The 45778-nt window shown below is 71.6% G+C and carries 29 protein-coding genes and 3 pseudogenes; 21 read left to right on the top strand and 11 right to left on the bottom strand.

Annotation, left to right across the window (positions count from 1 at the left end; all coding sequences use genetic code 11):
- On the bottom strand, positions 1–1236 hold a 1236-nt coding region (locus tag AB0M08_RS39960; RefSeq protein WP_364505325.1), incomplete at its 3' end, for a type VII secretion protein EccE.
- 57 nt (positions 1237–1293) lie between these two features.
- On the opposite strand from AB0M08_RS39960, the gene mycP reads away from it, so the two are divergent.
- The 13 genes from mycP to AB0M08_RS39895 all read left to right on the top strand — a co-directional run bounded on the left by mycP (position 1294) and on the right by AB0M08_RS39895 (position 17053).
- Entirely contained in the window at positions 1294–2652 is a 1359-nt protein-coding gene (mycP, locus tag AB0M08_RS39955) for a type VII secretion-associated serine protease mycosin (protein WP_364505323.1), read from the top strand.
- A gap of 66 nt (positions 2653–2718) precedes the next feature.
- Positions 2719–4158, top strand: coding sequence for a type VII secretion protein EccB (gene eccB / locus AB0M08_RS39950; RefSeq protein ID WP_364505321.1), 1440 nt, complete (start codon positions 2719–2721; stop codon positions 4156–4158).
- 92 nt (positions 4159–4250) lie between these two features.
- Positions 4251–4655 (top strand): hypothetical protein, encoded by a 405-nt coding sequence (locus tag AB0M08_RS39945; RefSeq protein WP_364505319.1) that lies wholly within the window; start codon positions 4251–4253, stop codon positions 4653–4655.
- The gene (locus tag AB0M08_RS39940) at positions 4636–5892 is read left to right on the top strand and encodes a hypothetical protein (protein ID WP_364505317.1); all 1257 of its coding nucleotides are present in this window, start codon (positions 4636–4638) and stop codon (positions 5890–5892) included. The genes AB0M08_RS39945 and AB0M08_RS39940 overlap by 20 nt, the downstream gene beginning before the upstream one ends.
- Before the next feature lie 132 nt (positions 5893–6024).
- Positions 6025–7263: a hypothetical protein gene (locus AB0M08_RS39935; RefSeq protein WP_364505315.1), complete on the top strand. Its 1239-nt coding sequence runs from the start codon at positions 6025–6027 to the stop codon at positions 7261–7263.
- A 108-nt stretch (positions 7264–7371) separates the two neighbouring features.
- Complete coding sequence (locus AB0M08_RS39930; RefSeq protein WP_364505314.1) at positions 7372–8874, top strand: O-antigen ligase family protein; 1503 nt, start codon at positions 7372–7374, stop codon at positions 8872–8874.
- Positions 8861–10294 (top strand): lipopolysaccharide biosynthesis protein, encoded by a 1434-nt coding sequence (locus AB0M08_RS39925; protein ID WP_364505312.1) that lies wholly within the window; start codon positions 8861–8863, stop codon positions 10292–10294. Before AB0M08_RS39930 ends, AB0M08_RS39925 begins: the two co-directional genes overlap by 14 nt.
- Positions 10295–11404, top strand: coding sequence for a polysaccharide pyruvyl transferase family protein (locus AB0M08_RS39920; protein ID WP_364505310.1), 1110 nt, complete (start codon positions 10295–10297; stop codon positions 11402–11404). It begins immediately after the preceding gene.
- On the top strand, positions 11404–12543 hold the full coding sequence (locus AB0M08_RS39915; protein WP_364505308.1) for a glycosyltransferase: 1140 nt from the start codon (positions 11404–11406) through the stop codon (positions 12541–12543). Before AB0M08_RS39920 ends, AB0M08_RS39915 begins: the two co-directional genes overlap by 1 nt.
- Positions 12540–13370, top strand: coding sequence for a glycosyltransferase family 2 protein (locus tag AB0M08_RS39910; RefSeq protein ID WP_364505306.1), 831 nt, complete (start codon positions 12540–12542; stop codon positions 13368–13370). The genes AB0M08_RS39915 and AB0M08_RS39910 overlap by 4 nt, the downstream gene beginning before the upstream one ends.
- The gene (locus AB0M08_RS39905; RefSeq protein WP_364505304.1) at positions 13367–14551 is read left to right on the top strand and encodes a glycosyltransferase; all 1185 of its coding nucleotides are present in this window, start codon (positions 13367–13369) and stop codon (positions 14549–14551) included. The genes AB0M08_RS39910 and AB0M08_RS39905 overlap by 4 nt, the downstream gene beginning before the upstream one ends.
- Entirely contained in the window at positions 14541–15809 is a 1269-nt protein-coding gene (locus AB0M08_RS39900) for a DUF1800 domain-containing protein (protein WP_364505302.1), read from the top strand. Before AB0M08_RS39905 ends, AB0M08_RS39900 begins: the two co-directional genes overlap by 11 nt.
- Complete coding sequence (locus tag AB0M08_RS39895; RefSeq protein WP_364505300.1) at positions 15809–17053, top strand: DUF1501 domain-containing protein; 1245 nt, start codon at positions 15809–15811, stop codon at positions 17051–17053. Before AB0M08_RS39900 ends, AB0M08_RS39895 begins: the two co-directional genes overlap by 1 nt.
- A gap of 19 nt (positions 17054–17072) precedes the next feature.
- Here the strand turns inward: AB0M08_RS39895 and AB0M08_RS39890 are convergent, their stop codons facing one another.
- The 6 genes and pseudogenes from AB0M08_RS39890 to AB0M08_RS39865 all read right to left on the bottom strand — a co-directional run bounded on the left by AB0M08_RS39890 (position 17073) and on the right by AB0M08_RS39865 (position 33465).
- Entirely contained in the window at positions 17073–18890 is a 1818-nt protein-coding gene (locus AB0M08_RS39890; RefSeq protein WP_364505298.1) for an exopolysaccharide biosynthesis polyprenyl glycosylphosphotransferase, read from the bottom strand.
- Positions 18891–19029: 139 nt separating this feature from the next.
- Entirely contained in the window at positions 19030–20088 is a 1059-nt protein-coding gene (locus tag AB0M08_RS39885) for an LCP family protein (protein WP_364505296.1), read from the bottom strand.
- Between the two features lie 1032 nt (positions 20089–21120).
- Positions 21121–21537, bottom strand: a pseudogene (locus tag AB0M08_RS39880) (hypothetical protein); the annotation flags it as partial.
- Between the two features lie 343 nt (positions 21538–21880).
- Positions 21881–31468 (bottom strand): annotated as a pseudogene (locus AB0M08_RS39875) (amino acid adenylation domain-containing protein); the annotation flags it as partial.
- 88 nt (positions 31469–31556) lie between these two features.
- Positions 31557–32435 (bottom strand): alpha/beta hydrolase fold domain-containing protein, encoded by an 879-nt coding sequence (locus AB0M08_RS39870; RefSeq protein WP_364505294.1) that lies wholly within the window; start codon positions 32433–32435, stop codon positions 31557–31559.
- A gap of 82 nt (positions 32436–32517) precedes the next feature.
- Positions 32518–33465 carry a helix-turn-helix domain-containing protein gene (locus AB0M08_RS39865; RefSeq protein ID WP_364505292.1) on the bottom strand — a complete coding sequence of 316 codons (948 nt, stop codon included), beginning with the start codon at positions 33463–33465 and terminating at the stop codon, positions 32518–32520.
- Positions 33466–33670: 205 nt separating this feature from the next.
- On the opposite strand from AB0M08_RS39865, the gene AB0M08_RS39860 reads away from it, so the two are divergent.
- The 4 genes and pseudogenes from AB0M08_RS39860 to AB0M08_RS39845 form a co-directional block, all read left to right on the top strand.
- On the top strand, positions 33671–34366 hold the full coding sequence (locus tag AB0M08_RS39860; protein ID WP_364505290.1) for a response regulator transcription factor: 696 nt from the start codon (positions 33671–33673) through the stop codon (positions 34364–34366).
- Between the two features lie 35 nt (positions 34367–34401).
- A complete protein-coding gene (locus AB0M08_RS39855; protein WP_364505288.1) occupies positions 34402–35601 on the top strand; it encodes a HAMP domain-containing sensor histidine kinase in 1200 nt (399 codons plus the stop codon).
- The gene (locus AB0M08_RS39850; protein ID WP_364505327.1) at positions 35552–36697 is read left to right on the top strand and encodes a DUF3500 domain-containing protein; all 1146 of its coding nucleotides are present in this window, start codon (positions 35552–35554) and stop codon (positions 36695–36697) included. The genes AB0M08_RS39855 and AB0M08_RS39850 overlap by 50 nt, the downstream gene beginning before the upstream one ends.
- Positions 36697–37695 (top strand): annotated as a pseudogene (locus tag AB0M08_RS39845) (HupE/UreJ family protein); the annotation flags it as partial. The gene AB0M08_RS39850 and the pseudogene AB0M08_RS39845, both read left to right, overlap by 1 nt.
- A gap of 231 nt (positions 37696–37926) precedes the next feature.
- On the opposite strand, the gene AB0M08_RS39840 reads toward AB0M08_RS39845, so the two are convergent.
- Positions 37927–38358 (bottom strand): DUF2267 domain-containing protein, encoded by a 432-nt coding sequence (locus tag AB0M08_RS39840; protein WP_364505286.1) that lies wholly within the window; start codon positions 38356–38358, stop codon positions 37927–37929.
- Positions 38359–38447: 89 nt separating this feature from the next.
- A complete protein-coding gene (locus AB0M08_RS39835; RefSeq protein ID WP_364505284.1) occupies positions 38448–38642 on the bottom strand; it encodes a hypothetical protein in 195 nt (64 codons plus the stop codon).
- A gap of 24 nt (positions 38643–38666) precedes the next feature.
- Here AB0M08_RS39835 and AB0M08_RS39830 point away from each other — a divergent pair, with 24 nt between their 5' ends.
- The 3 genes from AB0M08_RS39830 to AB0M08_RS39820 all read left to right on the top strand — a co-directional run bounded on the left by AB0M08_RS39830 (position 38667) and on the right by AB0M08_RS39820 (position 41603).
- Positions 38667–38972, top strand: coding sequence for a GlsB/YeaQ/YmgE family stress response membrane protein (locus AB0M08_RS39830; RefSeq protein ID WP_364505282.1), 306 nt, complete (start codon positions 38667–38669; stop codon positions 38970–38972).
- A gap of 159 nt (positions 38973–39131) precedes the next feature.
- On the top strand, positions 39132–40397 hold the full coding sequence (locus AB0M08_RS39825; RefSeq protein WP_364505280.1) for a hypothetical protein: 1266 nt from the start codon (positions 39132–39134) through the stop codon (positions 40395–40397).
- Positions 40398–40496: 99 nt separating this feature from the next.
- Positions 40497–41603: a DUF1996 domain-containing protein gene (locus tag AB0M08_RS39820; protein ID WP_364505279.1), complete on the top strand. Its 1107-nt coding sequence runs from the start codon at positions 40497–40499 to the stop codon at positions 41601–41603.
- A 109-nt stretch (positions 41604–41712) separates the two neighbouring features.
- Here AB0M08_RS39820 and AB0M08_RS39815 read toward each other — a convergent pair whose 3' ends face one another.
- Together AB0M08_RS39815 and AB0M08_RS39810 are read right to left on the bottom strand one after the other, a co-directional pair.
- A complete protein-coding gene (locus AB0M08_RS39815; protein ID WP_364505277.1) occupies positions 41713–43704 on the bottom strand; it encodes a phage holin family protein in 1992 nt (663 codons plus the stop codon).
- 10 nt (positions 43705–43714) lie between these two features.
- Positions 43715–44284, bottom strand: a complete 570-nt coding sequence (locus tag AB0M08_RS39810; protein WP_364505275.1) for a helix-turn-helix transcriptional regulator — start codon at positions 44282–44284, stop codon at positions 43715–43717.
- Positions 44285–44488: 204 nt separating this feature from the next.
- Here AB0M08_RS39810 and AB0M08_RS39805 point away from each other — a divergent pair, with 204 nt between their 5' ends.
- Positions 44489–45253 (top strand): class I SAM-dependent methyltransferase, encoded by a 765-nt coding sequence (locus AB0M08_RS39805; protein WP_364505273.1) that lies wholly within the window; start codon positions 44489–44491, stop codon positions 45251–45253.
- Positions 45254–45778: the final 525 nt, after the last annotated feature.

The raw sequence follows: 45778 nt of genomic DNA, 5'->3' as shown, positions 1-45778 counted from the left end.
GGCCCGGGGCGCGGCGAGCCGGGGTGCCCAGCCGCGCGGCGCGGGTGCGGTGGCCGCCCACGCGTTCGGCATCGGGCCGGCCGGGGTCCAGCCCGTCGGCGCGGTGCCGTAGACGCCGGTGCCGTGGTCGCCGTCGACGCGGACCAGGCGTACGCCGGAGCGCTTGGCGTTCTCCCGCAGGTTGCGCAGGCTGTCCGCGATGAACTGCGGTGTCGAGGAGACCCGGATCAGCACCCGGTACGCCACCTCGTCGGCGCCGTTCGGCGCGACCAGGACCGCCGAGTCGACGGCCACGGCCGGGACCGCGGCGAGGTGCTCCACCAGGTCGGGATCGGGGTCCGACGGCCAGCCGCGGACCGCGAAGACGACGTGGGTCAGGCCACCCGCCGACCACTGCCGCCAGCTCTCGTCCAGCTCGGCCGGCGCCCGGCCGCCGGGCCGGTAGAGCCCACTGGAGACGGTGAGCGCGTGCAGCAGCTCGTTCGCGTCGAGCACGTCGCAGGGCACCTCGGCCCCGTTCAGCATGGTGGTGATCCGGCCCACCGCGGCGGCGAGCGCCCGGTCCACGCCCTCCACCCCGCCGCCCCGGCTCGCGGCGGCGTCGGCCGCGTCCCACGAGCCGAGCCGCATCGCGAGCCAGACCAGGTCGTTCGCGGCCGTCCCGGTCTCCGGTACGGCCGACTGGTGGTGGGTGACGATCTGCAGCGCGGAGACCGTCGGCACCGTCTCGGCGAGCAGCCGGCCGAGCCGGTCCAGCCCGACCGACGGCGGGCGCTCGAAGGTCGGGCCGATCCAGGACATCACGCCCAGCACGGCGAACCAGCCGGTCTGGTCCTGCCCGACGCCGAAGCTCACCCCGCGGTCGGTGGCCGTCCGGATCTGGAGTCCCGGGACGGCGGCGGCCACCGGATCGCCGGTCGCCCGCAGCACGGTCCGCGCCTGGCCGCGACGGTGCCGCAGCCGACGGCGCGCGGCGATCGACTGGTAGAGCCAGCGGCCGCCGGAGGGCACCACGGTGAAGACCAGCAGCAGCACCCCGACCAGGGCGGTGACCAGGATCGCGACGGCGTTGCGGCCGAACGCGGCGGCGGTCGCGGCGACCAGCGCCACCTCGATGGCGATGAGCTGTACGCGGCCGAAACGGCCGGGCACACGGCCGGCGGACCAGACGCCGTCGGGCCGCGAGGCGGACGGGGCTCGCAGAGGTTGACGCGGAAGCGATGTGTCGGGCTGCACGCGGCCAGCGTACGACGCGGTGATGACCGCTCGCTGCCCAGCCGTTACCCTCGGGCCGTGCGGCTCCTGCCATCCATCGCTGTCGTCGGTCTCCTGGCCACGGCGGCCATCGTCATGCCGCAGGCAGCTCCGGCCCTGGCCGCGGACGTCTGCGGGCCGACGATCACCGATGCCCTGCCCGACCAGCCGTGGCCGCTGCGCCGCCTCCGGCCGGACCTGGTCTGGCCGCTCACCCGCGGTGACGGCATCACGGTCGCGGTCATCGACTCGGGTGTCTCGGTGACCCATCCGGCGCTCGACGGCCAGGTGCTCTCCGGCCGGGACCTGATCCAGTCCGGCACCCACGGCTGGTGCGACGAGTCCGGGCACGGCACGATCATCGCGGGCATCATCGCCGGTAAGGAGACCGCGTCCTCCGGCTTCACCGGGATGGCGCCGAACGCCAAGATCCTGCCGATCCGGGTGCTCCGGGACACCAAGAAGTCCTTCGACGAGGACGACCCGAAGCGGATCGCCCAGGCCATCGTGTACGCGGTCGACCAGGGCGTGCAGGTGATCAACCTCTCGGTCGTCACGCCGGACACCCAGGATCTCGAGGACGCGGTCGCCTACGCGCAGGAGAACGACGTGGTGCTGGTCGCGGCGGCCGGCAACGAGGGCAGCACCGACCTGGGCGACCAGCCGGCCTACCCGGCGGCGTACCCGAGCGTGCTCGCGGTGGCCGGGGTGGACGAGAACGGCGACCACGTGGACACCTCCACGTCGGGCGACTACGTCGACGTCGCCGCGCCGGGCAAGGAGATCGCCGGTCCGGCGCCCAACGGCAACGGGTACGGCGAGTTCGAGGAGGGCGGCACCAGCTTCGCCGCGGCGTACGTGTCCGGAGTGGTCGCGCTGGCCCGGTCGTACCGGCAGAACGAGTCGGCGGCCGCCATCATCGAGCGCGTCGAGCGGTCCGCGCAGCACCCGGCGGGCGGCTGGAACACCGACGTCGGGTACGGCGTGGTCGACCCGTACTGGACGCTCACCTCGATCGGCGGCGCCGGTGCCGAGGTGGCCGCCGGTGGTGCGGTGACCGTGCCGGAGCCGGCCGACGACCCGCTGAGCGGTGTCCGTACGGCCGCCCTGTGGATCGCGTTCGGCGGGGTGCTCACCGCGCTGCTGGTGGCGGTCGGCGCCGTGGTGGTCCGCCGGGGCCGCGCGCGGGGCTGGCGCCCGGGTCGCGCCGTGCCGCCGGCGGACACCGAGCCGACCGGGCGGAAGCCCGGGTTCGCGCCGGTGATGGGCCGCAACGTGAGCGTCACCGCGCCGAGCCTGCAGCGTGGCCAGGCGGCACCGCGCGGTGGCGCGCCGACGATCCGGCCCGGCAAGGCGGGCGTCAGCATGCCGAGCGTCGGCGGCCGGCCCCAGCGCTGACCGGCGGCGCTCACCGAAACACCTCTCACACGCTTCTCGAGAAGATCAGAAAACGGGGAAGGCACGATGCGGACCAGGCAAGAAACGGTGCAGGCGTACAAGTTCCTGACGCGGCGCATCGTGTCCGGCCTGCTCTCCGGTGAGCCGGAGACGACCGACCGGCCGATGCGGCGCTTCGGCATGGCGATGGTCGGCAGCGCCATGGTCGCCACCATCGTCTTCGCCGTGGTCGGCGTGATCGGGTTCCTGCGCCCGTCCGGCGGGACGCTGAGCGAGAACGTCATCGCCATCGAGCGGGAGACCGGGGCGCGGTACGTCTACCTCAACGGCACGCTCTACCCGGTGCTCAACTTCACCTCGGCCCGGCTGATCGCGGGTGCCGCCGCCCCGACCGTGCAGACGGTGTCCCGCGAGTCGCTGCGGGACCTGCCGCGCGGCGAGCCGGTCGGCATCCCGGACGCCCCGGACGCGCTGCCGGACGCCGCCGCGCTGGTGGGCCTGCCGTGGAGCACCTGCACCATGCGCCGCTCGACCGGCTCCGCCGCGCTCGTCACCCACCTGCAGCTGGGCGCCGTCCCGGCCGGCGGCACCGACCTGGGCACCCGGGCGCTGCTCGTCTCGGCCGGCACCGGCGACGACGCCACGCTGTTCCTGCTCTGGAACGGCCACCGGCTGAAGATCGCGAACCGGGCCGGCCTGGCCGCGCTCGGGCTCTCCGCGGTGACCCCGATCCCGGTCGGCCTGCCGCTGCTGAACAGCATCACCGTCGGCCCGGACCTGCTGGTACCGACCATCCCGAACATCGGCGACGAGAGCGGCACGGTGGACGGGCGCCCCGGCGTCCTCGGCCAGGTCTACGGGTACGGCAGCCAGTACTTCACCCTGCTGGAGAGCGGGCTCACCCCGATCAGCGAGGTGATGGCACGGCTCATGCAGGCCAACCGCGGCGGTACGGTCGTCACCATCTCGGCCAACGCCGCGGGCAACGCCCAGGCGAACACCTTCGAGCCGGCCGGGTTCCCGCAGACGCTGCCGAAGCTCTACGACTACAGCAGCGAGCCGCCGATGATCTGCGGCACCTACACCGCCGGCGCGTCCGTCACCGAGCCGGTCGCCGGGATCTCGGTCTACGACGCGGTCGACCCGACGATGGCCGCGGCCTCGGCCAACCTGCAGCGGCGCAGCGCGGACGGCGTACGGCTGGCCGACCGGGTCGCGGTGCCCGGCGGGCGGGGCGCGCTGGTCCGGGTGCTGCCGGCGCCGGGCGCGACGACCACGTCGACCACCACGTACCTGATCACCGACCAGGGCATCAAGTACGCACTGCCCACGGAGGACACCGCGACGGTGCAGGCCAACCTGGGTCTGGGCACCGCGACGCCGACGCTGGTGCCGTCGTACCTGCTCGCGCTGATCCCGACCGGCGCGACCCTGGACCCCGACGACGCGAAGCAGTTCGTCACCCCCGCGACGGCCGCCAGCCCGACGCCGAGCGCGGGGACGTAGCCCGAGGGCGTAGGGTTCTAGGTCCTGCCGAAAAGGCAGGTTTACATGGGTCGATTGACTTGCCGGTGTGAAGTACGGTGGCCGAAAGGGTCATGAGTGCGGACGCCGGTGCGAAACGGGGGCAACAGATGGGCGGCGACAACACAGACATCGACCTCTTGTCACTGGAGGACTTCTACCGGACCCTGGATTCCCGGCTCAGTGAGGCGAACGCCGCGGTCAGCTCGCTGACCAACTCGCTGAAGGACCGGTCGCCGGCTCTGGGTTCCTTCCAGGACGCGTCGAAGACCGCCACGCGGTACGACACGCTCTACGACGAACACCTGGACCGCGCCAAACGGCTGGTCAGCGCGCTGACCGCGGCGAAGACCGCGACCTCGACGATCCTGAGCAACTACCGGACGACCGAAGCGCGCAACCATGCCGACGCCAAGGACATCGCCAGTGTCCTGAACAGCGTGGGGACGGAGTTGAACGGTGACGAAGCCGATGCCTGACGAGTACTACCAGCGTTACCGGACGCGGTCTCACGAAGAGCTCTACACCGAGCTGATGGCGGGCAAACCGTCCCAGATCAACGGGATGGTGCCCACCTGGAAGTCGGCCGAGGGCAGTGCCCAGTCGGTCTCCGACTCGCTGACCAAGGACCTCGAGCGGCTGCTGCCCACCTGGAACAGCAGCGCCGGCCGCGAGTTCCAGCGCCGGCTCGGCCTGATCGCGACGTTCGCCGGCAAGCTGGCCGACGAGTTCAACGCGGTGCACACCGGGCTGACCACGATGGCGGCCGCGCTGGAGACCGCCCAGTCGAAGGCCGAGGACCCGCAGAAGACCGACGACCTGGACAAGACGCTCAAGGGCGCCGCCAAGGGTGCCGCGGTCGGCTCGGTCCTCGGTCCGGTCGGCACGGTCGGTGGCGGCGTCATCGGCGGCGTGATGGGCCACGACCAGGACGAGGAGGAGAAGGCGAAGGCGAAGGAGCGCACGGTCGTGCTCGTCGCCGCGCTCGCCGCGGACTACGGGGTCACCGATCACGGCTGGCCCAAGGTCCCGGTGATCGCCGATCCCGATCTGCCCGGTGGCGACACCGGCGGTGCGGTGACGCCGGCCAAGGCCTCGCACGGCTCGGTGACGCACCACGCGCCGAGCACCGGTGTCTCCGACCGGACCACCAAGGACCTGGACCCGGCCGCGAGGGCCGGGCAGACACCGGACGCCTCCGGGATCGGCGACCGGAACACCTCGACGATCGGGCCGGACACCACCACGACCGGTTTCACCACCGATCCGGACGAGTCGACCGGCACCGGTCTGCAGTCCGGTGGTGGCGGCCTCACCGGTGCGGGCGGCTTCGGCAACGGCGGCCTGGGCGGCACGGGTCTCGGCGGCGCGGGCGGCGGATTCGGCGGTACCGGCGCGTTCGGCGCGGGTTCCGGCACCTCGCTCTCCAGCGGCTCGCTGGGCTCCACCGCGCTCGCCGGTCTCGGTGGCGCGGGCGGGGGCCTGGGCGGCTCGGGCGGGGTCGGCGACGGCCGTTCGGCGGCCGGTTCGATCGGCCGCGGTGCCGGTACGGGTTCCGGGCGTTCGGCGTCCGGGCACGGATCCGGTCACGGCGACGACGAGGCCGACGAGCACATGACCTGGTTGACCGAGGACGACATGGTCTGGGGCGGCGGCGAGGCACCGGACGGCGTGCTGGGCTCGATCCCGCACGGCGACGACCGCACTCCGGAGTAGCCACGAGAACACCGGGCGTGTCTGATCCCAATCGGACATGCCCGGTGTGATCCGCAGTATGTGACACCCCTGCGAGCGGCGATCGCGACCCCACTATTATCCGTAAAACATTCACGGGTGGGGGAGTCGAACATGCAGCCGGACAGTCCGTACCAGGTGACCAAGCCCCTGGGTTCGTCCCAGCTTGGCACGGTCTGGGCCGCTGTCGACGGCGAGGGCCGTGAGCTGACCGTCGCGGTCCTCGAGGCCGGTGTCGCCAGCGAGCAGCGCTGGCGGGACGCCTTCACCTCGGCCGCCAACACCCTGCCGCAGCAGAAGGACGGCCAGCGCTACGTGAGCGCCGACTTCAGCGCGGCCGCGCCCTGGGTCATCCTGGCCTCCGACGGCGGGCCCGGCGCGGAGCAGATCTTCCTGGCCCTCGGCGCCGACTACCAGCCGATCGCCAGCGGTGCGCCCACTCCCCCGCCGGCCCCCGCGCCGATCTCGATGCCGACCACCACCACGAGCACGACGCAGGCCGCCCCGATCGCCACGGCCGACCCGGTGGAGACCGCACCCGCACCGGCCCCCGCACCCACGCCGACCCCGCAGTGGGACAGCGCGCCCGCACCCGCACCGCAGTGGGAGAACACCCCGGCGCCCTCGCCGCAGTGGGAGAATCCCCCGGCGCCCGCGCCGGCCTGGGAGAAGCCCGCCGAGAAGAAGCGGGGCCTGCGCACCTGGGGCATGGTCGGCATCCTCTCCGTCATCGCGCTGACCGGTGCCGGCACCCTGTTCGCCCTGACCCAGGGCGACGACCGCCCGGCCGGGGGCGACCCGGCCGTGGCCGCCTCCGAGGCCGCCGTGCCGACCCCGACGCCGCTGCACCCCGGCATCGAGCCGCCCCGGATCGGCGACTGGCCGGTCTCCTGGCCGCAGTTCACCGCCAAGGACAAGGCGCAGACCCTGGCGCTGGACGGCGTCGACCTGCAGCTTCCCTTCCCGCGCGGCTGGGCCTGCGCGCCCGCGGCCACCTCCGAGGGCGCCACCAAGTTCACCTGCGGCATGACCAGCGGCGGCGAGCAGATCGGCGGCGAGATCATCGTCCGGGACTGCGCGCAGCCCTGCGACACCGCCCAGCAGGACAGCCTGCGTACGGTGGAGGAGGCCTGGGGCCAGCAGTGGCGGTACGCCGGCACCAACGTCACCCTCGCCGAGACGCTGAAGGTGGACGGTGCCGACCGGTACGGCATGGTGGTCATCGCCTACTACAAGACCACCGCGCAGGACCCGGTCAACCGGCAGCTGGTGATCCGGATGACCGCCCCGCTCGGCTGGCGGGACGACGTCCGCAGGGTGGCGAACGGCGCGCGCGCCGCTGCCCAATTCTGATCAGGAAAAGACATCGTTCGGGACACCGGCGGCAAATCATCGACCCTTATGATGACGCCGCGTCATCCCCCATGCCCGACCGCGAGCCGAGAATGGTGACAACGAAACATGGCACTCGCCGCGTCCGAGGAGCCGGCTGCCGGACAGGAAGAGGAGCCGGCCACCGAGCAGGTCGAGGAACCCGCCACGACACAGGCCGAGGAACCGGTCACCGAGCAGCAGCACGAGGAACCCGCCGCTGAGGAGCGGGACGAACGGGCCGCCGACGAGCAGGACGAACCGGCGGCCGAGCGGCACGTTAAGCCCGTCGCGGCGGCCTGGCCGTTCGTGATCAGCCTGCTGACCAGCCCCACCCGGGCGGTCACCGCGTTCCTGGTGGGCACGCTGGGCCTGGTCCCCGTCGCCCTCTTCCCGCGGGACACCCCGATCTACTCCGGCATCGCGAACACCGTGCCGACGGTCTACAACTACACGATCGCGATCGTGGTGGCCGCCGCCGTGGTCGGCGCGATGGCGCCCCGGATGTTCCGGACCGCGCTGAAGCCGTGGGCGCCGTTCCTGATCTGGGCCGCGGTCATGACGGTCGCCGTCTGGGGCTTGCTCGCCCGCGACCTCTCCGGCCTGCTGCAGCTCGGGCTCGGCATGCTGGCGTTCGGCATCGGCGTGGTCTCGCGGTGGCGGGAACGCTTCAGCCCGCTGGTACCGCAGCTGTTCGCGCTGGTCGCCTGGGGCCAGCTGGCCGCCGTCCTGCTCGCCGTGGCCGGCCTGCCACTGCGGACGATCACCGGGCCGCAGGCGATCGACATCCACGGCCGCGCCACCGGCCTCACCGCGCACCCCGGCGAACTCTCCAAACTGCTCTTCTTCTGCGGCATCTGCGTGCTGATGCTGCCGCAGCGCACCCGCCGGGAGCGGTGGACGGTCTGGGCGACGCTCGGCGCGGTCTTCACCGGGGTCTTCCTCACCGAGAGCCGCACCATCCTGGTCGCGGTGATCGGGATGGTCGTGCTCTTCATGCTGATCGAGCTCTCCGCCGGGCGCTGGCAGCGGCGGCATCTGACCATTCTCGGTCTGACCGGTCTCCTCGGCCTGGCCTCGCTGCCCTGGCTGATCTCGCGGTTCATGGCGGACCCGACCGGCGGCGACCGCGGGCACCTGATGGTGGTGGCGTTCCGTGCGATCGGCGACCACTTCCTCGCCGGGGTCGGGCCGAACAGCTACGTCGCGGTGGTCGGGCTGACCGACGAACTGACCTCGACCGGCGTGCCGGTGCACAACACGTTCCTGCTGACCGCGGCGGAGCTCGGCGTCCCCGGCGCGATCCTGCTCTGGCTGCCCGCCGTCGTCGTGGTGGTCCGCGCGGTCCGCGCCACGATCCGGACCCGCGGGAGCGACCAGGCGGCCAGGGTGATCGTCGCCGCCACCCCCGGCATCCTGCTGATCAGCCTGACCGGATGGGGTCTCCTGCAGGGCCCGTACTTCGCCATCTTCCTGCTGGTTCTCGGCTACTTCGGCGCGTGGATCGGCACCGCCGCTCCCGAACAGGCAGCTGTCGAAGAGACCCCGGAAGAGGAGACCCCGGTCGTAGAGGATCCCGATGAGCGCGCCTGAGATATCCGCGCCGGGTCACCGGCCCGCGTCGCTGAAGGTCGCCTCCGGTCTGCTCGGCCTCGCCACCATGGTCACCCGGCTGACCACCCTGGTCATCATGGCCCTGCTGGCGCGGGGCGCCGGTGCCGAGGCTGTCGGCTTCTACGGCCTGGCCACGCTCAGCGCCTCGTTCGCCGCGGCCGCGCTCTCGGTGGGCTTCCCGACGTACCTGACCCGCAACGTCTCCGCCGGTCTCGTCCCGCACCCCGAGGTCGCCCGGATCCACACCACCCGGCTGCTGGTCATGCTGCTCGCCGCGGCGATCTGCTGGCCGGTCGCCGGGTTCACCGTGCCCGGCGCGGTCCAGCTCGGCTTCTTCCTCTTCTTCCTCTCCAGCCTGCTGGAGCAGTGGAACGAGACCGCGTGGGTGCTGGTCCGCGGCACCCGCAAGGCCTGGCGCGAGGCGCTGGCGAACGCGATCGCCAGCGTGACCCTGGTGGCGGCGTGCGGCGCGGACGCCCTGCTCGCCGGCGGGCTCTCGTTCACCCGGGCCGCCGTCTACATGGCGCTCGCCTCGCTGCTCCGCTCGGTGCTGGCGTTCTGGCTCTCCGGGGTCTGGCGCCAGCTGCTGGTGCCGGGCCGGGTGGACCTGGTCGGACGGTCGCGGCAGGCGGTGCCGTACTTCGCCGCCGACCTGCTCGGCCTGATGTACTTCCGCGGCGACACCCTGGTCCTGGCGCTCTTCGTCGCGGCGAGCCAGGTCGGCGAGTACGTCTCGGCCACCGGCATCGTCGGCCCGGCCGTGCAGGTCGCCTCGTCGATGGGTGTCGGCGCCCTCGCGTACGCCGCACCGCGCGTCCTCGGTGGCGGGCGCCCCGACGAGCCGGTGACCATCTTCCGGTTCTTCCAGATCGCCGGGTTCGGCGCGACCGGCGTGATGCTGGCCGGGCTGCCGATCGCCACGCTGATCCTCTTCGGTGACGAGGGCGCGACGATCATGCACCTCGCGATGATCCTGGCGCTCTTCCTCGCGCTCCGCTTCGCCAACTTCGGGCTCTCCGCGGTGCTGCTCGCCGGCGGGAAGGCCAGCAGCCGGCTGATCGTGCTGGTGGTCAGCATGCTCGGCAACGTCGCGCTGAACCTCGCCCTGGACGGCCGGTACGGCGCGTTCGGCGCGGCCTGGTCCACCGTACTGACCGAGCTGATCGTGGCGAGTTCGCTCCTCTACTTCCTGCACGACCGTACGCTGCTCCGCCCGGTCGCCGCCTCGACGGCGTTCGTCGCGGTGGTGGCCGTCGTCCTGGTGACGCTGGTGGAGCTGCTGCCGCTCGCGGGCGCGTCGGTCGGCACCGGAATCCTCTTCCTCGCCGGGGCGGCGGCCGTCGTCGTCGTACGGCGCCGGTTTGCCAGGCCGGCACAGACCGCAAATACGGGGGCATGAATGCGGGTAGCGATCGCGGGATGGTTCGGATCGGACAACCTCGGTGACGAGATCCTTCTGCACACGCTGATGGCCGCGGTCCGGGAGACCCGGGAGGACGCGAGCTTCGTGGTCCTCTGCCCGGACCCGGAACGCGTCACCGAACTGCACCGGGTGGACGCCGTGCACATGCCGACGCTGCGCTCGCGCGGCACCGGCGAACGGCAGGAGGCCGCCCAGCGCGCCCTGCGCGAGGCCGACATCCTGCTGCTCGGTCCGGGCACCGTCTTCCAGGAGCGGTCGCCGAACCTGCCCTGGCCGGGCACCTTGCCGCTCTTCGCCCGGATGGTCGCGATGGCCCGGCTGGCCGGCACCCGGGTCGCCGTCGCCGCCGCGGGCGTCCGCGAGGACAACACCGCCGCCGGGCGGGCCCTGCTGCGCTGGATCGGCGCCCGGTGCCGCGCGGTCGGCGTCCGTGACCAGCGCAGCGCGGACACCTTCGGCCGGGGCGCGCAGGTGGTCGGTGACATGGCGTACACGCTGCGACTGCCCGAGCTCGGCGGGATCGTTCGCGGTCAGCGTTTCGGGCTCTCGCTGCGCCCCCTGGCGAGCGACGCCGAGGCGTCACTGATCGCGGCCTCCGCCGAGGTCGTTCAGCGGTTGCGCGGCGACGGCTGGTCGGGTGTCTTCCTTCCGATGGCGTACGGCCGTGGAGCCAACGGCGAGAACGACGCGACCATCTACGACCGGGCGTTCCGCGACACGCTCGACGTCGCGACCAGCCCGCTCGACGCCGAGCAGCCGCTCGCGGTCAACCTGGACGGCTGGCTGACCGATCTCGCGTCGTACCGGCTGGTTCTCGCGACCCGCCTGCACGCGGCGCTGCCGGCCGTGGCGCTCGGCGTACCGACGGTGGCGATCGCGTACGAGCGGAAGGTCCTGGACGCCTTCCACGACCTGGGGCTCGGCGAGTTCACGGTCGGCAAGGACGTGGACGCGGACACGCTGTACCGCACCGCGACCGCCGCCGCGGCCGCCCCCGAGGTGTTCCGCGAGGCGGCCGGCCGGGTCGCCGTCCAGGGCACGGTGGCGCGCGGCTACATCGCGTCGGTCTTCAAGGACCTGGGCTGATGCGCGTCCTGCTGATCTCGCCCTTCTCCCCCGCCGCGCAGCACGACCACGCCGCGGCGGACACCATCGCCAAGCTGGTCCCCCGCCTGGCGGAGAAGACGGACCTCTTCGTCTATTCGCCGCAGAACACCGAAGAGTCAGGCACGTACACCTCGCTGATTCCCACGGCACCGTTCCGGCCGGGTCCGCTGGCCCGGTTCGGCGCCCGGCCCGCGTGGCTGCGGCAGGCCTGGCCGCACGCGGCGACCCGGGAGGTACGGGGACTGATCGAACGGCTCAAGCCGGACGTGGTGCACGCCGAGTACCTGCAGTCCGCGGAGATCCTGGCGAGCCGCGACAACACCGTGCTGACCCTGCACGACATCACCGAGAGCGTGATGGCCGAGTCGTACCGGGCCTCGTCCGGGCCGGAACGCGCGTACCGGCTCGCCGAACTGGTCCGGACCCGCCGGTTCGAGCGGGACGCGATGCGCCGGGCCGGGGCGCTGATGACGCTCTCCGAGGCCGACCACGCCGTCGCGTCCCGGTACAACCCGCGGACCCTGCTGGCCCGGCCCGGCGTCGACATCGGGCCGGTGTCGTGGACCGCGCCGCCCGCCGGGCAGCCGCCGCGGCTGGTCTTCGCCGGTGCGATGTGGCGGCGCGCCAACATCCTGGCCGCCCGGCTGCTCGCCGACGAGGTGATGCCGCTGGTCTGGGAGCGGTATCCCACCGCCGAGCTGCGGATCGTCGGTGCCCGCCCGGCCGGGGAGATCACCGCGCTCGCCGAACGGGACGCCCGGGTCGTGGTCACCGGCGCGGTCCCGGACCTGCGGGACGAGATGCTCGCCGCGCACGCGGTGGTGGTGCCCTCGGTGGTCGGCGGGGGCGTGCTGATGAAGGTGGTGCACGCCATGGCCCTCGGATGCCCGGTGATCACGTCGCCCGGTCCGGCCGATTCGGTCGGGGCGGACGCGTCGATGCTCTGCTCCGGGCGTACCGGAAGGGAACTGGCGGAAGCGATCGACGCGACCCTGCGCCACCCGGCAGAGGCCGCGGCACGCGGCGCGCAGGCGCGTGCCCACATCGAGCGGACCTTCCGGTGGGACGACACGGTCCACGCCTATCTCGACGCCTATGCGATGGTGAGCCAACGATGAGGATCGCGGCGATCGTGGTCGCCTACAACTCGGCCCGTGACCTGCCGGAGAGCCTCGGCTGCCTCGGCGCGCTGCCGGTCGAGCGGTCGGTGGTGGTGGACAACTCGTCGGCCGACGACAGTGCCACGGTGGCGAAGCGGTACACGCCGGACGTGCTCTCCGCCCCGAACGACGGCTTCGGCGCGGCGATCAACCTGGCCGCCCGGGCGGTTCCGGAGGCCGACGCGTACCTGCTGCTCAACCCGGACTGCCGGCTCGATCCGGAGGCGTTCGCGACGCTGGTCGCCGCCCTGGAGAACGACCCGGGGCTGGGCGTGGTCGCGCCGCTGATGCGTTACCCGAACGGCGGCTACGGCGTCTCCTCCGGCTCGGATCCGAGCATGGCGAAGGAGTGGCTGGCCGCGCTCCGCGTCGACCACCTGGTGCCGGCCGGGCTGCGGCGCGCCCTGGCCCGCTCGGCCTTCCTGCGCTCGAGGATCAGGATGCTCGCCTACCTGGACGTCGAACCGTCGGCGGAGACCCGCGCGGTGGAGTGGGTCTCCGGGTTCTGCATGCTGGTGCGGGCCTCGGCGTTCCGGGAGATCGGCGGGTTCGACCCCGGCTACTTCCTCTACTTCGAGGACGTCGACCTCTGCAAGCGGCTGCGCGCGGCGGGCTGGGGCGTCGCCTCGGTCGGCGCGAGCGTCGCCGATCACAAGGAGAGCACCAGCACCGCCGCCGTCGGCAAGAACCGGCTCTACCGGGACGGGATGGCCGTCTACTTCGACCGGCACGGCACCAGCAGGCAGCGTACGCTCGCCACGGCTTTGAGGAAGTTCCCCCTGTGAAGATCCTGTTCGTCGCGCCCTGGATTCCGTCCCGGTACCGTCCGCGCAGCCTGGAGTTCCTGGAGATCCTCGCCGCCGAGCACGAGGTGGCGCTGCTGGCGCTCACCCACGACGAGGCCGAGATCGAGGAGGCCGCCGCGCTGCCCGTAACGGATCAGACGCTGGTGCCCAACTCGCGGGTCGGCACGATGACCCGCAGCCTCCGCTCGCTGGTCACCGGCGAGTCGCTGCAGACCGGGTACGCCAATCCCCCGGAACTGGTCACCGCCCTGCGCGCGAAGATCGCCGAGTGGCGGCCGGACGTGGTGCACCTCAACGTCTTCCGGACCGCACACCTGGTCGAGGCGTGCGGCGACACCCCGGTCCTGATCGACCTGGACGAGTTCCGCAGCGAGTACTACGAGCAGCTCGCCGCGGACGGCCCGAACCCGGCCTGGCGCGCGATCGGCCGGGTCGAGCAGCACCGGATGCGGGCGCGCGAGGACGAGCTGGTCCGTGCCCGGGTGCCGATCATCCTGTCCGCACCCGGGGACACCCGGCCGGGAACGTATGTGGTGCGCAGCATCTGCGACTTCCCCCTGCAACCGCACACCGCGACCGCGCCCACCGTCCTCTTCGTCGGCCGCCTGAGCTACGAGGCCAACGTCGAAGGCCTGATGTGGTTCGCCCGCGAGGTCTGGCCCGGCATCAAGCAGGCCGTGCCGGACGCGCGGCTGCGGATCGTCGGCCAGGACCCGCCGAAATCGGTCAAGACCCTCGCCGAGCAGGACGGTGTCGACCTCTTCGCCAACGTGCCGTCGATCGAGCCGCACTACGGAGCGTCCACCGTGGCGATCGCGCCGATCTTCCGCGGCACCGGCATCCAGATGAAGCTGATCCAGGCGCTCTCCGCCGGCGTGCCGACGGTGACCAGCGAGATGGTCGCCGCGCGGGCCGGCGTCCGCGACGGTGAGCAGGTCCGGACGGCCGAGGACCCGCAGGGCTGGGTGGCCGCGATCGGCGCGTTGCTGCGCGACCGGGCGGAGCGGGAACGGCTGGCCGTGAACGGTCGCGAGTGGGCGGTGGCGAACCACGGGTCGGCCGCCGTACGCGGGCAGCTCGATGTGGCCTACGCCGCTGTGACCGGGCACCGATCCGTGGGTTCCGACGCGACCGCCTATATTGACGAATATGGCCAGTGACGTCGCGCTTCTGCTCCGCCGGGTGGGTTTCGGGCCCACCCAGGCCGAGTTGGCGGCGGCACAGCGGGCCGGTTACGCGCCGACCGTCCAGGCGCTGACCGCACCCTCCACCCCGGACGTCGGCGCCTCCGCCACCCCGGTGCCCGACGTCGGCTCCGACCCGATCAACAAGTACGCGAACCCGACCGACTCGCAGCGGGCGGTCGTGAGCACCGAGCGGGAACGGCAGACCCGGCAGATCACCACCTGGTGGCTGGACCGGATGACCGTCGCCGACCATCAGGCGCTGGAGAAGATGGTCTTCTTCTGGCACGGGCACTGGGCCACCTCGATCGGCAAGGTGATCCGCCCGCAGCTCATGATGATCCAGCACCGGACGCTGCGCGGCACCAACGACTTCTCGACGCTCGCCCACCGGATGGTCCGCGACCCGGCGCTGATCTACTGGCTCGACGGGCAGCTCAACTCCCGCTCCGCGCCGAACGAGAACCTCGGCCGGGAGCTGATGGAGCTCTTCCTGCTCGGCATCGGCAACTACACCGAGCAGGACGTCAAGGAGGCCGGGCGGGCGCTGACCGGCTGGATCATCAACTACACCGAGGCGACCACGCACCTCGCGCCGGCCCAGCACGACGACAAGCCCAAGACCGTACTCGGCACCCGGAAGAACTTCGACGCCGACTCGCTCGTCGACCACCTGCTCGGCCAGGAGGTCTGCCCGGAATTCATCGCGGCCCGCCTCTGGTATCGCTACGGCTCGTCGTCCGGCGCGATCCCTGCGGACGTGCAGACGGCCATGGTCGCGGCGTTCCCCGACGCGATGGCGATGCTGCGGGCGATGGTCGGCACCGAGGCCTTCCAGGCCACGGCCGGTCAGATGGTCAAGCAGCCGGTGGAGTGGCTGGTCGGTGCGATGCGCCAGCTCGGGTTGCGGCTCGGCGGCATGCCCACCGAGACCGTCGACCTCATCCTGTACGGCCTCAACCGGCTCGGCCAGGTGCCGTTCTCGCCGCCGAGCGTGGGCGGCTGGCCGGCCGGCACCCTGTGGCTGACCGCCGGCACCGCACAGGTCCGCCTCGCCACCGCCGGGCGGCTGGCCGGGCTGGCGCCGGTGACCGGGCTGACCGCGGAATCCCTGGCCAGCCTGCTGGGCATCCCGGCGTGGAGCAACCGGACGTACGCCGGCCTGAAGCTGGCCACCACCCCCAAACAGCTGCTGACTCTCGGCCTGGTCAGCCCGGAATACCTGGTGACCTGATGGATACCGTGACGCGACGGAAGTTCCTGCTCGCCTCGGGGGTGACCGGCGGGGCCGCGCTGGCCGCGGGTGCCGGGGCGATGGGGCTGCATGCGCTGCTCTCCGGCGGGTCGGACGCCCCGGTGCTCGCCGCCGACGAGGGCACCCTGGTCATCGTCACGCTCTACGGCGGGAACGACGGGCTCAACACGGTGGTGCCGTTCAACGATCCGGCGTACCACAAGGCCCGTTCCGCGATGGCGTACGAGGCCGGCCAGGTGCTCGCCCTCGACGAGACGCTGGGGCTGAACCGGGTGCTCAAGGGCATGCACCAGCTGTGGCAGAACAAACAGCTGGCGATCGTACGCGGGGTCGGGTACCCGAAACCGGACCGCAGTCACTTCCGCTCGATGGACATCTGGCAGACCGCGTCCCCGGAGCACCCGATCGGCACCGGATGGATCGGCCGGTGGCTCGACGGGACGAAGTCCCCGGCCGAGACCGCGGTGAGCTTCGAGCCGGTGCTCTCCCCGCTGCTGGTCGGCGAGACCACGGCCGGCGCGTGCGTCGACGTCGGCGGGCTGCGGCTGCCGGACGGGATCTCGCCCGAGATGGTGTCCGCGTTCGGTCAGGCGTCGACGGACGAGCCGGACATGCAGGCCCGGGTCGCGGGCACCTACGCCGACCTGATCACGGTGGACGGCCTGATCCAGGAGATCAACAAGTCCGCGACGGCGTCACCGACCGAGACGGGTACGTCCGTCCCGGCCACCGGTACCGGCGGCGGGGACTCGCTCACCGCGCAGTTCGATCTGATCGCCCGCTGCATCGAGGCGTCCGTGCCGACCCGGGTGTACTCGGTCAGCCTCGGCGGATTCGACACGCACGCGACCGAACGACCGGCCCACGAACGCCTGCTCACGCAGCTGGACACGGCGCTCTCCGCGTTCCTGACCCGGATGACGAAGACGGACGCCGGTAAGCGCGTGGTCTGCCTGGTGTACAGCGAGTTCGGGCGGCGGGTGGAAGCGAACGCCTCCGGCGGCACCGATCACGGGACGGCCGGGCCGGTCTTCCTCGCGGGGCCGGGGGTGGTGGGTGGTCTCTACGGAGAGCAACCGAGCCTCACCGACCTGGACGACGGTGACCTGAAGGCCACCGTCGACTTCCGGGACATTTTCGGGACCATTCTCAGTAGGGTGCTGAAGTCCGATCCGGATCAGTTCCTGGCAGGTTATAGGTCGACCAGCCTGCCATTCATCTGAACCCTTTCTCCCTTTTCTTTCAGCGGCCGCCGCCCCGGAACACCTCGGCGATCGTGCGCAGCACCACCTTGGTGTCGAGCCAGAGGGACCAGTGCTCGATGTAGTAATTGTCGAAGCGGGCCCGGTCCGAGATCGGGGTGTCCCCGCGCAGACCGTTGACCTGCGCCAGACCGGTCAGGCCCACCGGCACCCGGTGCCGCATCGCGTAGGACGGGTGCTCCGCCGAGAACCGGTCCACGAAGAACGGCCGCTCCGGCCTCGGCCCGACCACGGTCATGTCCCCGCGCAGGATGTTCCAGAGCTGGGGCAGTTCGTCCGCCGACGTACGCCGCAGGAACCGCCCGATCGGACCGACCCGGCTGTCCCCCGCGATCGACCAGGTGGTCTGCGAGTCCATCTCGTCACGCGGCAGCATCGACCGGAACTTGATGACGTTGAACCGCTTCCCGTACCGGCCGATCCGCTCCTGCCGGAAGAAGACGCCCTTGCCCGGCCCCTCCAGGAAGACCAGGATCACGCAGAGCAGCAGGATCGGGCTGAGCAGGGTGAGCGCGGTCAACGCGATCACGATGTCGGACGCCCGCTTGAGCGCCCAGCGCGGCCCGCCGATCGTGTTGTGCCGGATATGGGTGATCGGGATCGCGCCGATGTGGTCGGGCACCGCGCCGTGCATACCCGATCCCCAGAGCCGCGGCACGACCCAGATGTCCCGGGTCAGCGCGGCGGGCCGGCTGAGCACCTCCATCAGGTCGGGGTCCGGCGCGGCCGAGTCGGCGACGATCAGCACGTCCACGTCGGCCATCTTGATGTTCGCCTCGAGGGTGCCGAGGTCGCCGAGGAGCGAGACGGCGGGCTTCCCCGACTCGGGGAAGAGGCTGTCGACACACCCCGCGTACCGCAGGCCGTACTGCGGGTAGCGCCGCAACAGCCGGGCCAGCTCCCGGGCGATCTGCCCGCTGCCCACGATGATCGCGTTGCGCTCCACCCACCGCCGCCGGCGCGCGACGACGATCGCGGTACGCGTCAGCGCCCGCCCGACCATGACCAGGCTGCCGGAGAGCGCGACGCAGCGTAGGAAGCCCTCGACGTACCCGACCGAGTCGTGCCGCTGCGCCGCGATGATCGCCACGATCGCCGACGAGGCGAGCAGCCGCCCGAAGATGGTCGGCAGCTCGTCCAGGATGCTCACGTACCGCCGGGCCGCATAGAGCCCGCCGAACGCGAACAGCGCCACGGTCAGCCCGGCCATCACCAGCGTGCCGCGCCAGTACTGGAGCGTGAAGAGCAGCGGCGTGCTCAGCGCGAGGACGTCGACCGGCGCGACCAGCATCCAGGCGCGCATCCGCCGGGTCCGCTTGGCCGAGGTGGCCGCCGCGTACGGGATGACCGCCGTGCTCGACGCCGAGTCGGGGTCCTCGCCCTCCTCCTCGTCGCCGTCCCGTTCCGGCTCACCGTCCCGTGCCGAATCCTCGGCCCGTGCCGGCTCACCGTCCTGTGCCGACTCACCGTCCCGTGCCAGCGCCCCGTCCCGTGCCGGCTCACCGACCCGTGCCGGTTCACCGTCGCGTGCCGGCTCACCGTCGCGTGCCAGCTGCCGGTCTTTGTCGCTGTCGTGCAGCGACTCCGGGCGCCTGACCCGGTTCCGTTCCCGGCTCTGCTCCCGCCGGTCCTGCTCCCGCCGATCCTGCTCCCGCCCCGGCTCGTCGGCGGGATCCGGCCCCCGGTCCCGGAAGGGCTCCGGAGCCGGAGTCTCCCGGGCGGGAGCCGGTCGCTGCTGCGGAATCACCAGCCCGGCTGGCCCCGGCACGACAGGGGGTGACAGCGGAGGCGCCGGCATCCGCCACACATTCGTCGTATCCAGCACAGCGGTGTCCTCAGGTGAGGGCCCCGATGCTGACGTGCTCCCCGTATTCACGTCTCCCCATATATCGCACAGCTATGTCACCGCACAGCACCGCCGGTTACCGAACGGCTCACTACTTCGTGGCGGCGGCCAGGATCTCGTCGACCTTGTCGTTCTGGACCGCTTCGTACAGCGTCTTGTCCTTGGCCTTGTCCGGGAAGACGACGCTCTCGCTGCCCACCATGCCGGTGCCCTTGGACGGGTTGGTGAGGAAGGTGAGGTTGCCGCTGCGCAGGTGCCGGAGCTGGGACGCGAGGTCGACCAGGGACATCGTCTTGTCGACGGAGACCGAGTTCGCCGTGGCGCGCAGGAAGTCGTTCAGCTTGGTCGGGCTGCCGAGCAGGCCGCCGGACGCGCCCTTGTCCAGGATCGCCGTGATGACCTGCTGCTGGTGCCGGATGCGGGCGAAGTCGCCGTCGGCGAACTGCTTGCGCTGACGCGAGTAGTCCAGCGCGGTCGCGCCGTCCATGTGCATCGTGCCCTTGGTGAACTTCCGGTACGGCGGGTGGATCGAGGTGAAGTCCTGCTCGACCTCGATGTCGATGCCACCGAGCGCGTCGATGATCTCCTTGAAGCCGCCGAAGTCCACGATCGCCACGTTGTCGATGCGCACACCGGTGAACTTCTCCACGGTCTGCACGACGAGCGGGATACCACCCCACGCGTACGAGGCGTTGATCTTCGCGTTCCGGTCGGCGTAGTCGTTCTTCGCCGCCTTCGGCACGTAGACCCAGGTGTCGCGGGGGATGGAGATCAGCTGCGCGCTGGAGCGATCCTTGGTGAGGTGGGCGATGATGATCGTGTCGGCGCGCGAGCCCTGCGTGTTGTCGGGGTCGCGGGAGTCGCTGCCGAGCATCAGGATGTTGAGCGCGTCCGTGGCGACCGCGGCCTTGGTCGGCCGGGCCGCCTCGGGAACCTCGCTGAACGCGTCGACGCGCTCGACCGACTTCTCGACCGACTTCAGGTAGAGCCCGCCGGCAACTGCACCACCCGCGCCCAGGAGCACGAAAACCAGCAGCACGTAGAGGACGATGCGCCAGCGGCGGCGACGCTTGCCAGGCGCGGGAGCCTCCGACGACTCCTCTGGCGAGGAGCTCTGCTCGGGTTCCGCAAGGTCCGGATGGGTTGACATGCCGCGGATCATACTGAGTGGTTTCCACGAACAAGTGCCCCCAATCTGGATATTTGCATTGTTGAAACCCGTTGTAATCAACTTGATATGCAAAATCTCGACACCCCGCCTAAATCGGCACCTCCTGATTCAGGAGATGAAGCGGCGCCGCCCGAACTCCCGCCTTGTCGAGCGCGTCCCAATAGGCGCCCGCAAGCCCCGCATCAACCGGCCCGGTGACCAACGGCAGTCCCGGCGTAACGGCATGCAGTAACGATTCCAGCTGGCAGGAGGCGATCACTCCCGGTAGCCGGAACCCGCTCACCGACACCGCCGGCATCCCCGGCGCCGGCGAGTGCCGAACCTCTCCACAGTCGAGCAGCCCGCCGCCCACGATCAGCACGTCCCCCCGCTCCCGCATCCGCGCCAGCGCCCTGCCGGTGTCGAAGCAGTGCGGAAACGAGTCATCCACGACAACGGTGCCCGCCCGAAGCCGATCGACGTCGAGGATCCCGCCTCCTCCGCTGGTCGCCCCGATGACGACGTCCGCCTCGTAGACGTCGTCGACCCCGACGATCCGGATCACGCCGGGGTAGCCCTCCGCTCGCAGACTCTCCGCCAGGTCACGCAGCCGCCCGGCCGCCGCCGGCAGATCACAGAGCAACAGCTCAGCCGGCATCTCCCCGACACCCGGATTCCCCTTCGGCGTTACCCCGGCCCGCGCGCCACCGGCAGGCATCCCGCTGTCCCGCGCGCCACCGGCCGGCATCCCGCTGTCCCGCGCACCACCGGCCGGTACGCCGCTGTCCCGCGCGCCCACCCGTGGTCCGGGCATCGGGCCACGGGCTGCCTGGGCGAGGAGCAGGCGCAGCGACGACGTACCGATCGAGCCGACGCCGAGGACGGCCAGCACCTTGCCCGCCAGGTTGCCGCCGGTAGCCGCCAGGGTCGTCCGGACCACCGAGGCCGCGGTGACCGCGTGCCCGGTGGTGAGCAGCGCCCCGGACCGCACGTGCGCCGCCACCGCCATGCCGTATCCCGTGCGGGCCGGAATCATTCCGGCAAGCGAGACACTCCGCGCCCCATGACCGGCGGCGACGTCCACCGCGACGGCCGCTTCCTCGGCGAGCCCGGGCCCACCGAGCTCGTCGGCGAACCGCGGCAGACACACGAACCCGGACCTCCCCAGCGACGTCGACACGACCTCCAGCAGCCGCGGCGCGTTCCCCGGGAACAACAGCGCCCGGATCGTCTCCCGGTCCAGAGTGGGCAGCTGCGCCCGAACCTGAACCGGCAGCCCCTCCGGAACCGGAAGATAACCGACAAGCGCCGCATCAACGCCCGCCCGTTCCCCGGCTTCCGCTCGCCCTGGTGCGGTGTCGGAGGTGATGCGGTCCCGGGCCGATCCCTCCAGGTCGGCCTGGAGGTCGGCCTGAAGGTCGGCCTGGAGGTCGGCCTGGAGGTCGGCCTGGAGGTCGGCCTGGAGGTCGGCCTGGAGGTCGGCCTGGAGGTCGGCGGCCAGGCGGTCGAGCAGGTCGCCCGGCACGCGCCCGCGCAGCGTGACGCGCAGGCCGTCGCCGGTCGGGCGCGCCGCGAGCAGCACGTCGGTGCCCGGTGGAACGGCCAGCTCGGCGTCCGTGTCGTCCCAGGTCAGCCGCAGGGTGTCGCCGGTGAGTGGCCCGAGCGCCCCGAAGTCCAGGTAGGTGAAGAAGAACTGCCAGCCACGCGGCGCCGTGAATCTCCGGCCCCGTGCCTCGGCCACCGACGCCGCCAGCCCGGCCAGATCACCCGCCCTGCCGGGCCGGACCGCGACCGCCGTGGCGCACGGCCCGAAGATCCTCGCCAGATCCGGCAGCGCATGATCCCTCCCGGTCACCGCCACCCCGATCACCGGTTCGTCGCGACCGGTGATCCGCTCGATGGCCCGGCTGTAGGCGGCGAGCAACGGCGCGAAGCCCGTGGCCCCCGCATCCGCGGCGGCCTTCCGTAGCGCGTCGACCACCGTCGGCGACAGGCTGAAGCCGGACGTCGCCGTGGTCTCCCCGCGCTTCTCCCCGTGCCCCTTCTCCCCGTGCCCATCCCCGTGCCTATTCCCGTGCCTCTTCTCCCCGTGCCTCTCCCCGCGACCGAGCGACGGCCCGTCGTAGGGCGCTTCCTCGGCCTCCAGCCCCTCCAGCAACGCGATGTAGTCCCGGAACGTCGAGGTCAGCGGCGGCAGGACGACACCGTCATAGACCGCGAGGAGTTCCCGTGCCAGCAGCGCCACGCTGTAGCCGTCCCCGATCAGATGGTGCGCGTGCAGCACCAGCACATGGTCCTCGGGCCCGGTCCGCACCAGCCTGATCCGTACCAGCGGCCACACCCCCGGGTCGAACCGATGCGCCCGCTCCTCCTCGGCCGACCACGGTCCTTCCTGGTAGGAAACGGTCAGCCGCGCCTCGTCCAGCACCCGCTGCGCCGGCGGCCGCGCGGCCGCGTCGACCACGCTCCGCAGCATCGGATGCCGGTCCACCAACACATCCACCGCCCGCTGGAACCGCTCCGGATCGAGCGGCCCGGACAGCCTCGGCGCGGCCAGCCACGTGGACGGCGCCCCTACCGCATCGGCCAGCAGAAACCCTCGCTGGCTCGCACTCAGCGCGAACGCCGCCCCGTCCGCCTCCGCCCGCACCGTCGGCGCCCCCGACGCGTCGATCGCGGCCGCCAGCTCACCCAATGTCCGATTCCGATAGATCACGGTCGGCCGCGGCAGTACCGGCAGCTCCCGTTCGAGCCTCGAGAACATCTCCAGTACGCCGATCGAGTCCCCACCCAGGAGGAAGAAGTCGCTCTCGCGGCCGACGTCGCGTACCGAGAGCATCTCCTCCCAGACCGTCACGAGTAGCTTCTCCGTCGTCGACAGCGGCGCTTCGCGGTCCGTCCCGGTGTCGTCCGGCGTGCTCGCCGCCGGCAGGGATCCCGCTGCCAACCGGCTCCGGTCGAGTTTCCCGGTCGCGGTCAGCGGCAGCTCGGCCACCACCTCGATCCGGCCGGGCACCAGATAGGCCGGTAACAGCCCGCTCAGGTATTCCCGCAACTGAACCGCGCTCACCGGGCCTCCGCCAGACGATCCTCCGCCGGGCGGAGCTCCGCCCGGGGAAGTCCCGCCGCGTGGCTGGACCCAGGCCGCCAGGCGTTTCCCGTCGACCCGCACCGCGGCCCGGTCCACCGCGGGATGCCGCCGTAGTACCGCCTCCACTTCGCCCGGCTCGATCCGGTACCCGTGCAGCTTCACCTGGTCGTCGACCCGACCGCGGAACCAGATCGTCGAGTCCGCGTCCCGCATCCCCCGGTCACCGCTGCGGTACCAGCGCCGCCCGTCCCGCTCGCTGAACGCCGCAGCTGTCTGTTCCGGATCATCGAGGTAGCCGTCGGCGACCCCGACCCCACCCAGGTACAGCTCGCCGACCTCGCCGGGCACGCACTCCCGCCCCGCCGCGTCACGCACCTCGACGAGCGCCCCACCGACCGGACGCCCGATCGGTAGATGCACCACCTCGTCACCCGGCCGTTCCCCGATGACGTGGAACGTCGCGTTGATCGTGGTCTCGGTCGGCCCGTACAGGTTGGCGATCCGCTGCCCGGGCCCGAGCAGGTCGAACCAGCGCCGCACATGACCCGCCGACAGTTCCTCCCCGCCGACGTGCACCCAGCGGAGGGCGGACAGGTCGGGCCGTCGCCGCTCGGCCGCCGCCAGCAGTTGCTCCCAGAGAGTGGGCACCGAGCTCCACACCGTGATCCCGTCCCGGACGACGCGTTCGAGCAGCTCGTCCGGATCCCGTACGACCTCCCTGCCCCAGGCCACCACGGTCGCGCCCACCAGCAGCGGAGCGAGCAGCTGCCGTACCGAGGCGTCGAAGCAGGCCGACGCGGTCTGCGCCAGCCGGTCCCCCTCGTGGTACCCGAACTCGCCGATCGCCCAGTCCAGGTAGTTGCTCATCGCCCGCCGGCTGATCACCACCCCCTTGGGCCGCCCGGTAGAGCCCGAGGTGAAGATGACGTACGCCTCCCCATCCCGCGTCACGGAGCGCTCCGGCACCGGAACGTCCATCGTGATCCGGCTGTCGACGAGCACCGAGACGCCGAGCTCCACCGCCGCCGTCCGGGTACCCCGGTCGTGCACGACGACGTCGACGCCCGCCCGCCGAAGCTGCTCGGAGAGTCGCGCCGCCGGATGGGCCGGATCCATCGGTACCCAGGCCGCACCCGCTTTCAGGATCCCCAGCGCGCCGATGACGGTCTCGGCCCCGGGGCCGGTCAGCAGCCCGATCCGGCGCGCCCCGGTCAGCGCCAGAAAGCCACCCAGCCGATCCGACGCGTCATCCAGCTCCCGATAGTTGAGCGGGACCCCGTCGGTGAGCACCGCGATCGCCCCCGGCGTCCTCCGGCACTGCTCCCGGATCCGCTCCGCGACGTCGTCCTCCCGCGCCGCTCCCCGTCCGCCCGACGCGGCCGCCTGTCCGGAAACGACCTGTCCCTCCGGTCCCGAGACGACCGGCCGGCCCGAAGCCAGTTCGGTGAGCTCCGCCAGGAACTCGGCCGCGAACCGCTCGACCGTCGCCGTGCGGAACAACGCGGCCGGATGGTTCCACGAGAAGTGCAGCGCCCCGTGCCGCTCGAAGCACACCAGCCCGAGCCGGGTCGCCGCCGACGCCGTCCCCGCACGTGTCGCCACCACATGCCGCCCCGCCGCTCCCGCGTTCGGGAACCGCGCGAAGCTGAAACTCGCCGGGCTCGCCGTCCGCGGTCCCGCCCCGTCCGCCGCGAGCATCCGCGCGAGGTCCACCGTCGAGACCGACCCGTGCCCTTCGCTCGCCAGCCACGACTCCCGCAGCCGATCGGCGAGCACCTCCGGCGGCTCCCCGGCCGCGACCTCGGCCAGCACCGGCAGCGTATCCGCGAACGGCCCCACCATCCGATCCACGCCGGCCAGCCGCGCCGTCCGCCCGGCCCGGGCGACCGCGATCGGCACCCTGGCCTGCCCGCTCCACCGCGAAAGGCAGCGTGCATATCCCGCCAGCAGCAGATGGAACAGCGTCACCCCCGCCGCTCTCGCCGACTCCCCGAGTGCCGTGCTCAGTTCCGGTGTCGCCGCCACCTGATGCACCGCATAGGGCGGTTCCGGTTCCGCTCCCGGATCACCGTCGAACGGCAGCGCCAAGGCCGGGTATCGCCGCAGCTCCGCCCGCCAGTAATCCAGATCCTCACGCGACGGTCCGGCCCGCCGCGCTTCGTGGTCGGCGAACGTGCCCACGGCCGGCGCCGGCAACACGCTCCCGGAGTAGAGCGTCCACAGTTCGTCCCCGAGAACCGCGAGGCTGTACCCGTCCGCCGCCGCATGATGCGCCACGACGATCAGGTGCGCCCGGTCCTCGTCCTCGACCGCCAGAACCGCCCGAATCGGTGCCTCGCGCGTCAGATCGAACGGCCGATTCCGCAGTTCGCACTCCAGGTCCTCGACCCGTTGTCCCCCCGGCCCGACCACGGTGAACCAGGCGGGCCGTCCCTGCTCGGCCGATGCCACGTGCTGCCCGTCATCCCCGAACCGCACCCGCAACATCGGATGCCGCTTCGCCAGTTCGCCGAGGGCGACCCCGAGCCGGTCCGGATCAACCCTCCCGGTCACGCTTTCTCTGACGTACGCATAGGCCGGCACCCGCGGATACCACCGATTGTTCGTGTGGAACGCCCGCTGGACCGGGCTGAGCGGGAACACGGTATCCCCCGCGAGGTGGCGAACCAGTTCGCCGAGAGTGCGATGCTCGAAGAAGAGCGTCGTGGAGAGCGTCCGCCCCAGCCGTTCTTCCAGCTCCTTGACCAGATCCACGGCCGTCAACGAGTCCAGCCCCAGTTCGAGGAACGCTTCGTCCTCCCGAATCGTCCCCGCTTCCCGCTCCAACGGCCCGGCAAGCAGTTCCCGAACGATCCCGGCCATTTCCCGATGCCCGGCCAGCCGCTCCGGCTCTTTCGCAACCGGTGAACCCGCGCTCGGCGATTCCCCGGCGTGCTCCTGCCGTTCCGGAGGCACGACCAGCACCTGCGCGGCATCCATCGCCACCGCCGCCCACAACGCCGCCGGCAGCCGCCGGAGCGGGAGTCCCCCGCCACCGAGCCCGTGCCCGGCCGCCAGCCCACCACCGGCCAGCATCGGCAGGTTGACCGCGACGAACCACCGCCCGGCCATCCGTTCCGCCGCCGCGTACGCGTCGAGGAAGGCATTCCCCGCCACATAGTCCCCGAGCGCGCCCGCCAGCCCGGGCCGCACCGAGGAGACCGACGAGAGCGCCACGATCAGCGGCCGCTGCCCCCGAAGTGCGGTGGTCAGCAGGACGGTCCCCCGCACCTTCGCGGCCATCCCCCCGGCCAGATCCGCCGGGGTCTTCGCCGCGAGACTGCCCGGCCGCACCACCCCGGCCGCGTGCACCACCACGTCGAACTCGCGCCCGTCCACCAGCGCGGCCACATCCTCGGCGACCGACACGTCCGCCACCCGGTACTCGACCGTGGCCCCGAGCCCGCGCAGCTCCTCGATGAGGGCGGTGGGCGCCGCCGACCGCCCGGCGAGCAGCAGATCCGGCCGTCCACGCCGGGCCAGATCCCGCGCGATCCCGGCACCCGCGGCCCCCGCGCCTCCGGTGATCAGAAACCGCCCGTCCACCGGAGGAGTCCACACCCCACCGGCCTCGACAGCCGCGTCGAACGTCCGCGTCAGCCGCCGGCCGGAACGCCACGCCACGATCTCCGCCGGCCCGGGCAGTGGCGGAGCCCCCGACTCGTACTCCATGGCGGCGCGGCGCAGGGACGCGGCATCGGCCGAAGCGAGGTCCACGATCCGCACACCGAGCCCGGGATTCTCGTCGGCGAGTGCCATGGCCAGCCCCGCCCAGATCGCCTGCGCCGGATCGACGCGTTCCCCCTCCGCGCCGGTGGCATAGAGATCCTCGGTCACCACCAGGACGGACCCACGTCGCGGTACGGCCGCTATCCCCGCCCCCGCCACCGCGCAGACGTCGTCGGCCCCGCCACGGTCGGCCATGACCACGGTCACCGGGCCGCCCCGCCCCCCGTCGGCCGACATCGACTCTCGCCCATCGCCCTCTCCACCGCCGGCCGCGACGGGCCTCCCGCTCCCGACCCACCGGGGCACGGAGAACCGAGGCCGATCGCCGTCCGCCGAGGCACCGAGCGGGTCGGACGCCCAGAAGCGCCGCCGCTGGAACGGATAGGTCGGCAGGTCGGCCCGGCGAGCGCCGTCGTCCATCCGGGAACGGTCAAGCGAGGCACCGCGCCGCCACAGCTCCCCGGCGGTCTCCAGCAGTGCCGCGAGGCTGTCGCCCGCATGAAGAACCGTCATACCGCGTAGCGGCGGAGGCACCGCGACCGGAGCGCCCAGCACGACCACCGTGTCGAACCCGTCCGAGTGCAACCGTTCGACCGCAGCGCCGAGGTAACCTTCCGTGATCACCTGGGTGGCCGTCGCGATGACGTCGACCGCCGTACGGCCTCCCGAAGCCGGAGCCGCGACGGGATCGTCCACGGATGGTTCCGGGCGCACCCCGACGTGGCGCAACTGGGCGGAGAGCGCGAGCCCGAGGGCGACCACGACCGGTCCCGAGACCTCGGCCGGCGCCATGTCTGCCGACAGGATCGACCCGTCGGTGCACCATTCGACGAGGGTCCGGCCGTGAAGGGGCCCGGTCGCCCGCGAGACCTCGTCGAGTGCGGACCGGAAGGCGGGCGCACTCGCATACAGCGCGGCGCCCTGGCCCGGACGCGGTGTCCCGCCGAAGAGGAATGCCACCCGTGGCTCCCGCCCCACCGGCTCGGACGCCACGTCCACCACGGCGAGCCGTTCGACGAGATCACCCTGGGTGACGACACTGGTCCGCCAGGGACCGTCGTCACGCGCCGTGGCGACCGTGGCGCAGACATCCGCCTCACTCAGCGACGGATGCTCCCGCAGATGATCCGCGAGCTCACCGATCGCCGCCCGAAGCCCGCTCTCCGAACGCGCCGAGAGCGTGAACAGATGCGGTCCCGGCGGCACCGGCTCGACGCCACGCAGGGACGGCGTCCGCCGGAGAAGCGCCTCGGGCGGGGCCGCGAGGATCGCATGCGCGTTGGTGCCACCGAACCCGAAGCTGTTCACGCCCGCAACCGGCGGACCGTTCCAGCGACGCCGCTCGGTGACCACCTCGAAGCCGGCGGCAGCCAGGTCGAAGCGAGACGACGGCCGGTCGTGGTGCAGGGACGGCGGCAGCTCACGGTGGTGGAGGGCGAGCACCACCTTCACCAGCGCGGGCAGAGCCGCCACGTTGAGCAGGTGACCGATATTGGTCTTCACCGAGCCGAGCAGCCGGGGCCGGCCGTCGCCCCGGGGCGGGAAGGCGTGGGCCAGCGAGCGGGCCTCGATCGGATCGCCGACGGCGGTGCCGGTACCGTGCGCCTCGACATAGGTGACGTCGGCCGGATCCACCCCGCAATCGCGGTAGGCCTGGGCGATCACCTCCTGCTGGACCAGGGGGTTCGGCGCCATCAGGCTCAGCGATCGCCCGTCGTTGTTGACCGCCGTACCCCGGACGACCGCCAGCACCCGGTCGCGCTCGATGTCCACGGCGTTGGTCAGCACCAGCGCGGCGCCGCCCTCCCCGGGAACGAAGCCGTCGGCGTTGTCCGAGAACGCCCGGCATCGTCCGGTCGGGGAGAGCGCCTGGGCCTCGGTGAGGAGGCGTTCGGCGGTCCCGGAGAGGACGAGGTTGACGCCGCCCACGATCGCGATGTCGCAGTCACCGGCGGCGAGGCTGAGACGGGCGTAGTGGAGCGCCACCAGCGCGGAGGAGCAGGCGGTGTCGACGGCGAGCGCGGGACCGCGCAGGTCCAGCAGGTGCGCGACCCGGGCGGCGGTGAGGTTCCGCAACGACCCGGTGAGAGCATGCGGGCCGGTGAGAGCATGCGGGCCGGTGTGGTCGTGGGGGCCGGTCGGTGAACCCGTGAACAGCTCCGGATAGGAGCTCTCCCCGACCGCGGCGAAGACGCCGATGCGGCGGCCATGGCGGTGTGTACCGCCGTAACCCGCACGTTCCAGGGCCTCGTGGGCCAGCTCCAGGAAGATCCGGGCGTGCGGGTCGAGCAGCCGGGCCTCCTCCTCGCCGATGCCGAAGAACCCGGCGTCGAACAGCGCCGGATCCTCGAGGAACGCGCCGTACCCACCGCCGGGCCAGCGGGTCACCCGAGCGACGCTGTCCCGCCCGTCGAGCAGGTTGTCCCAGAACCGCTCGGGCGTATCCGCATCCGGGAACCGGCACGCCATCCCGATGATCGCCAGGTCACCCCCGGCCGGCCGCTCGCCCGTCCCGGCCGGCGCCGATCCGCCGGACCCGAGACCGCCGGAGAAGAGGCGGTCGGGCAGGAGCCGGTCGGACGAGCGGGGGCCGGACAGGAGACGGTCGGCCAGAGCCGTGACGGTGGCGCAATCCCGCAGGTCGGCGGGGTTCAGGGTGCGCCCGACCGCGTCCTCCAGATGCGCCAGCACCTCCATCGCGCCCAGCGACGACCCACCGATGGCGAGGAAACGGTCGTCCGGCGCGATGCGCTCCGCGGGAATCCGCAGCACCCGTGCCCAGACCTCCCGGACCAGGTCCTCCGCCTCGGCCCGCGTCCGCAGCACGCGCACCGCCGGAACACGCTCAGGCGGCTCCTCGGCAGACGGTGTGGCCTCCGGGACGGGCTGCAGGCGCGCACGCAGGACGTTCCGGCGCAGCTTGCCGCTGGTCGTCCGGGCGAAGGCGCCGTTCGGCACGACCTGCACCCCGACCCCGTCGTACGCGAGCGCCTCGGCGACCCGGCGCCTCGCGCGCTCCGCCACCCCCGGATCGGCACGCACCGCCGGCGCCGCCAGGAAGACCACGATCCGCTCACGACCAGTCCCCGGATCACTCGTGCCGACCACCGCGACCGGCCCCGGCCCGAGCCCCGGCGTCGCCGTCACCACCTCCTCCAGGTCGGCGGCGTGGAAGTTCCGGCCGTGCACGAAGAGGACGTCCTTCTCCCGCCCGGTCACCACGAGCCGTCCGCCACGAAGAAAGCCCAGGTCACCGGTGCGGAGCCAGCCGGCGTCGAGCGCGGCGGCACTGGACCCGGGATCGCGGTGATAGCCCCGGGTGACGTTCGGCCCACTCACCTGGATCCGCCCGACGAGCCCCTCCTCCACGACCTCCCCGGAGTCGTCCACGATCCGGATCGCGCATCCCGGCACCGGATGGCCGACGTCCATCACCTCGGTCGCCGCGACGCCGTCGGCGGCGTCCACCGCCACGCCGCGCGCCAGTGCCGCCCGGCTCAGTCGCACCGGTCGCGCCGGCTCTCCCATCGGCGGGAAGGAGACCGCCACGGTCGCCTCCGCAAGGCCGTAGACCGGCTGCATCGCGGTCGGGTCCAGCCTGGCGCGTGCCAGCTTCCCGGCGAACGTCCGCCACACGGAGGGCGAGATCGGCTCGGCACCCACCATGAGAAGCCGCACCGCGCCGAGATCCAGCTCGTCGAGAACCGAATCGGGCACCCGGCGCGCGGTCAGCGCCAGCGCGAAGTTCGCCGCCGACAGCACGGTCGCCCGGTGCCTCGCGGCCGTCCTGAGCCACAGCTCGGGCCTCTTGGCGAAGCTGAGTGGACCGATCCTGACCTGCTTGCAGCCGACGTGAACCGGCACGAGGTGGGTCCCGATCAGGCCCATGTCGTGGAAATACGGCATCCAGGTGACCACGACGTCGTCCGGTCCGGTCCCGCTCGCCGCGGCCGCCTGCTCCAGGTTCGCCACGAGGTTGCCGTGGGTGAGCTCGACACCCTTCGGCGTGCCCGTGCTGCCCGACGAGAACTGCAGGAACGCCAGGTCATCCGGGCCGACCGCGACCGGCTCGGCCAGGGGCACCGACGCACGCAACCCGGCCGGCGAGAGCACCCGGAACCCATCCGCACCGCTGACGCCTGCGCCGGGCCCCGTCGCACCGAACCCGGTCATCGCCGGCTGAAGCCCGGAGAGTCCCGAGTCGCCGGCGACCGCGGGACCGTCGAGGAACCGCCACACCGCTGCCACGCGCCCGGCCTCGGGAGGCAGCGGCACCGCGACGACGCCGGCCAGAATCGCGCCCCAGAAGAGCGGCAGGAACTCGCTGCTCTCCCCCACGACCAGCAGCAGCGGATCACCGGCCGCGAGACCCGAGGCCCGCAGACCACCGGCGACCCGCAACGCCTGCGCGTAGAGCTCGGCATAGGTGGTGGCCACCTCACCGCCGTCGCCGTCGACATGCACGACGACCTGCTCCGGTGCCTCCGTTGCCGCCCTGATCAACACGTCGGTCAGCGTCATGATCATCACCCTATCGACGCGAGTAAAGCCTCGGCCGGTCCCGATTTCCGGCTCGGAGACAAGACTTGCGTTTGACCCAGGGGGAAGGTCAATAGTCGACGCAGGACCGGATGTGACTCACGATGGCGTCCCGGCCGGCGCGCGACTCAGGGACAGGGAGCAGTGGATACACGTGGATCGCGCCCGGCTCCTCGTGATAGGTCAGGGCCGAGGTCAACGGCAGGCGATCGCGGAGGGTGCGACAGTCGGCCAGCGTGATGTCCCGGGTGCCGACCAGGATCTGGAGTGGCGGCAGGTCGGTGAGATCGCCGTAGAGAGGACTGACCCGGGGATCCGTCAGTTCGAGACCCCCGGCCCACGCGGCGGCGATCGGGCGCAGACCCGGCCGGGACAGCCAGGGGTCGAAGGGCTGGATCGCGTCCACTCCGGGGTTGGCCATCGACAGGTCGAGCCACGGGGCCAGCACGGTGAGGCCCGCTATACCGGTGGGCCCGGTGGCCTGGGCGGTGAGCAGCGCCAGTCCCCCGCCGGCCGAGTCACCGGCCAGGTAGCAGCGCCGGCCGGAAGCGGTCAGCGAGGTCACCACCGCGGTGACGAACTCGAGGGCCTGGAGGCCGTGGTGAGCGGGCGCGAGACCGTAGATCGGCACGTACACGTCACAGCCGGTCCGGGTCGCGATGTCCGCGATCAACGACCAGTGCTGCGGCACGATCTCGCTGGTGTAGGCACCGCCGTGCAGGTAGACCACCACGGTCTCGCTGGGCTTCGCCCCGGCCTGGAGCCGGTGGACGTCGAAGCCGTGCGCCCGGTCCACGCTCAGGCGGAACCGCTTCGCCAGGCCGGACGGCGGGGTCGACGGGCCTTTCGCCCGATGCAGCGTCCGGTGGCCGGCCTCCTCGCTGAGGAACCGGCGGCGGTAGGCCAGCCGGGTGAAAGCGGCCACACCACGCATCTGCCAGCTCGCCACGGTGCACTCCCTCGGTTCGTTTTCGTCGACGGTGCCATCACCGGACGTGCTTGATCAAGGAGGAGGCCCACGAAAAGAGTGGTCACGACGCTTTCTGGAACGCCGACCGATAGCCCTGCGGACTGGTTCCGACCACTCGCTTGAATCGGTCACGGAAGGCGGTCGGCGACCCGAATCCGACCTGCGACGCGATCCGGTCCACCGAGTGATCGGTCGACTCCAGCAGATACTGAGCCTGCCGGATCCGGTTCCGGTGCAGCCACTGCAGCGGCGTCGTCCCGGTCTGCTCCCGGAACCGCCGGTTCAGCGTCCGCGTGCTCATCCCCGCCCGCGCCGCGATGTCTTCCAAGCTCAGATCGCGTACGGCATTCTCCTGCATCCATGTCAGCACCGGTTCGAGCAGCGAACCGCGGGGTGTCGGCGGCTGATCGTGCACGATGAACTGGGCCTGCCCGCCCTCCCGCTCCAGCGGCATCACCGACAGCCGAGCCGCGTCCGCCGCCACCGCCGAACCGTGGTCCCGGCGGATCAAATGCAGACACAGATCGAGGCCCGCCGCCGCTCCCGCCGACGTCAGCAGCCGCCCGTTGTCCACGTACAGCACATCCGGGTCGACGTCGATCTCCGGATACCGCGCGGCCAGCGCCCCGGTCGCCATCCAGTGCGTGGTCGCCCGCCGCCCGTCGAGCAGCCCGGTCGCCGCCAGGATGAAGGCCCCCGAACAGATCGAGGCAAGACGACTTCCTTTCGCGTACGCCCGGCGCAGAGTGTCCACGACCTCCCCCGGCACGGTAGCGGTCACGTCCGCGCACCCCGGCAGCACGATGGTGTCCGCGTCGAGCAGCCCGTCCAGCCCGTACGGCGCGCGAAGGGTGAACGACCCGGCGTCGACGGTTGGCGAGATAGCACAGATCCGCACCCGGTAGGGCGCCCGGCCGTCCGGCAGCCGCGTCCGCCCGAACACCTCGATCGGCGTGGCGAGATCGAACGGAACCACCTGGTCAAGCGCGAGTACGGCCACCGTATGCACGTACCGAATCTACGCCCCGGCAGAAGGAGCACGGTTGGCGAGAACTCATTGGAACATGGCAGTCCAGCCACTTCCCGGAGAGGCGCCTGACCAGCGTGCACAGGCCGGCTTCATGAAAGCTTCACACTCGCCGCGCTAGGAGCTTGATCCGGTAACGGTTGGCTGGATGCATGGCGCTAATCATCCTGATATTTACCCTCATACCATGACACAGCGGATTCTGGTCGTGGATGACGAGGCGAAGATCCGGATGACCGTACGCGGATACCTGGAGGCGGACGGCTTCGAGGTGATCGAGGCGACGGACGGCCCGGCCGGCCTGAAAGCGGCCCTTGCACACCGGCCGGATCTGGTCGTCCTCGACGTCATGCTGCCCGGGATGGACGGGCTCCAGGTGCTCCGGCATCTGCGCGAGTCCAGCCAGGTCCCGGTGGTGCTGCTGACCGCCCGGGCCGAGGAGATCGACCGGCTGATCGGGTTCACCGCCGGCAGCGACGACTACGTGACCAAGCCCTTCAGCCCCCGTGAGCTCGCTTTACGGGTACGGGCGATCCTGCGCCGCACCGAGAGCGGCGGCCCGGAACCGGACACCGCGCTGCGCTTCGACGGGCTCACGATCGACCCGGCCACCCGGACCGTGCTGCTGGACGAGGACACGCCGGTCGAACTCTCGGCACTCGACTTCGACCTGCTCGTCGCGCTGGCCCGCTCCCCCGGTCGCGTCTTCACCCGGCGGGGGCTGCTGGCCGAGGTCTGGGGCGCGGACTTCTTCGGCGACGAGCGCGTGATCGACGTCCACGTCCGTACCCTCCGCAAGGCTCTTAACGACGACGCCGGAGCGCCTCGTTTCGTCGGCACGGTGCGCACGGTCGGCTACCGCTTTGTCGGAACCCCGCTGTGACCGGTTTCGCAAGGCGCATCAATCAGCGTTTGTCATTGCGCGCCCGGCTCGCCCTCTCGCACGTCTTCGTCCTGCTGGTCGCGCAGGGCACCGTGCAGATCGGCATCCAGCTGATGAAGGGCCCGAACCGGAAGCCTTTCGACGCCGACGTCGCGATCCGGTTCGGCATGCTGACCGGTGCGGTGACCGCCCTGGTGGTGGGCGTGCTGCTCTCCCGTTTCCTGCTGCGCCCGCTGGACGACGTCCGGGCGGCCACGCACCGTCTCGCGCAGGGCCACTACGGCGACGTGCTGGCCGTCCCGGACGACCCCGAGCTCTCCGGACTGGTCGGTGACGTGAACACGCTCGCGTCGGCGCTCGCCGACACCGAGCGCCGACGGGCCCGGCTGGTGTCCGAGATAGCCCACGAGATGAAGACCCCGATCACCATCCTCCGGGGCCAGATCGAGGGGCTCGCCGACGGCATCTTCCCGCCGGACGAGGCGATGTTCGCGTCGCTGACCGACGACCTCGCCCGCCTGGAGCGCCTGGCCAGCGACCTGTCCAGCCTCTCGGTGGCCGAGGAGGGCGCGTTCGTGCTGCACCGCCGCCCGGCCGACGTCACCGCGCTGGTCCGCGCCGTCGCCGAACGGCTGCGCCCACAGTACGACGACCACCGGGTGACACTCTCGGTCGGCACCCCCACCCCGCCGATCGCCGCGGAAGCCGGCACCTCCACCCCGCCGATCGCCGCGGAAGCCGGCACCTCCACTGAGGAAGCCGGCACGCCCGCCCCGCTGATCGCCGAGTGCGACCCGGACCGGATCACCCAGGTGCTGGTCAACCTGCTCGGCAACGCGCTCGGTGCCTGCGATCCGGGCGGCCGGGTGTGGATCGGGGTCAGCGCGCTCGCCACCCCGCACCCGCATGTCCGGGTGCAGGTCGCCGACGACGGCATCGGCATCGACGCCGCCGACCTGGACCGGATCTTCAGCCGGTTCGAGCGCGTCGGGCACCCGGGCCGCCCGGCACCCTCCGGCGGCAGCGGTATCGGGCTGACCATCGCACGCGGCATCGCCCGAGCGCACGACGGCGAGGTCGTCGCGGCGTCGGCGGGGCCCGGCCGGGGCGCCATGTTCACCCTGACCATCCCGGTCCGGGGTCTCCCTCCGACAAGACAGGACGTCCATGATCAGGCGTTTGGCAGTGGTGACCAGCGTGATGCTGGCGACGGCCATGGTGGCCGGTTGCAGTGAGAGCGACACGAGTCCCACCGCGGTGGCCGGCTCGGCCGGCAAAGACCCCGGCGGCCGGCCCTCCGGGGGTCCGGGCGGAGGCGGGTTCGGCAACCTGCAGACCTTCACCGCGGAGAACCTGAACACCGACGGCGACAGCCCCGGTGGCGCGAACACCGCCGCGGTGGTCACCGCGGTGAACGCGTTCCTCGCGACGCTCGACGGCGACACCAAGGCGAAGGTCAACCTGGACTTCGACGACAGCCAGGCCCGCCAGACCTGGTCCAACTACCCGGCGACCGTGGTGGCCCGCAAGGGCGTGGCGCTCAAGGACCTGACCGAGGCGCAGCGTACGGCGGCCTTCGCGATGATGAAGGTGGCGCTCAGCGACGCGGGTTACCAGCAGATCCTGAACATCCAGAAGGCCGACGACTACCTGAACACGCTCGGCGGCAACGGCGCGGACGGGTTCGGCAGCCTGGTCGACTATCAGGTCGCGGTCTTCGGTACGCCGTCGGCCACCGCGCCGTTCATGGTCCAGTTCGGCGGGCACCACCTGGCCCGGAACCTGACCTACAACGGTGACAAGGTCAGCGAGACCCCGCAGTTCGTCGGCTCCGAGCCCACCTCGTTCACCTCCGGCGGGGCGACCGTGACACCGGTCGGCGACGAGTCCGCGGCGATGTTCGCGATGGCCGCCTCGCTCACCGACACCGAGAAGGCCGCCGCGAAGCTGACCGACGGCGCGTACGACGACCTGATGATGGGCCCGACCCACGACGACGGGGTGTTCCCGGCCTCCCAGGGTGTAGCGGTCTCCTCGCTGACCGCCGCGCAGAAGAAGCTGGTGCTCGCCGCGATCGCGCCCTACGTGAACGACCTGGCCGACGCCGCCGCCGCGAAGCTGCTCGCCAAGTACGAGTCCGAGCTGGACCAGACCACGATCGCCTGGGCGAACAACACCGGGCCCACCGACGAGAGCAGCTACCTGCGGATCGACGGCCCGAGCGTCTGGATCGAGTTCATCAACACCCGCAGCCAGAGCACCCCGGACATCCACTATCACTCGGTCTTCCGCGACAAGACCGACGACTACGGCAGCACGAAGCCCAGCTGATGATCAAGCGCCTCCTCGGGGCCGTCCTTCTGGCATATACGGTCATCGCCCTCGTGGCACCGACCGCGGCCCAGGCCCATCCGATCAGCACCACGGCGATCCTGCTCGATCCGGGCGCCGACGGCGTGACCGGAACTGTCCAGCTGCCGATCGACCGCCTCGAGGTGGCGCTCGACGAGCCCCTGACGGCGACCAGCGTCCTGGAACCGGCGACGCTGGCGAACCTCCGCGCCTACGTCCTCGCGCACACCGCGGCGGAGGGCACCGACGGCGCCGCCTGGACCGTGGGCCTGACCGGCGGCGCGGTGGAGAAGGTCGACGACGTGGACCACCTGGTCTTCGGCCTCTCCCTGACACCGGCGAACGGGCGGGTCGGGGACGTCACGCTGACCTACGACGCGATCCTCGACCGGATCGTCTCGCATCAGGTCTTCGTGGCGGTCAGGTCCGGAGACGCGTACACCGATCTGGGCGTGCTCGACTGGCGGCAGCACACCGTCACGGTGCCGGTCACCACTGCGGCCCGGGAGACCGCGGGCTTTAGGACGGCAGTGCTTCTCGGCGTACGCCACATCGCCGAGGGTTCTGATCATCTGCTGTTTCTGATCATGCTCCTGCTGCCCGCGCCACTGGTCGCCGGTGGACTCCGGCGCAGCGTGACCCGGGTGATCCACGTGGTCACCGCGTTCGCGATCGGTCACTCGATCACGCTGGCGCTGGCCGCGCTCGGCTACGTGAACGTGCCGTCCCGCCCGGTCGAGGCGCTGATCGCCCTCTCCGTTCTGGTCTCCGCGGTGCACGCGATCCGCCCGCTGGTCCGCGGCGGCGAGGCGTGGATCGCGGGCGGTTTCGGCCTGATGCACGGGCTCGCGTTCGCCGCGCTGATCGAGGACCTGGGGCTGAACCGGGGTTCACTGGTCACCAACCTGCTCGGCTTCAACCTGGGCATCGAGCTGACCCAGCTGCTCGTGGTCGCGCTGCTGATGCCGTCGCTGCTGGTGCTGAGCCGCACGCGGGTCTACCCGGTGTTCCGTTTCGGACTGGCGGGTGCCGGGGTGATCCTGGCGAGCGCCTGGCTGGCCGAGCGGACCACGCTGATCGCCGCCGACCCGCTGGAACCGGTGACGGACGCGCTGGTCGCGCACCCGTTCCTGGTCGCCGGGTCGGTGGCGGTGCTCGCGGCGCTCAGCGGGACGATCCCGCGGTTGCGCGTACGGGAAGAGGGAGCGTCAGAGAGTCGCCCGGCGGGCGATCGTGGGGGTCTCGGTCGTGGTCGGCGCACGGCTGCGGAGCAGCGGGCGGAGGTCGGCGGAGACCAGGTGGGCGACGTCGGCGGGACCGACCGGGAAGCCGGCCGTGTTGAGCTCGCCGAGCACGACTCGCGTGAGGAACGCGCCGTCCGGGCCGTCGACGTATAAACGCTCGGCGATGCGGGTAAGGAAGCGGCCGAGATCGACGATCTCCACGATGCGAGAGGTGTCGGGTTCGGGCAGTCGGTGGCGCACCTCACCCGGAAGCGGGTCGATCAGGCGGCGATAGGCGGGCGCGGGGAGCAGTTCCCCCAGGACGGTCAGCACGGCAGCGGCGACGCGGCGGGACTCGTTGCGGCCGTGCAACCGGCCCCTGAGCTGGATCCGCGCAAGCAGGTCGTCCTGGGTCATCAGTGACCTCTCCTTACCGAGAATGGGTCGCCAGGCTTACCCTCACCCCGCGCGCTCAAACACGCCCGCGAAGCCCCGGCGGGCGGTCATCATGCCCGCGCTTGATTGCCGGTTCGGGCCGGGAACGTCACAGGCTTGTTGATCAACGGGAACGGTTTGCCGACAATCGGGCCGAGAACCCGGTGCGTGACGGCCGTGTCTCCGCGGGTGACCAGCCCGGCGCCCGGCACCGGGTTCACCGCGCACGGCGGGTTTGACGCGGGGCTCACCATGGGCATGGTCATCCGAGAACCATGGGGAGGCATTCAGTGGACGCTCAGGACCTCATCGCGGCGATCGTCATCGGCGCGATCATCGGCATCGTGGCACGCATCATCCTGCCCGGCCGGCAGAACATCGGCATCATCCCGACCGTGCTGATCGGCATGGCCGCGGCCGTCGCCGGCACCTGGGCCTCGCAGCGCTGGGACGTACACAGCGACAAGCTCTTCACCGTTTCCGGTCACCATTTCGACTGGGCCGTCGTCGCCGTCCAGATCGGCATCGCCATCGTCGGCGTCGCCATCGCGGCGGTCCTCGCAAAAACGTTTTCAACGGACCGCATCGACGATTAATCTATCGCCCCATATCCACCTATACACACAAGCGCCCCGACACGCCCGAACGTCGGGGCGCTTGTCGTCGCCGGGTTCTCAGGATTCAAAGCACTCCGATACCCCGACGTAACGCAGTTAACATCTAATTGATGGATGTCAATGCGAGGGATACTTTCCGTGGCCCTGGTCCTGGCCACGTCCCTGTCCGCGTCCCTGTCCGCGTCCCCAGCCTCCGCGTCCCAAGCTTCCACGTCCACCGCTCTCGCCGGTTCCTCGGCGTTCGCCGTCGACGACCCGACATGCTCCTGGAGTGGACGGGTCAGCGTCGACCAGCGGAACACGCTCTTCCCGGAGAGTCACGCCGCCTACTGGGCACTCCCCTTTCCCTATCATCCCGACCTGAGCATCACCATCACCGGTGAGTTCCCGGCGAGCCGCTTCATGTCGCTCAGCGTCTACAAGGGTGAGGGCGGCGCCTTCTCGGTCAACGAGGTCGAGTCCACCATCACCGACTACGAGATCCTGCCGGACGCCGGCACGGTGAACCCCTGGCGCAGCTCGGGCACCCCCGGCACGTACACGATCCAGATGCTCGCCCAGCCCACCGCCGGCGTCGCCAACACGCTGCCGCTCGCCCCCGACGACGCGATCGACGGCACCTCGCAACGGCTGGTGTTCCGGATCTACCTGCCCGACGGCGACGACTTCGACACGGTGCCGATGCCCCAGATCACCCTGCACCGCGACTCCGGCGACTTCACCCTTCCGCTCTGCTCGTCGGTGTCGACGGCCCTCGACGAGGCCGATGCCGACGAGACCACCGCTGACGACGACGTCGCGGCGGCCGCCGACCCCGGCATCCGGTTCTACCGCCCGACCGGCGACTTCGGGATCCTGCCGAACACCGACACCGGCTACATGATCGCCAAGATGACCCCGCCCACCGGCGACCAGGTCCTGGTGGTCCGCGGCCGCGCCCCGACCTCCGCCGACGGCAGCACCCCGCAGGTCTGGCCCCGCCGCGGTGTCCAGCTCCGCTACTGGTCGATCTGCACCAACCTGGACACCGCCGTCCGCCCGCTGGTCGCCAACACCCTCCCCGACGGCACCGTCGACTACGGCTGCCGCAACGACGACGAGGCGATACTCGACCGGCACGGCTACTACACGTTCGTGGTCGGCACCGAGGCCCAGCGCGCCCGGATCGAGGCCATCCCCGGCGCCACGTTCGTGCCCTGGTCCCAGGACCGCCCGGCCACCCAGCACATCATCTTCTTCCGCAACATGCTGGCCAACACCCAGTTCGCCGAGGCCATCCAGAACATCACCACCCTCGACGACCCGGACGCCTCGGCCGCCGTGATGCGCGACTACTACCCCGAGGACGCCCTCTGCGACCTCACCACCCTCGAAGCCCACCACGGCACCTGCGGCTGCCTGTAGCCACCGCCGGCGGGCCGGAGCTCCCCCGGCCCGCCAGCCCGCCGCCTCCCCGCATGTCGGCGTGAACGCCGGGACGCCGCTACTCGTCGCATGGTCGTGGTGACTTCTTCCGCGCGAGGCCCCGTCGTCGTCACCGCCGTCGGCGCGGTCCTCGTGCTCGCTGCCGGCACCGCTCTGTGGGTGACCCGATCTGATCAGCCGCCGACCGTGGGCGCCGTCCCGCCCTCCACCGCGCCGCCGGCCGCGCCGTCCATCTCGGCCACCGCACCCACCTCGACGGCGGCGTCACCCAGCGTGGCGAAGACCGTTGCGGCGAGCGGGTGGATCCCGGTCGATCGGACGGAGTGGAAGGCGCAGGTCACGGCGTACCGGAAAACTCAGACGCAACCCGCCGGCGATGCGGGGAACCTGGCGGAGTTCCGGGCCGACTGCACCTACAGTCACCGGAAGCCGGACGACCCGATCGTCGCGCCGGGTCTGCCGGGCGCCTCGCACATGCACTCGTTCGTCGGCAACGAGGCCGTCGACGCGCTGACCACCGCGGCCGACCTGCAGGAGTTCACGGCCACCACCTGCAAGCCGAAGGTGGACCACTCGTCCTACTGGGTGCCCACGCTGTACGACGCGAAGACCGATGAACCGGTCGAGACGACGGGCTTCCGGGTCTATTATCGATCGATCCGCGACAATTCCACGGGTGTGCTGCCGATCCCCAACGGCCTGCGGATGATCGCCGGCGACGCGAAGAAGAAGGAGCCGACGCCGCGCGGAGCACAGGGCCAGTTCTACTGCGCCTTCTACGGCCCCGGCGACATCGACGGTTACGCGCGCAGCACGAACGGCAACTGGCCGATCTGCGCCGAACCGGCCACCCTCCACTTCATCCTGCAATTCCCGGACTGCTGGGACGGCAAGCACCTCGACAGCCCCAACCACAAAGACCACATCGCTTTCGGTACGAACGAGAGCTGCCCGAAGGACCATCCCGTCCGCATCCCCGCTCTGACGTTCGACATCGCGTACGGTGCGAAGGGCTCCAAGGCCGGCTACTACCTGGCCTCCGATCCGGACGGGAAGAGCGCCTCCTCGATGCACGGCGACGCCTTCCTGATGTGGGAACCCGACGCGATGAACCAGCGGGTCCGCAACTGCATCGCCCAGCGCCGCACCTGCAACAACACCGGCTACGACCCGTTCAACTACTGACCGGGAGGGCGGCCGGCCGGCCCAGCGGCCGGAAGATCGCCGTCAGCGCGAACGCCGCGCCCACCGCCGCGGTGGCCCGGGGCGCCCCACCACGACGTACCGGTTCCACTCAGGAGCCCCGGGCCTCCTCCTTTCGGCCGATCCACCGCAGCAACTGCCGGTGGACCGTCTCGGCGCCGTAGAGCACGCCCTCCTCGTCGAGCAGCTCCGGATCCACCGGCCACTGCGCCGGGTGGAGCAGGACCGCCTCGTTCTGCCAGCCGCCGAGTCCACCGTGGCAGCCGACGAGCTCCTCGAAGGCGTGCACCTCTCCGGTGTTCCGGTCCAGCGTCGAGTGGACGTACACATCCGGGGCATGCGTCATCGCACTCACCCGGAGCAGGTCGCCCGCCGCGCGGTGCCCGAAGGGCGCCAGCGGGTCCTCCCCCTCGATCACCCCCTCGGCCAGCACGTGCACGCCGCCGGGACCGATCGCGAGCGGGCCGCGGGCACTCTCCACCACCACGAAACCGATGCCCGGTTCGGCGAGCAGGCCCGGGATCAGCCGGGGGAAGTGCTCGTTCAGCGTCTCCAGCGGCGCCCGGCCCTCGATGCGCGGGAACCAGACCAGGCCGAGGTTGCCCGAGCCGACGACCACCAGCTCGGGGCGTTCGCCGTCGGGAACGGCGCCCTTGCCCCGATCCGGGCCGATCAGCACGCCCGCCGCCGCGCCCCGCCGGCGGGCCATGACCTCGGTGAGCATGGCGTTGAGTGGGCCCCAGACCTCGGCGGTGCCGGTCTCCGCGAGGGTCGCCGAGGCCGCGACGAACGCGTGCGCGCGGACCGCCTCCTCCAGGCTCCGGCCGGTGAGCTGCCGGAACGTGGCACCCTGGCTCTGCCCGTGGTCGGAGAGCACGACGAACCGGTAGTCCCGGGTGGCCGCGGCGGCGACCTTCTCCAGCGTCGCGAGCACCCCGTCGAGACCACCGAGCGCGGCGAGAGACTCGGGGCGGACCACCCCGGCGTGGTGGGCGATCTCGTCGTAGTCCACGAAATCCACGAAGATCACCGGAGCTCCGGCCATCATGTGCTCGGCCACGACAGCGACGTTCACATCCCTCAGGAGTACGTTGGTGAGCCCGCGCAGGGCCACGTAGGAGGCCTTCCGGTCGACCCGTGGCTCGATCCCGCGCAGCCGCTGCTGACGGCCCTGGAAGACCTCCTTGATCATCTCGCCGACGGTCCGCAGCAGCGCCCGGACCAGCACGAACGGGCTCGCGAAGAACCGCAGGTAGGAGTGCCCGGGGCCGAGCCCCCGCTGGGCGCGGCTCATCACCATCAGGGCGGTCGGCGCGTCGCCGCTGAACATGTTCGACACGCTGACCCCGCCGTCGGCGAGCAGTCCGCGGCCGTCCGAGTGTCGCTCCTCGATCACCGCGGTGTCGGCCGGCCGGTTGGCGACCATCAGGCGGCCGGTGTCCTTCTCGTACCACCGGAACGCCGGGATGCCGTCGTTGCGCCCGTGCAGCAGACCGGCCTGGCTCGCCGGGGTGGTCGACGGCACCCGGGCCCACCAGCGCTGGAGCGTGTACTCCCGGGAGCGGACCCAGCGGGTGAGTGTCGGCAGGTTCCCGGAGGCGACCGCGAACTGCAGGACCGGGTACGGCAGCCCGTCGATCTGGACGATCACCAGACCGGGGGTGTCGGCGTCGCGTACCGGAAGACGACGGCCGCGACGGATCAGATCGGCGACCAGATAGCCGCTGTCGTTGACGCCGAGCAGCCAGCGGATCACGGTCAGCACCAGCGCCACGATCAGCATCGTCGCCACCGCCGCCGCGGTGCCCGAGGTGTCCACGCCGGGGACCACGAGCAGCGCGAACTGGATCAGCGCCACCTGCACGAGGATGCCGAGGACCAGGGTGGCCACCGCGCCTATCCGGGTGCTCAGGGCGCGCAGCGACCACCGGCAGAGCGCGTCGGCGGCGGCCAGGACCACCGCGATCAGCAGGGCGGTCCACCAGCGCGGGATCGCCAGGCCGTCCAGCAGCCACGCGGCGACCAGCAGCGCGAACGCCGTCGGGAGCAACGCCAGAAGTGCATCACGGACATCACGCCCCATAACGGGTATTCTAGGAGCTCCCTGGCCCCAGATGGGTGCGCTCACCGTCATGATCCAGGATGCAGAGGATCTCCGCCGGGCCGCCGGCCGAGCCGAACGCGTGCGGCACCATCGTGGAGAACTCGGCCGCCTCCCCCTCCTCGACCAGGATGGTCCGCTCGGCCAGCCGCAGCACCACGGTCCCGCTGAGCACGGTGAACCAGTCGCGGCCCGGATGCACCCGGAGATCGGCGGGGACCGGCCGGTTCACCCGCATCTTGGCCACGGTCATCCCGGCCGGGGCACCCTCCCGGGAGAGCAGCCAGGTGGTGATGCCGCGCTCCTCGTTATGGTGCGGCCGGATCACCACGTCCTCGTCCCGCCCCGACTCGACCAGCTGGTCCAGGCTCGTCCCGAGCGCCCGCGCGATCGGCGCGAGCTGGTCCAGCGCGATCCGCCGGTGTCCGGTCTCGATCCGGCTCAGCGTGGACGGCGTCAGGTAGCTGCGGGCCGCCAGCTCATCGAGCGTCCAGCCCCGGGCGACCCGCAGCCCGCGGATCCGCTGCCGGACGAGCGCGTCCAGCTCACCGTCTTGCGTCATACGCAAAAGATTATGCCCATCCCGCAAGGTCGCGCTAGCGTCATGGCCATGGCACACCACCACTCACACGGCGAACCCCCCGCTCACCAGCACGGACACGGGCACGGGCATGGGCAGCACGGCCATGGGCAGCACGGGCACGGGCATGGCGACCCGCAGCACGGGTACGGCCAGCACGGCCATGGGGACAGCGGGCTCGCTCAGATGCTCGACCTGGACGCCGAGGTCCTGAGCGATTTCTACCGCGAGGTCATCGCCTGGGCCGGCGCGCTCGTCCCCGCCTCCCCGCGGATCATCGACCTCGGCGCCGGCACCGGCGTCGGCACCCTCGCGCTGGCCCGGCACCTGCCCACCGCCGATCTGACCGCGGTCGACGTCGACGAGGCGATGCTCACCCACCTGCGCGAACGCGCCGCCGACGCCGGTCTCGCCGACCGGGTGCACACCGTCCGCGCCGACCTGGACGGCGAATGGCCGGCGCTCGGCACCGCCGACCTGGTCTGGGCCTCCGCCTCGATGCACCACATGACCGATCCCGATCGGGTCCTCCGCCAGGTCCACGACATCCTCCGCCCGGGCGGCGCCTTCATGATCACCGAGCTGGACGGCTTCCCGCGCTTTCTCGCCGACTCCCCCGACACGGCACTGGAGGAGCGCGCCCACGCCGAGCTGGCCGCGATGCGCCTCGAGGGCGGCCTGCACATGGGCGAGGACTGGGGCGCCCGCCTCAAGTCCGCCGGTTTCACCCTCGAGGGCGAGCGCCGCTTCGAGATCTCGCTCCCCGCCCCGCTGCCCCCAAAGGCCCGCCACTACGCCCAGGTCACCCTGGACCGCGCCCGGCAGCGCCTGATCGACCGCCTCACCCCCGCCGACGTGACCGCCCTGGCGAGCCTCGCCGCCTCCGCCCCGGCCAACCCGGCCCTGACCCTCCACGCCACCCGCGACATCTGGATCGGCCGCCGCCCCTGACACACCTCACCCCTCCTCCGCCTCCACCCCACCCCGCACCGCCGCACCGCCCCGCCGCGGCTCCAGCTCCAGCTCCACGTCTCGATCTTGGCAAGACATGCCCATATATCGACCCGAGCTTGCCAACATCGGGGACGTATCGGGAGTGAGCGCGCGAATCGGAGCGCGGTGGATCTCTGCGGCTGGCGTTCATAGGTCACCCCGCTGGTCAATTCCGGCGGGATCGCGGGTGGGCGTTCTCGGTCACGGTCCGGGTCGGGGATTATCCACAGCCGGGGTTTGTCCACAGGGCCCCGGGCCAAGATCGCTGTTTTCTGCCACTGTTCCGTTAGGGATGGGGGTTTCCCCCGGTCGGGGTGGGCCCCGGCTGGCCGGATTTGATCAACATTTCATGATCAACTGCGGGGATGATCTTGGTGGCTGGCGGTGAGGGGTGTGTCGGCGGGCTGGAGTGACCCGTGTGCGCCAGCTTTCCCGGCGCGGCTGGTGGTCAGGGGTCTCTCGGGCGCCCGAGACACCCCTGAC

The sequence above is a fragment of the Actinoplanes sp. NPDC051851 genome, assembly GCF_040681165.1.
Classification (GTDB): Bacteria; Actinomycetota; Actinomycetes; order Mycobacteriales; family Micromonosporaceae; genus Actinoplanes.
This window is presented reverse-complemented; position numbering and strand designations above follow the sequence as displayed.

Bases quoted from the DNA above. Each gene is read 5' to 3' on its own strand.
- eccB (WP_364505321.1), top strand. From the start codon at position 2,719: ATGCGGACCAGGCAAGAAACGGTGCAGGCGTACAAGTTCCTGACGCGG.
- AB0M08_RS39945 (WP_364505319.1), top strand. From the start codon at position 4,251: ATGAGTGCGGACGCCGGTGCGAAACGGGGGCAACAGATGGGCGGCGAC.
- AB0M08_RS39935 (WP_364505315.1), top strand. From the start codon at position 6,025: ATGCAGCCGGACAGTCCGTACCAGGTGACCAAGCCCCTGGGTTCGTCC.
- AB0M08_RS39930 (WP_364505314.1), top strand. From the start codon at position 7,372: ATGGCACTCGCCGCGTCCGAGGAGCCGGCTGCCGGACAGGAAGAGGAG.
- AB0M08_RS39925 (WP_364505312.1), top strand. From the start codon at position 8,861: ATGAGCGCGCCTGAGATATCCGCGCCGGGTCACCGGCCCGCGTCGCTG.
- AB0M08_RS39920 (WP_364505310.1), top strand. From the start codon at position 10,295: ATGCGGGTAGCGATCGCGGGATGGTTCGGATCGGACAACCTCGGTGAC.
- AB0M08_RS39915 (WP_364505308.1), top strand. From the start codon at position 11,404: ATGCGCGTCCTGCTGATCTCGCCCTTCTCCCCCGCCGCGCAGCACGAC.
- AB0M08_RS39910 (WP_364505306.1), top strand. From the start codon at position 12,540: ATGAGGATCGCGGCGATCGTGGTCGCCTACAACTCGGCCCGTGACCTG.
- AB0M08_RS39900 (WP_364505302.1), top strand. From the start codon at position 14,541: ATGGCCAGTGACGTCGCGCTTCTGCTCCGCCGGGTGGGTTTCGGGCCC.
- AB0M08_RS39895 (WP_364505300.1), top strand. From the start codon at position 15,809: ATGGATACCGTGACGCGACGGAAGTTCCTGCTCGCCTCGGGGGTGACC.
- AB0M08_RS39890 (WP_364505298.1), bottom strand. From the start codon at position 18,890: ATGCCGGCGCCTCCGCTGTCACCCCCTGTCGTGCCGGGGCCAGCCGGG.
- AB0M08_RS39885 (WP_364505296.1), bottom strand. From the start codon at position 20,088: ATGTCAACCCATCCGGACCTTGCGGAACCCGAGCAGAGCTCCTCGCCA.
- AB0M08_RS39860 (WP_364505290.1), top strand. From the start codon at position 33,671: ATGACACAGCGGATTCTGGTCGTGGATGACGAGGCGAAGATCCGGATG.
- AB0M08_RS39840 (WP_364505286.1), bottom strand. From the start codon at position 38,358: ATGACCCAGGACGACCTGCTTGCGCGGATCCAGCTCAGGGGCCGGTTG.
- AB0M08_RS39835 (WP_364505284.1), bottom strand. From the start codon at position 38,642: ATGACCATGCCCATGGTGAGCCCCGCGTCAAACCCGCCGTGCGCGGTG.
- AB0M08_RS39815 (WP_364505277.1), bottom strand. From the start codon at position 43,704: ATGGGGCGTGATGTCCGTGATGCACTTCTGGCGTTGCTCCCGACGGCG.
- AB0M08_RS39810 (WP_364505275.1), bottom strand. From the start codon at position 44,284: ATGACGCAAGACGGTGAGCTGGACGCGCTCGTCCGGCAGCGGATCCGC.
- AB0M08_RS39805 (WP_364505273.1), top strand. From the start codon at position 44,489: ATGCTCGACCTGGACGCCGAGGTCCTGAGCGATTTCTACCGCGAGGTC.